General features: G+C 46.2%; 58 protein-coding genes, 1 pseudogene and 3 other annotated features (2 of these 62 only partly in view). Of the genes and pseudogenes, 50 read left to right on the top strand and 9 right to left on the bottom strand.

Translation table 11 applies throughout. The features are described 5' to 3' along the window. From scrA to MHI44_RS09915, 3 genes are all read left to right on the top strand, one after another. Positions 1-1,382: the 3' portion of a PTS system sucrose transporter subunit IIBC gene (gene scrA / locus MHI44_RS09925; RefSeq protein ID WP_339203404.1), read on the top strand. 4 nt of this gene lie to the left of the window's left edge; the window shows 1,382 of its 1,386 coding nt (coding positions 5-1,386); its start codon lies off the left edge, out of view; the stop codon is at positions 1,380-1,382. Continuing rightward, positions 1,379-2,818 (top strand): sucrose-6-phosphate hydrolase, encoded by a 1,440-nt coding sequence (sacA, locus tag MHI44_RS09920; RefSeq protein WP_339203402.1) that lies wholly within the window; start codon positions 1,379-1,381, stop codon positions 2,816-2,818. Before scrA ends, sacA begins: the two co-directional genes overlap by 4 nt. Before the next feature lie 93 nt (positions 2,819-2,911). Continuing rightward, positions 2,912-3,160: a hypothetical protein gene (locus MHI44_RS09915; RefSeq protein WP_003243437.1), complete on the top strand. Its 249-nt coding sequence runs from the start codon at positions 2,912-2,914 to the stop codon at positions 3,158-3,160. 90 nt (positions 3,161-3,250) lie between these two features. On the opposite strand, the gene MHI44_RS09910 is transcribed toward MHI44_RS09915, so the two are convergent. Beyond that, a complete protein-coding gene (locus MHI44_RS09910) occupies positions 3,251-4,066 on the bottom strand; it encodes a bifunctional hydroxymethylpyrimidine kinase/phosphomethylpyrimidine kinase (protein WP_014665830.1) in 816 nt (271 codons plus the stop codon). Positions 4,067-4,209: 143 nt separating this feature from the next. Here MHI44_RS09910 and MHI44_RS09905 point away from each other — a divergent pair, with 143 nt between their 5' ends. The 5 genes from MHI44_RS09905 (at position 4,210) to MHI44_RS09885 (ending at position 7,344) form a co-directional block, all read left to right on the top strand. Next, positions 4,210-4,548 carry a PadR family transcriptional regulator gene (locus MHI44_RS09905; RefSeq protein ID WP_003227432.1) on the top strand — a complete coding sequence of 113 codons (339 nt, stop codon included), beginning with the start codon at positions 4,210-4,212 and terminating at the stop codon, positions 4,546-4,548. Then, positions 4,541-5,176, top strand: a complete 636-nt coding sequence (locus MHI44_RS09900; protein WP_048654800.1) for a permease prefix domain 1-containing protein — start codon at positions 4,541-4,543, stop codon at positions 5,174-5,176. The genes MHI44_RS09905 and MHI44_RS09900 overlap by 8 nt, the downstream gene beginning before the upstream one ends. A 47-nt stretch (positions 5,177-5,223) precedes the next feature. Continuing rightward, on the top strand, positions 5,224-5,757 hold the full coding sequence (locus tag MHI44_RS09895) for a hypothetical protein (protein WP_048654799.1): 534 nt from the start codon (positions 5,224-5,226) through the stop codon (positions 5,755-5,757). Between the two features lie 89 nt (positions 5,758-5,846). Beyond that, positions 5,847-6,653: a glycosyltransferase family 2 protein gene (locus MHI44_RS09890; protein WP_069703977.1), complete on the top strand. Its 807-nt coding sequence runs from the start codon at positions 5,847-5,849 to the stop codon at positions 6,651-6,653. A 13-nt stretch (positions 6,654-6,666) separates the two neighbouring features. Next, positions 6,667-7,344, top strand: a complete 678-nt coding sequence (locus MHI44_RS09885; protein ID WP_040081472.1) for a uracil-DNA glycosylase — start codon at positions 6,667-6,669, stop codon at positions 7,342-7,344. A 24-nt stretch (positions 7,345-7,368) separates the two neighbouring features. On the opposite strand, the gene MHI44_RS09880 is transcribed toward MHI44_RS09885, so the two are convergent. After that, positions 7,369-8,739, bottom strand: a complete 1,371-nt coding sequence (locus MHI44_RS09880) for an aldehyde dehydrogenase (RefSeq protein ID WP_339203398.1) — start codon at positions 8,737-8,739, stop codon at positions 7,369-7,371. Between the two features lie 167 nt (positions 8,740-8,906). Here MHI44_RS09880 and MHI44_RS09875 point away from each other — a divergent pair, with 167 nt between their 5' ends. From MHI44_RS09875 to MHI44_RS09865, 3 genes are all read left to right on the top strand, one after another. After that, the gene (locus MHI44_RS09875) at positions 8,907-9,224 is read left to right on the top strand and encodes a YwdI family protein (RefSeq protein WP_003243806.1); all 318 of its coding nucleotides are present in this window, start codon (positions 8,907-8,909) and stop codon (positions 9,222-9,224) included. Between the two features lie 19 nt (positions 9,225-9,243). Beyond that, complete coding sequence (locus tag MHI44_RS09870; RefSeq protein ID WP_339203396.1) at positions 9,244-10,566, top strand: purine/pyrimidine permease; 1,323 nt, start codon at positions 9,244-9,246, stop codon at positions 10,564-10,566. A 61-nt stretch (positions 10,567-10,627) separates the two neighbouring features. After that, positions 10,628-10,999, top strand: a complete 372-nt coding sequence (locus MHI44_RS09865; RefSeq protein WP_003227446.1) for a DUF423 domain-containing protein — start codon at positions 10,628-10,630, stop codon at positions 10,997-10,999. A gap of 43 nt (positions 11,000-11,042) precedes the next feature. Here MHI44_RS09865 and gerQ read toward each other — a convergent pair whose 3' ends face one another. Beyond that, positions 11,043-11,588 (bottom strand): spore coat protein GerQ, encoded by a 546-nt coding sequence (gerQ, locus tag MHI44_RS09860; RefSeq protein WP_003227448.1) that lies wholly within the window; start codon positions 11,586-11,588, stop codon positions 11,043-11,045. Between the two features lie 319 nt (positions 11,589-11,907). Between gerQ and spsA the strand changes: the two genes are divergently transcribed. The 23 genes from spsA (at position 11,908) to bacF (ending at position 36,753) form a co-directional block, all read left to right on the top strand. Continuing rightward, positions 11,908-12,678, top strand: a complete 771-nt coding sequence (gene spsA, locus MHI44_RS09855; RefSeq protein ID WP_339203394.1) for a spore coat dTDP-glycosyltransferase SpsA — start codon at positions 11,908-11,910, stop codon at positions 12,676-12,678. A 4-nt stretch (positions 12,679-12,682) separates the two neighbouring features. Continuing rightward, positions 12,683-14,107 carry a CDP-glycerol glycerophosphotransferase family protein gene (locus MHI44_RS09850; protein WP_339203537.1) on the top strand — a complete coding sequence of 475 codons (1,425 nt, stop codon included), beginning with the start codon at positions 12,683-12,685 and terminating at the stop codon, positions 14,105-14,107. A gap of 20 nt (positions 14,108-14,127) precedes the next feature. Then, positions 14,128-15,297 (top strand): DegT/DnrJ/EryC1/StrS family aminotransferase, encoded by a 1,170-nt coding sequence (locus MHI44_RS09845; protein ID WP_167560650.1) that lies wholly within the window; start codon positions 14,128-14,130, stop codon positions 15,295-15,297. Next, positions 15,298-16,167 (top strand): GNAT family N-acetyltransferase, encoded by an 870-nt coding sequence (locus tag MHI44_RS09840; protein WP_014481248.1) that lies wholly within the window; start codon positions 15,298-15,300, stop codon positions 16,165-16,167. Then, complete coding sequence (locus MHI44_RS09835) at positions 16,167-17,288, top strand: N-acetylneuraminate synthase family protein (protein ID WP_031601100.1); 1,122 nt, start codon at positions 16,167-16,169, stop codon at positions 17,286-17,288. Before MHI44_RS09840 ends, MHI44_RS09835 begins: the two co-directional genes overlap by 1 nt. Further along, on the top strand, positions 17,281-18,003 hold the full coding sequence (locus MHI44_RS09830) for a spore coat protein (RefSeq protein WP_339203392.1): 723 nt from the start codon (positions 17,281-17,283) through the stop codon (positions 18,001-18,003). The genes MHI44_RS09835 and MHI44_RS09830 overlap by 8 nt, the downstream gene beginning before the upstream one ends. Positions 18,004-18,005: 2 nt before the next feature. Beyond that, positions 18,006-19,025, top strand: a complete 1,020-nt coding sequence (locus MHI44_RS09825) for a PseG/SpsG family protein (protein WP_339203390.1) — start codon at positions 18,006-18,008, stop codon at positions 19,023-19,025. Positions 19,026-19,049: 24 nt separating this feature from the next. Then, positions 19,050-19,790, top strand: coding sequence for a sugar phosphate nucleotidyltransferase (locus tag MHI44_RS09820; protein WP_014478328.1), 741 nt, complete (start codon positions 19,050-19,052; stop codon positions 19,788-19,790). After that, complete coding sequence (gene rfbB / locus MHI44_RS09815; protein WP_029726219.1) at positions 19,790-20,737, top strand: dTDP-glucose 4,6-dehydratase; 948 nt, start codon at positions 19,790-19,792, stop codon at positions 20,735-20,737. Before MHI44_RS09820 ends, rfbB begins: the two co-directional genes overlap by 1 nt. A 13-nt stretch (positions 20,738-20,750) precedes the next feature. Beyond that, positions 20,751-21,602 carry a dTDP-4-dehydrorhamnose reductase gene (rfbD, locus tag MHI44_RS09810; RefSeq protein ID WP_015250965.1) on the top strand — a complete coding sequence of 284 codons (852 nt, stop codon included), beginning with the start codon at positions 20,751-20,753 and terminating at the stop codon, positions 21,600-21,602. Continuing rightward, complete coding sequence (locus MHI44_RS09805; RefSeq protein ID WP_014481242.1) at positions 21,595-22,050, top strand: dTDP-4-dehydrorhamnose 3,5-epimerase family protein; 456 nt, start codon at positions 21,595-21,597, stop codon at positions 22,048-22,050. Before rfbD ends, MHI44_RS09805 begins: the two co-directional genes overlap by 8 nt. A gap of 323 nt (positions 22,051-22,373) precedes the next feature. Next, complete coding sequence (bslB, locus tag MHI44_RS09800) at positions 22,374-22,838, top strand: biofilm surface layer hydrophobin BslB (protein WP_003227472.1); 465 nt, start codon at positions 22,374-22,376, stop codon at positions 22,836-22,838. Positions 22,839-23,015: 177 nt separating this feature from the next. Then, positions 23,016-24,290 (top strand): glutamate dehydrogenase, encoded by a 1,275-nt coding sequence (rocG, locus tag MHI44_RS09795; RefSeq protein ID WP_015250966.1) that lies wholly within the window; start codon positions 23,016-23,018, stop codon positions 24,288-24,290. A 226-nt stretch (positions 24,291-24,516) separates the two neighbouring features. Further along, entirely contained in the window at positions 24,517-26,064 is a 1,548-nt protein-coding gene (gene pruA, locus MHI44_RS09790; protein ID WP_167408523.1) for an L-glutamate gamma-semialdehyde dehydrogenase, read from the top strand. A gap of 84 nt (positions 26,065-26,148) precedes the next feature. Then, a complete protein-coding gene (locus MHI44_RS09785; RefSeq protein ID WP_130572980.1) occupies positions 26,149-27,849 on the top strand; it encodes a M20/M25/M40 family metallo-hydrolase in 1,701 nt (566 codons plus the stop codon). Next, entirely contained in the window at positions 27,849-29,261 is a 1,413-nt protein-coding gene (locus tag MHI44_RS09780; RefSeq protein ID WP_029318679.1) for an amino acid permease, read from the top strand. The genes MHI44_RS09785 and MHI44_RS09780 overlap by 1 nt, the downstream gene beginning before the upstream one ends. Before the next feature lie 208 nt (positions 29,262-29,469). Further along, positions 29,470-30,708 (top strand): MFS transporter, encoded by a 1,239-nt coding sequence (locus MHI44_RS09775; RefSeq protein ID WP_339203388.1) that lies wholly within the window; start codon positions 29,470-29,472, stop codon positions 30,706-30,708. 151 nt (positions 30,709-30,859) lie between these two features. Beyond that, complete coding sequence (gene bacA, locus MHI44_RS09770; protein WP_009968341.1) at positions 30,860-31,474, top strand: prephenate decarboxylase; 615 nt, start codon at positions 30,860-30,862, stop codon at positions 31,472-31,474. After that, entirely contained in the window at positions 31,464-32,171 is a 708-nt protein-coding gene (gene bacB / locus MHI44_RS09765) for a 3-((4R)-4-hydroxycyclohexa-1,5-dien-1-yl)-2-oxopropanoate isomerase (protein ID WP_003244300.1), read from the top strand. The genes bacA and bacB overlap by 11 nt, the downstream gene beginning before the upstream one ends. Before the next feature lie 2 nt (positions 32,172-32,173). Continuing rightward, on the top strand, positions 32,174-32,935 hold the full coding sequence (gene bacC / locus MHI44_RS09760; protein ID WP_033883424.1) for a dihydroanticapsin 7-dehydrogenase: 762 nt from the start codon (positions 32,174-32,176) through the stop codon (positions 32,933-32,935). A gap of 18 nt (positions 32,936-32,953) precedes the next feature. Further along, positions 32,954-34,372, top strand: a complete 1,419-nt coding sequence (gene bacD / locus MHI44_RS09755; protein WP_015250972.1) for an alanine--anticapsin ligase — start codon at positions 32,954-32,956, stop codon at positions 34,370-34,372. Continuing rightward, a complete protein-coding gene (gene bacE / locus MHI44_RS09750; protein WP_014481236.1) occupies positions 34,369-35,553 on the top strand; it encodes a bacilysin exporter BacE in 1,185 nt (394 codons plus the stop codon). The genes bacD and bacE overlap by 4 nt, the downstream gene beginning before the upstream one ends. After that, a complete protein-coding gene (gene bacF / locus MHI44_RS09745) occupies positions 35,554-36,753 on the top strand; it encodes a transaminase BacF (protein ID WP_119899906.1) in 1,200 nt (399 codons plus the stop codon). A 14-nt stretch (positions 36,754-36,767) separates the two neighbouring features. Here the strand turns inward: bacF and bacG are convergent, their stop codons facing one another. Further along, on the bottom strand, positions 36,768-37,547 hold the full coding sequence (bacG, locus tag MHI44_RS09740) for an NADPH-dependent reductase BacG (protein WP_015250974.1): 780 nt from the start codon (positions 37,545-37,547) through the stop codon (positions 36,768-36,770). A gap of 133 nt (positions 37,548-37,680) precedes the next feature. Continuing rightward, positions 37,681-38,445 (bottom strand): hydrogen peroxide-dependent heme synthase, encoded by a 765-nt coding sequence (gene hemQ / locus MHI44_RS09735; RefSeq protein WP_003242896.1) that lies wholly within the window; start codon positions 38,443-38,445, stop codon positions 37,681-37,683. 269 nt (positions 38,446-38,714) lie between these two features. On the opposite strand from hemQ, the gene pta reads away from it, so the two are divergent. The 4 genes from pta to MHI44_RS09715 all read left to right on the top strand — a co-directional run bounded on the left by pta (position 38,715) and on the right by MHI44_RS09715 (position 42,683). Continuing rightward, positions 38,715-39,686, top strand: coding sequence for a phosphate acetyltransferase (gene pta, locus MHI44_RS09730; protein ID WP_003235941.1), 972 nt, complete (start codon positions 38,715-38,717; stop codon positions 39,684-39,686). Between the two features lie 145 nt (positions 39,687-39,831). Continuing rightward, positions 39,832-40,731, top strand: coding sequence for a cysJI operon transcriptional regulator CysL (cysL, locus tag MHI44_RS09725; RefSeq protein ID WP_029318684.1), 900 nt, complete (start codon positions 39,832-39,834; stop codon positions 40,729-40,731). Positions 40,732-40,779: 48 nt separating this feature from the next. Beyond that, positions 40,780-41,625: an octanoyl-[GcvH]:protein N-octanoyltransferase gene (gene ywfL / locus MHI44_RS09720; RefSeq protein WP_003227511.1), complete on the top strand. Its 846-nt coding sequence runs from the start codon at positions 40,780-40,782 to the stop codon at positions 41,623-41,625. Positions 41,626-41,792: 167 nt separating this feature from the next. Then, positions 41,793-42,683: a carboxylate/amino acid/amine transporter gene (locus MHI44_RS09715; protein WP_339203386.1), complete on the top strand. Its 891-nt coding sequence runs from the start codon at positions 41,793-41,795 to the stop codon at positions 42,681-42,683. A 143-nt stretch (positions 42,684-42,826) separates the two neighbouring features. Here the strand turns inward: MHI44_RS09715 and rsfA are convergent, their stop codons facing one another. Then, on the bottom strand, positions 42,827-43,603 hold the full coding sequence (gene rsfA / locus MHI44_RS09710; protein ID WP_003227516.1) for a prespore-specific transcription regulator RsfA: 777 nt from the start codon (positions 43,601-43,603) through the stop codon (positions 42,827-42,829). Between the two features lie 214 nt (positions 43,604-43,817). On the opposite strand from rsfA, the gene MHI44_RS09705 reads away from it, so the two are divergent. From MHI44_RS09705 to MHI44_RS09675, 7 genes are all read left to right on the top strand, one after another. Next, positions 43,818-44,042: a DUF1450 domain-containing protein gene (locus tag MHI44_RS09705; RefSeq protein ID WP_003222050.1), complete on the top strand. Its 225-nt coding sequence runs from the start codon at positions 43,818-43,820 to the stop codon at positions 44,040-44,042. A 161-nt stretch (positions 44,043-44,203) separates the two neighbouring features. Next, on the top strand, positions 44,204-45,505 hold the full coding sequence (locus MHI44_RS09700; RefSeq protein ID WP_024571616.1) for an HD domain-containing protein: 1,302 nt from the start codon (positions 44,204-44,206) through the stop codon (positions 45,503-45,505). Between the two features lie 35 nt (positions 45,506-45,540). Beyond that, the gene (locus MHI44_RS09695) at positions 45,541-46,041 is read left to right on the top strand and encodes a YwgA family protein (RefSeq protein WP_003227524.1); all 501 of its coding nucleotides are present in this window, start codon (positions 45,541-45,543) and stop codon (positions 46,039-46,041) included. A 111-nt stretch (positions 46,042-46,152) separates the two neighbouring features. Next, positions 46,153-46,623: an Rrf2 family transcriptional regulator gene (locus MHI44_RS09690; protein WP_033883397.1), complete on the top strand. Its 471-nt coding sequence runs from the start codon at positions 46,153-46,155 to the stop codon at positions 46,621-46,623. Beyond that, positions 46,623-48,023 carry an MFS transporter gene (locus MHI44_RS09685; RefSeq protein WP_033883396.1) on the top strand — a complete coding sequence of 467 codons (1,401 nt, stop codon included), beginning with the start codon at positions 46,623-46,625 and terminating at the stop codon, positions 48,021-48,023. Before MHI44_RS09690 ends, MHI44_RS09685 begins: the two co-directional genes overlap by 1 nt. 54 nt (positions 48,024-48,077) lie before the next feature. Continuing rightward, positions 48,078-48,306, top strand: a binding site (T-box leader). Positions 48,307-48,339: 33 nt separating this feature from the next. Beyond that, positions 48,340-48,561: a binding site (T-box leader), on the top strand. Between the two features lie 31 nt (positions 48,562-48,592). Next, positions 48,593-48,814 (top strand) — a binding site (T-box leader). A 53-nt stretch (positions 48,815-48,867) separates the two neighbouring features. After that, complete coding sequence (thrS, locus tag MHI44_RS09680; protein WP_033883394.1) at positions 48,868-50,784, top strand: threonine--tRNA ligase; 1,917 nt, start codon at positions 48,868-48,870, stop codon at positions 50,782-50,784. Positions 50,785-50,903: 119 nt separating this feature from the next. After that, positions 50,904-51,323 (top strand): MarR family transcriptional regulator, encoded by a 420-nt coding sequence (locus MHI44_RS09675; RefSeq protein WP_339203383.1) that lies wholly within the window; start codon positions 50,904-50,906, stop codon positions 51,321-51,323. A 42-nt stretch (positions 51,324-51,365) separates the two neighbouring features. On the opposite strand, the gene MHI44_RS09670 is transcribed toward MHI44_RS09675, so the two are convergent. Next, positions 51,366-51,554, bottom strand: coding sequence for a 2-hydroxymuconate tautomerase (locus MHI44_RS09670; RefSeq protein ID WP_003222038.1), 189 nt, complete (start codon positions 51,552-51,554; stop codon positions 51,366-51,368). 108 nt (positions 51,555-51,662) lie between these two features. Here MHI44_RS09670 and MHI44_RS09665 point away from each other — a divergent pair, with 108 nt between their 5' ends. The 3 genes from MHI44_RS09665 (at position 51,663) to MHI44_RS09655 (ending at position 53,427) form a co-directional block, all read left to right on the top strand. Further along, on the top strand, positions 51,663-52,322 hold the full coding sequence (locus tag MHI44_RS09665; protein ID WP_003243167.1) for a site-2 protease family protein: 660 nt from the start codon (positions 51,663-51,665) through the stop codon (positions 52,320-52,322). A gap of 13 nt (positions 52,323-52,335) precedes the next feature. After that, the gene (locus tag MHI44_RS09660) at positions 52,336-52,854 is read left to right on the top strand and encodes a YwhD family protein (RefSeq protein ID WP_014478300.1); all 519 of its coding nucleotides are present in this window, start codon (positions 52,336-52,338) and stop codon (positions 52,852-52,854) included. Positions 52,855-52,989: 135 nt separating this feature from the next. Next, a complete protein-coding gene (locus tag MHI44_RS09655; RefSeq protein ID WP_031601096.1) occupies positions 52,990-53,427 on the top strand; it encodes a hypothetical protein in 438 nt (145 codons plus the stop codon). A gap of 27 nt (positions 53,428-53,454) precedes the next feature. Here the strand turns inward: MHI44_RS09655 and MHI44_RS09650 are convergent, their stop codons facing one another. Beyond that, complete coding sequence (locus MHI44_RS09650) at positions 53,455-55,530, bottom strand: transglycosylase domain-containing protein (RefSeq protein WP_015384942.1); 2,076 nt, start codon at positions 55,528-55,530, stop codon at positions 53,455-53,457. A gap of 201 nt (positions 55,531-55,731) precedes the next feature. Here MHI44_RS09650 and speE point away from each other — a divergent pair, with 201 nt between their 5' ends. Both speE and speB read left to right on the top strand, forming a co-directional pair. Continuing rightward, complete coding sequence (gene speE, locus MHI44_RS09645; protein WP_167408507.1) at positions 55,732-56,562, top strand: spermidine synthase; 831 nt, start codon at positions 55,732-55,734, stop codon at positions 56,560-56,562. Between the two features lie 60 nt (positions 56,563-56,622). Continuing rightward, complete coding sequence (gene speB / locus MHI44_RS09640; RefSeq protein WP_003227545.1) at positions 56,623-57,495, top strand: agmatinase; 873 nt, start codon at positions 56,623-56,625, stop codon at positions 57,493-57,495. A 31-nt stretch (positions 57,496-57,526) separates the two neighbouring features. On the opposite strand, the pseudogene MHI44_RS09635 reads toward speB, so the two are convergent. Next, a pseudogene (locus tag MHI44_RS09635) lies at positions 57,527-57,671 on the bottom strand (YbaK/EbsC family protein); it runs 306 nt beyond the window's last position.

Below are 57,671 nucleotides of genomic sequence, written 5' to 3'. Positions count from 1 at the left end.
ATTACAAAGAGACTGCAAAACGCCTCATTGAGCTTCTCGGAGGGAAAGAAAATATTATCAGCGCGGCTCATTGTGCAACAAGACTGCGTTTAGTGATGAAAGATGAATCAAAGATAGATCAAGCACAAGTAGAAGAGCTTGATGGCGTCAAAGGGGCTTTCAGCAGCTCTGGCCAGTACCAGATCATTTTCGGAACAGGCCTTGTGAATAAAGTATTCGATGCCTTTGCTAAAGAAGCTGATATCGAGCGTGAAGAACACGTAAATCATCAGGATGCGGCAAAAGAAAAGCTGAATCCCGCTGCGAGATTTGCGAAAGCGCTTTCTAATATTTTTGTTCCAATCATCCCGGCTATTGTAGCCAGCGGCCTATTAATGGGATTGCTGGGTATGATCAATGCGTTTCATTGGATGAGCAAGGATTCTGCAGTTTTTCAGCTGCTTGATATGTTTTCAAGTGCAGCATTCATTTTCTTGCCGATTCTAATCGGAGTAAGCGCTTCAAAAGAATTTGGCAGCAACCCGTACTTGGGAGCGGTCATTGGGGGAATCATGATTCATCCAAACCTTTTGAATCCATGGGGTTTGGCTGAAGCGACACCTGATTATATGCATCTTTTCGGATTTGATATCGCGCTTCTAGGCTATCAGGGAACTGTCATCCCTGTTCTGCTGGCGGTTTATGTAATGAGCAAGGTAGAGAAATGGACAAGAAAAGTGGTTCCGCATGCGGTAGACTTGCTTGTTACACCTTTTGTTACTGTAATTGTCACCGGGTTTGTTGCTTTTATCGCGATTGGCCCTCTGGGCAGAGCGCTTGGCTCCGGCATTACGGTTGCTTTAACTTATGTATATGACCATGCCGGTTTTGTGGCAGGTTTGATTTTCGGGGGCACGTATTCACTCATCGTGCTGACAGGTGTTCATCACAGCTTCCATGCGATTGAGGCGGGGCTTATTGCAGATATAGGCAAAAACTACTTGCTGCCGATCTGGTCAATGGCGAATGTCGCACAGGGCGGGGCAGGTCTTGCCGTCTTCTTTATGGCGAAAAAGGCAAAGACAAAAGAAATCGCGCTTCCGGCAGCATTTTCCGCTTTTCTCGGCATTACTGAGCCCGTCATATTCGGAGTCAATCTTCGCTACCGAAAACCGTTTATCGCCGCGATGATCGGAGGCGCATTGGGTGGAGCATATGTCGTCTTTACACATGTAGCTGCAAACGCTTACGGGTTAACGGGAATTCCGATGATCGCCATTGCTGCGCCGTTTGGCATGGGCAACTTGATCAACTATCTGATTGGCATGGCGATTGCGGCAGTGTCAGCGTTCATTGCAGCATTTGTCATGAAGATTAATGAGGATGAGGAGAGGAAAAAATGACAGCACATGACCAGGAGCTTCGTCGCCGGGCTTATGAAGAAGTGGAGAAAAAAGAGCCCATCGCTAACAGCGATCCGCACCGCCAGCATTTTCATATCATGCCGCCGGTTGGGCTGCTGAATGACCCGAATGGCGTGATTTATTGGAAGGGCAGCTATCATGTATTCTTTCAGTGGCAGCCGTTTCAGACGGGGCACGGCGCAAAATTTTGGGGGCATTATACGACACAGGATGTTGTGAATTGGAAGCGGGAAGAGATTGCGCTGGCTCCGAGTGATTGGTTTGATAAAAACGGCTGCTACTCGGGCAGCGCTGTCACGAAAGACGATCGGCTCTATCTGTTTTACACAGGAAATGTCAGGGATCAGGATGGAAATCGGGAAACGTATCAATGCCTTGCTGTTTCTGACGACGGGCTGTCCTTTGAGAAAAAGGGTGTTGTCGCCCGCCTTCCGGAAGGATATACGGCGCATTTTCGCGATCCGAAGGTATGGGAGCATGAAGGCACATGGTATATGGTGATTGGTGCGCAAACAGAGAATTTGAAAGGGCAGGCTGTATTGTTTGCTTCTGATAACCTGAGTGAGTGGAGATTTCTTGGCCCGATAACCGGCGCGGGCTTCAACGGGCTGGACGATTTTGGATACATGTGGGAATGCCCTGATTTGTTTTCCCTTCAAGGATCGGACGTGCTGATTGTTTCGCCTCAAGGGCTTGAGGCTGACGGTTTCCTTTATCAGAACGTATACCAGTCAGGTTATTTTGTCGGGTGTCTCGATTATAACAAGCCTGAACTGAAGCATGGTGATTTTAGGGAACTTGATCAAGGTTTTGATTTTTACGCGCCGCAAACACTTGAAGATAATCAGGGCAGACGAATTTTGTTTGCATGGATGGCTGTGCCTGACCAGGATGAAGGATCTCATCCGACGATTGACTATCACTGGATTCACTGCATGACGCTGCCGAGACAGCTGACAATATCAGGCGAGAAGCTGATTCAGCAGCCGCTGCCTGAGCTGAAAGCCATGCGCAGAAATGAGAAAAAAATACACATCAATATGCATGGATCATCTGGTACGCTTCCAGTGGAAAACCCTGAAAGAGCTGAGATTCTGCTGGAAGACATTCATACGGAGTCTGGCTTTTCAATCAGTATCCGCGGAACGGCTACGTTTTCCTTCCACAAAGACGAGGGGATTGTTACGCTGGAACGGACGAGCTTCGACGGAAAAAGAAAAGAGTCGAGACATTGCCGCATCAAGGATTTGCATACCGTGCACATGTTTATCGACGCATCCTCTGTTGAAATCTTTATCAATAACGGAGAAGAGGTCTTTAGTGCGAGATATTTTCCTTTCCCGGGAAATCATGAAGTAACAGCCAGTTCGACCGGGAAATCTGAAATGAATGTCGGAATTTGGACACTTATGTAGAAAATCCTTCTATTTTCTTATGTGAAATCTGAGCCATCTGTGCTATTCTTCAACGATAACCTACTATTTTTTTCTGTAAAAGGAGTTGTTTTCTTGAATATACATGAACAGAAGATAACACCGGAATGTTTGGAAAAGGCTGCTAACCAAGTTGAAGATAAGCGAGAAGAATATAAGGATGTGCTGCTTCAGCTGAAAAAAATGCTTGGCGGAACAACGCCGCACAGTGAAACGGCGGAAATTCTCACGCGGGCATATGAACAAATGAAGGAATATGCACTTTTTGTTCAGTCGATAGAAACATTTTTGAGGAAATCTGCAAACAATTTAAAAATCAAATAAACAGGCTGCCGATGGGATCGGCAGTTTTTTCTGTGAAAAGTCTTCGGTGATTTAAAAAGGGCTGCCTCTCTGTAAGGCAGCCCCTTTTGTTTATGATTGTTGATTCAGGCGCAGTGCAGAATGCTTCGTAGGACCAACATACTGGTTTAGCGGGAAGGATTCTTTAATAGCCGCTGTGATGAATTCTTTCGCTGCGTAAATGGCTTCTTTGACTTCCGCACCTTTGGCGAGCTCCGCTGTCACGGCTGCTGAGAATGTACAGCCTGCGCCATGTGTATAAGGCGTATCGATCATTTCGCTTTCAAGGACTTCTGCTGTTTCTCCGTCATAGAGAACATCAACGGCTTTCTCATGTTTGAGTTTGCCTCCGCCTGTAATGACGACATATTGAGCGCCGAGTGCGTGAATTTTTTTCGCGGCTTCGATCATATCGTCAACTGTTTTTAGTTCATCCATGCCGCTGAGCTGGCTGGCTTCAAACAAGTTGGGCGTAATGACAGTGGCTAGCGGAGCCAATTGCTCACGCAGGGCTTGGGCGTGCTCCGGATAAAGGACTTCATTAGCACCTTTGCAAACCATAACCGGGTCAATTACCACATTTTTTAATTGTTTTTCTTTGATCGTTTTTGCCGCAAGCTCGATAATGTCAACGGTTGGCAGCATTCCTGTTTTCATGGCGTCCACGCCGATGCCGTCCGTAATTGTTGCAAGCTGGGCGCGGATTGTATCAGTATCGATCGGGAATACCTGATGGTCCCAGCTGTTGTTTGGGTCCATCGCAACGATCACCGTTAAGGCGGTCATCCCGTATACGTTTTTTTCTTGAAATGTTTTTAAATCAGCTTGAATCCCAGCACCGCCGCTGGAATCTGAGCCGGCAATGGTGAGTGCTTTATGCATAGACATGTCTTGAACCTCCATCATGTTTTGTCTTTCATTATAGTTAGATTTTCTCTGTATCACAATATAGAAGATCTATAGGAATCATTTGACAATCTCAACGGGCTTTCGTAAAATGCTACATAAGAAAACTAGGTAGGGGTTTTGAGATGTTAAATCGTGAGCTGGTTAAGGGAAGCACGGTTATATTGGTATTGACGCTTCTGAACGAGCGGCCGATGTACGGCTATGAGCTTGTAAAAGAAATGGGAAGCCGCAGCGGAAACGAGCTGCAGATGAAAGAAGGGACCTTGTATCCTTCTCTTCACAAGCTTGAACGCCAAGGATATATTTCTTCCTACTGGGAGAAGCAGGAGAAAGGACCGGACCGCAAATATTACCGGATTACAGACGAAGGCAAAGAAGTGCTGGCGGAACGCACGAAGGAATGGAGCGTATTTTCAGCCATGATGGACCGAATACTGAAGTGGAGCGGACAAAATGGATAAAGAAACATATGTATCCGAAATCAAAAGCGGGCTTAAAGGGCTTCCTGAAGGCGAGGCAATGATAGAAGAGATTGAGAGCCATATTGAACATCATCTGTTTTGCTCTTTTCAGGAAGGAAAGAGTGAGGAGGAAGCTATGCAGACTTTATTGCAGGCGTTTGGAACACCAACTGACATTGTTTCTTCGTTTAAGAAAATACAGCCAGTAACGTTCCGTGCGTTTTTGATGTTCCATCTTTTCTGTAACAGTGCCCTATTCGCTGTCGGCATTGCGATTACAATAATGCATGTATGGCTTGAATCACCGTTTGTTCAAGCAGTATGGAAAGGCATTTCTGTTTCTGTTTGGCTGATCTTAGCTGCATATATGATCTACTGGGTGCTGATTGGGTATCAAGGCGTGAAGGAGTTTGGAAAACGCGGAGAAAAGCTTGTTCTACATACGATTCTGATCTCAATGGTGCCAAACGTCATTTTTATGCTTGTTTTTCTATTCAATGTAATTCCTGCTGCGCTGTTTCAATCCTTGTTGACACCTTGGTTTGTTGGAACTTGTGCTATTGCAACGCTGTTATTTCCGTTATTTGGCCGAATGGGCTGTTATATTGGCAGGCGTCAGCTTGCCTGATTTTTTAGGTATATACATAGAATTTCTATGTAAAGGATGTGTATGTCGTGAGGATTAGCTCTTGTTTATATGGTTTTGTAGCTCATGGGGCAGTATTTTTGTTTACTGGTGGCTGCATGCTCTTGGCTATGGCAGCCAGCTTGCCTTTTGTTTTTCTGCTTGATTGGCTGCCTGATGTCGTCTTTACAGCAGGTGCCATTCTTACGCTGTTATGTTCATATGCTTATGTCTGGTTTTGGGCGGTCCGATTTGCATATAACCAGAAAATGCGCCTGTTTGAGGTTCAATTGGGGTCCTTTGTGGTGCTGGCCCTCATGATATCTTTGATTTTATTGGATGGATCTAGTATGAAAGACATCATGATGAATTGGGACGATACAGGCTGTGCTTTTGTTCCGCCGGCTTTTACATTTTTGTGTCTTTCTTATGCACTGGTGCTGCTGCCGGTCTATCAATCTAAGCTGTGGCGTCTTATCCTTCCGAATGGCGTCCGCCTGAAAGATCTCTTTCATGTCTTTGGAAATCTGATGCTGATCATGGTGCTTCTGATCGGAGCCACTTTGCTGTTTCTATCATTGTAGTATGCCGTTTCAGTAGGATATTCCCACTGATCTCCCGTCCAATATATGTTTTAATAGTACATGACTATGAAAATGAGAAGGAGAGCATCATGAAGATTTCTATCGTAATTGTGACCTATAATCGGATTCCGGCTTTGTGTGAGCTTTTGGAGTCGATTTCCCGCCAGACCTTGAAGCCGTATGAAATTATTATTGTGAATGATGCCGGTGAATCGGTCGTGCCGGTCAAAGCACTGTATCCGGAGCTGCCGATTGCTGTCATCAATTTAGAAAAGAACTCGGGGCATGTGGCTGCGAGAAATGCCGGTGTAAAAGAGGCGTCTGGGGATTGCATTATGCTGTGTGATGACGATGATTTCTTTACGCCAGGGCATATCGAGAAAATGGCAAAGGAAATAGAAACGGCTGACTTCGTTCATTCTGATGCGGAAATAGTTTCGTTTGAAGAGAAAAACGGAACAAGATATCCAGTGTCACGGAAATTGTTTGCTTATACCGCTGACTATGAGGATATGAGAGTGTTTTCTACATACGTGCCGTCGGGCAGCATGTACAGACGTTTTCTGCATGATGAAATCGGGTATTTCGATGCTGATGTGCACAATTACTGGGATTGGGATTTTTATTTACGCGTGGCCAAGGATTACCGGGTGAAGCGTGTCCCTTGCGCCAGTGTGATTTATGCCTTCAGTGACGCGGGAGACAATCAGTCTGCGGACCTTGGCGCCAAGCGGAAGCAATATTTGGATCGTTTAAGTGAAAAGCACGGACTCGGGGAGCTGCCGACGAAAAACTTTGCCGTCCTGCTTGAAGAGCCTGAGATGAAGAGGCGGGAAGCAAAAAGTGAAATGGTTTGGGATGGCGAGCCTGTCTATTCCAGACTTCATCGTTCGTAAGGAGGCCTGAATCTTGAAACAGCTTTTACAAGACAGCTGGTGGGATCAGCTAAAGGAAGAGTTTGAGAAACCGTATTATCAAGAGCTCAGAGAAATGCTGAAGCGGGAATACGCGGAGCAAACGATTTATCCGGACAGCCGGGATATTTTCAACGCGCTGCATTATACATCTTATGATGATGTCAAGGTCGTCATTTTGGGTCAAGATCCGTATCACGGGCCGGGACAGGCTCAAGGTTTAAGCTTCTCTGTCAAGCCCGGTGTAAAGCAGCCGCCTTCGTTAAAAAATATTTTTCTTGAACTGCAGCAGGACATCGGGTGCAGCATCCCGAATCACGGGTCGCTTGTGAGCTGGGCAAAGCAAGGCGTTCTTTTGCTGAATACTGTGCTGACAGTAAGGCGCGGACAGGCGAATTCCCATAAGGGAAAAGGCTGGGAGCGACTGACGGACCGAATTATTGACGTGCTGAATGAAAGGGAGCGGCCGGTTATCTTTATTTTGTGGGGACGGCATGCTCAAATGAAAAAAGAACGGATCGACACGTCCAAGCATTTTATCATTGAATCGACGCATCCCAGTCCGTTTTCTGCGAGAAACGGATTTTTCGGGAGCAGACCGTTTTCCCGGGCGAATGCCTATTTGGAGAAAATGGGAGAGGCGCCGATTGATTGGTGTATTAAGGATTTGTAAAAAGCGCAGGTTATCTGCGCTTTTTTATTTGAGTATTTTTCGAATCATCCGCAGCCCGTTTTTGGAGGAAGGATAACGAAATGCGAAGTCGAAGCGGTTCGTTTGTTTGACTACGCTTTTTTTGTGCGTGAATGTGTTAAAACTGTCAAACCCGTGATAGCTGCCGATGCCGCTTTCCCCGACGCCGCCGAATGGCAAATACGGCGTCGCCACATGCATTAACGTATCATTGACACAGCCCCCGCCAAACGACAGATTTCCTAAAACAGCGCGCTCAGTTTCTTTGTTTGTGGTGAAGAGATACAGGGCGAGTGGCTTAGGGCGCGATTGGACTTTTTCAATGACTTCCCCGATATTGCGGTATGTAAAGAGCGGAAGAATCGGCCCGAAAATTTCCTCCTGCATCACTGGAGAGTCATCTCTCACTTGTTCGAGAATGGTCGGCGCAATTTTGTGATGATCAGGATCAGATTGTCCGCCTGTGAGCGGGATACCATCATTCAGAAAGCTGAGCAGCCGCTGATAGTGGCGCTCACTGACGATTTTGCCGTACTGCGGATTCCGTTCCGGCTGAGGGCCGTAAAATTCTCTGATCGCACGCTTCATTTCTTCTGCCAGCTTCGTTTTGATGTCCTCGTGGACAAATAAATAATCCGGTGCGATGCAGGTTTGTCCCGCATTTGTAAATTTCCCGAAGACGATGCGTTTGGCGGCAAGCTGAATGTCAGCATCTTTATGGACGATGCAGGGACTTTTGCCGCCGAGCTCCAAGGTTACGGGAATTAATTGTTTGGCGGCGGCCTCCATGACGATTTTTCCTACAGCTACACTGCCTGTAAAGAAAATGTAGTCAAAGGGCTGCTGTAATAATGCTGTGCTGACGTCAGGCCCGCCTTCTGCCATAGCGACATAATCGGTCGGAAAAACGCTGCTGATGAGTTTGGAAAGAATAGCAGAAACAGCCGGCGTATATTCTGATGGCTTGAGAACGACCGTGTTCCCCGCCGCAATGGCGCCAATCAACGGAGAAAGCGCCAGCTGCAAGGGATAGTTCCAAGGCGCAATCACCAAAACGGTTCCATACGGCTCAGGAATGATGATGCTTTTGGAGCCTAGATGAGTCAGCGGCGTTTTGACTCGTTTCGGCTTGGACCATTTTTTCAGCCGTTTCATGACAAAGCTGATTTCCTCCAAGACGATTCCGATTTCTGTTGAGTATGCTTCTTGCTCGGATTTGTGGAGATCCTGGTAGAGAGCGGCTATGAGATCGGCTTCATGAGTTCTGACGGCTTGTTTCAGCTTTCGCAAAATGTTCAGTCTCGATTCAAGCGGTCTCGTATGTCCCGCCGCAAAATAGGCTTTATGCTTGCTGATGATAGAGGGGATGCTGTTCATTCCGTTTCTCCTTTTTGTAATGTATGGTGATTTATTATGTGAAAAATCTCTTCTGCTTGTCAATCGCGCAAGGTTTGTCAGAAAAAATAACAAACTCATATCTGCGTTTACAGCAGGAATTTGATAAAATGCAGGAAGACAACATTTATTTTTTTGGAGGGTGCTTCATGAACATTCATATATCTGCATTAATTCAAAAGATGGAAGAGGAGCTGAAAAAAGCAAAAACAGCTGAACGGGATGAGGAGCTGAAGCGTTATGTAGCGGTTGTCCGTTCTCTGTGTGATGTCGTGCTTGATCAGCCGGAGAACGCGAGCGCGCCCCGCATACAGCCGAGCGTTACGCCAAGTCCCGCCGCGCCGCCATCGACAGACCAGCTGATGATGGAAAAAATGATGGGGAGCGCGGGATTAAACAAATATCGAAAGCAAGAAAAAGAGAAGCAGGAAGAGGATGGAAACGGAGAGTCTTTATTTGATTTTTAAAGAGAGAGGTTGAGCTTACGTGAAATTGGTTCTTGGCGCGCTGCAATGGACAGCGTTTATTATTGCTGCGGCGATAGTTGTTCCGGTGGCGGTTGCCCAGTCGTTCCATCTGAATCACTCAGATTCTGCGAGATTGATTCAAAGCACTTTTTTTGTACTGGGGATTGCCGCCGTCATTCAGTGTTTGAAAGGCCACAGACTGCCGATCAATGAAAGCCCAGCCGGCTTGTGGTGGGGAGTGTATACGATCTACGCAGGGCTGACGGGAACTGTGTTTGCGACATATGGAGACACACTGCGGGGTTTGCAGGGAGCTCTTCTTGTAAGCGCTGTATGTTTCTTTTTGTTAAGTGTTTTCAAGGTCATTGACAGACTTGCAAAATTGTTTACTCCGGTTGTAACGGGCGTCTATTTATTGCTTCTTGTCATGCAGCTGAGTCAGCCCATTATAAAAGGAATTCTCGGAATCGGTTATCGACAGGACGGGGTGGACGGTCTTGTATTTGGTCTGGCGCTTGTTGTGATCGCTGCCGCCTTTATAATGACAAATTCGAACATCATGTTTTTTAAGCAATATTCTATTTTATTAGCCTTGTTCGGCGGATGGGTGCTGTTTGCGGCTGCCGGAGCGGCAAAGCCGATTGAAATGCCGGACCGGCTGTTTCAGCTGCCTTCCCTGTTTCCTTTTGGGACCCCGTTATTTAACAGCGGCCTGATCATCACTTCTATTTTTATTACCATCTTGCTGATCGTGAATATGCTGGCGAGCATGAAGGTCGTGGACATCGCCGTGAAAAAATTCAGCAAACAGCCTGATGGAAAGCATCATGAACGCCATGCCGGTTTTGCCGCTTCATTCAGCCATCTGCTTAGCGGTTTGACGGGAGCCATTGCGCCTGTTCCGATTTCGGGAGCCGCAGGTTTTATTGAAACGACCAAAATGCCTTCTAAAAAACCGTTTATGCTCGGCAGTATTCTGGTTATCGTGATCAGCGTGATCCCGTTTTTTATGAATACGTTTGCGAGCCTGCCGTCACCCGTTGGATTTGCGGTGAATTTTGTTGTGTTCTCCGCAATGGGCGGTCTGGCCTTTGCCGAATTTGATTCATATGAGAAAGAAGAATCAAAAAGGGTGAGGTCTATCATCGGCATCTCACTGCTGACAGGGGTCGGTATCATGTTTGTTCCTGAAACTGCGTTAAAGGGATTGCATCCGGTATTTATTTCTCTATTAAGCAACGGGCTCGTATTAGGGACGCTTGCTGCAATAGCAGCTGACCAGTTCCAGCCTTGGCGCAGGAGAAAATCCGACAATCTCGTGTCAACGGAGAACAAACATTGAATTTTGGAGCAGGTGCGATAAGATAAATGATATGAGTTTAACGAAAAGGCGGGAGAGATAGATGAAAGTTTTTATCATATTAGGGGCCATTAACGCCCTGCTTGCCGTGGGACTCGGAGCATTCGGCGCTCACGGATTAGAAGGGAAAATACCTGATAAGTATCTTCAGGTTTGGCACACAGGCGTGCAGTATCATATGTATCACGCCCTTGGGTTATTCGTTGTCGCGTTTCTGGCTGATAAATTATCCGGCATAGGCAGTGTCACGACAGCCGGCTGGCTGATGTTTGCGGGAATTGTGCTGTTTTCCGGAAGCTTATATATTCTAAGTGTGACGCAAATCTCCATTCTTGGAGCGATCACCCCGCTCGGCGGTGTGGCGTTTATTATTTCTTGGATTATGATCGTTGTCGCAGCCGTCAAATATCTATAAACAAAAAAGCCAATCCTCATCATATGAGTGATTGGCTTTTTTCTTATCTTGGCGAATAGGACGCCATGGAATATGGATACGTATAAGCAATTTCTTCATCAAATGTAATGTAATCGAGGTAGATTGTCAGGAGCAGGTAGCGTGTTCCTGATTTCGGGTCGCTGATAATAATGTGATCCCGGCCCGCAGCTTCGATGACGCCGCGAAAAATCTTCGAGCCCCATTCCTTGCTGTTTTCAAATGTCATATAAATGGTGGCCGTTTTTCCCCGATTCAGGCGCAAAATATTCTCGATGTAAGATTCCTCAACAGGCAGCATGCCGGGAACGCTTTGGCCCGGTCCTGACGGTGTAGGCCCCGATGGAATTTGAAAACCGCCGCCCTGCTGCTGGCCCGGGAATCCAAATCCCTGCTGTCCTTGTTGTCCTTGCTGTCCCTGCTGCATTGGCATCATTGGCTGCATCCCCATTGTCTGCATTTGTGAGCCTTGGCCTTGCTGCGGGTACGGGTTGGCGCCAAACTGAGGCTGATACCCCTGCATATTATCAAATGCCTGCATTTGCTGATATTGATTTTTTTTCGGTTTCATATCGTTCCTCCTTTTTATGAAAACCATTCAAAACATGTTCTGGATGTATAGGTGAACGCTCCGCGATGACTCACCTCCGATGGAAAACGATCTTAGTCGCTGGTGCGATTTTTATCTCTTTCACCTTATGAGGCTGATGCTTGGATTATGCTGAAAAAGAACAGCGGACCGATCAGATTTCGCTCTGGGCAGCCGCTGTTTTTCAGAGACATACACAAACTTTTCGCATATTGGTTTGTATCCCTAGCGCAACTTGAGCATAAGCAACATAAGATAACGATAGTTTCAGGTGTGAAGTTCCAAGAAGGAGGTGTAGGATTTGCCTAAAGTATCAGTCATTATGACGAGCTATAACAAAAGCGATTATGTGGCAAAGTCCATTTCTAGCATACTCTCACAAACGTTTTCAGATTTTGAATTGTTTATTATGGATGACAACTCCAATGAAGAGACGCTGAATGTAATCCGTCCTTTTTTGAATGATAACCGAGTGCGTTTTTATCAAAGCGATATATCTGGAGTGAAGGAAAGAACAGAAAAAACGAGATACGCGGCACTGATCAATCAGGCGATTGGGATGGCGGAGGGTGAATATATCACCTATGCGACGGATGACAACATCTATATGCCGGACCGCCTCCTGAAAATGGTGCGGGAGCTCGATACCCATTCTGAAAAGGCTGTGATTTACTCAGCCTCCAAAACCTATCATTTAAACGAGAATCGCGACATTGTAAAAGAAACTGTCAGGCCTGCCGCTCAAGTGACATGGAACGCGCCGTGCGCAATTGATCATTGCTCGGTGATGCACAGGTATTCGGTGCTTGAGAAGGTAAAGGGGAAGTTTGGCTCCTATTGGGATGAAAGCCCGGCGTTTTACCGTATAGGAGATGCCCGGTTCTTTTGGAGAGTCAATCATTTTTATCCGTTTTACCCACTGGATGAGGAGCTGGACCTGAATTATATTACCGACCAATCGATTCACTTTCAGCTGTTTGAATCAGAAAAAAATGAATTTGTCAGGAACCTTCCTCCGCAGCGAAATTGCCGAGAGCTGCGTGAATCATTAAAAAAGCTTGGAATGGGGTGAGAGCTTGTCGGCCTATTTAAGCAATTATTGGGTGCTGTACCGGAAGTACGTGGAGCTTTTTGACAAACTTCGCTACAAAGGGATTCCGCTTGGGCTTATCAGTAATTTTTATCAATACATCAGCCCTGAGCTGAGGGTGATGATGGAAGAAGAACCGGAATTATTCGGATCGGTGGATCAGCATATCGATGAGGGACAGATTCAGCCGTTTTTTGAAGAAAGAATCCAAAACATCGTTAAAACAAATGACGAACCTGTTAAAGGGAAAGTCATTTTGCACTTTGATTACCTGCGTTTTTCAAACGAAAATTACTATCAATTTGATCCTGAAAAAACGGCTGTTTTGGCCAGATGGAGTTTGCCGCATTATTGTGATCTGCCTGTAATTAGCAAGCGGGAGATTGCGGATTCATGCCAAAAAGGCGATTCGAAGCAGTATCTCGAAACAGCCTGTTCGCTTCTCGCCCCTTATGATGATCACCCGGCATTTGGTGATCAAGCGTTTCGCGACCGGCTTTTCAAAGATATTCCTTTATTTATAGAGGCCATTGATACAGTTGATGCGCTGTTTGAGCAGGAAAAGATTTCAGCTGTTATTGTCGGAACGGCAGAAGACATTTATAGCAGGGTGCTCGCTCTCATGTGTCAAAGAAAAGGGGCCGTCAGCATTTGTCTTCAGCATGGCGCATTGATGGGAGATGAAGCCTTCATTCCTGTTTTTACAACCTATCAAGCTGTTTTTGGTGAGTATGAAGCAGAGTGGTTCATACGAAAAGGCTGTAAACCCGAGCAGATTCTCGTAACGGGACATCCCCGCTTCGATCAGATTTTTAACAGAACGCCTATGGATATGTCCATATTCTATCGAAAACTTGCTTTTCAGCCGACTAAAAAAATTGTGCTCATTGCCACTCAGCCCTTTTCAGAAGATTTTTATTCGGGTGTGCTGCAGGGGCTTTCTGATCAGAAGCAGCTGCAAATCATTATCAAACCCCACCCGTGGGAAATCGGAAAAAACAAGCTTGATCTGTATCACGAGGCGGCGAAAAAACATCAAGCATGCAGAGTCATCAAAAAGGAGCTCGAGCTTTATGATTTGCTGCCGTATGTTGATGCCGCAGTGACGCAAACCTCGACAGTCGGTCTTGAAGCCATGCTGTTTCAAAAGCCTGTGCTGATCGGAAAATCGTCCGGAAATCGCTCGTATCCGTATTATGAGTCTCTTGGCGATTTTATGTTTGACCAGCCGGATGAACTGGCGCACACCTTGGTTGAGGTTCTTCGAAGTCCCGACGTGCATCAAAAAGCAGAAGAGGCGCGCCTGGCATTCATAGCGGCTAATTATCCGGTGGCAGAATCAACAAATGCTTTATTTGCGGAACTGAAAGCCAAAACAGGGGTTGATTACAGGCGGGAAGATACTGAATAAAATGATAGGAGCGCAAAGAAATGGTGCAAAAGAGAAATCATTTTCTCCCTTACTCATTGCCGTTAATCGGTAAGGAAGAAATTCAGGAGGTTACAGAAACGCTTGAATCGGGATGGCTCTCTAAAGGCCCGAAGGTTCAGCAGTTTGAAAAAGAGTTTGCCGCGTTTGTCGGGGCGAAGCACGCCGTGGCGGTGAATTCATGTACCGCAGCTTTATTTTTGGCTTTGAAAGCAAAAGGGATCGGGCCCGGGGACGAGGTCATTACCTCTCCGCTTACGTTCAGCTCGACCGCCAATACGATTATTCATACAGGAGCGACGCCTGTGTTTGCGGATATTGACGAAAACACGCTCAATATTGACCCGGTAAAGCTTGAGGCGGCCGTCACACCGCAAACGAAAGCAGTTGTGCCCGTCCACTTTGGCGGGCAGTCCTGCGATATGGATGCAATATTGGCTATTGCCCAAAATCATGGTTTATTCGTGCTGGAGGATGCGGCACATGCGGTATATACGACTTATAAGCAAAGAATGATCGGTTCTATCGGGGATGCAACGGCATTCAGCTTTTACGCCACCAAAAACCTCGCGACAGGGGAAGGCGGCATGCTGACGACTGATGATGAGGAGCTTGCCGATAAGATCCGGGTGCTAAGCCTTCACGGCATGAGTAAAGCCGCATGGAACCGTTATTCATCAAATGGCAGCTGGTACTATGAAGTCGAATCGCCCGGCTATAAGATGAATATGTTTGATTTGCAGGCGGCCCTCGGACTTCATCAGCTGAAACGGCTGGATGATATGCAGAAACGGAGAGAAGAGATTGCCGGCCGCTATCAAACCGCTTTTCAGCAGATTCCTGGGCTGATCACGCCGTTTGTCCATGATGACGGCAGGCACGCCTGGCATCTATATGTTCTGCAAGTTAATGAAAAAAAGGCCGGGGTTACGCGCAGCGAAATGATTACGGCTTTAAAGGATGAATACAATATCGGCACTAGCGTTCATTTTATTCCAGTACACATTCATCCGTATTATCAAAAGCAATTTGGATATAAGGAAGCGGACTTTCCGAATGCCATGAATTACTATAAACGAACCCTTTCTCTCCCGCTCTACCCATCAATGTCTGACGACGATGTAGATGATGTCATTGAAGCTGTGCGGGATATCGTAAAAGGGGCTGATTAAATGTATACGGTAAAAGAAAATGTCTCCAAAGAGTTGATTGAGGAATTTCTCCAAAGCCGACAGCTTACTCTGGATGTTCCGTATCAATTTTCCCTCGGCCTTTTTGAAAACAGCAGGCTCCAAGGCGTATTGCTTTACGAAGATTCTTTGTGGGAAAGCAAGGTGCTTCAGAAGAAAGTCATGAACGTCAAACTTCTTGCGGCAAATAGTACCGGGCAGCTAAAGAGGCTGTTTGAAGCTTTTTATACTGTACGCCAAATGGATGAAACGGATTTTATCTTTGTCCGCGTTCCGGCTGAAGATATCGGAGCCGCGCATGTGATACAGCAGCAGCCATCCTCTTACTTTGTCGGGAGTTTGCTGAAGCTGGCGATGCCTCCGTCTTTTTATGACAAAACACCGCCATTTTTTGAACTGGGCCCGCCTGAGCCCGGAGACACAGAAGCGATATGTGAGCTGGCCCGAGACTCGTTTACAAAAAGCAGATATTTTCAGGATCCTCATCTCAGCCGCGATGCAGCAAACAAAATATTTCAGGAGTGGACACGAAACAATCTGAATGGAAGGGCGGCGGTCAATATTGTCGCTAAACACAATGGCGAGGTCATCGGCTATCTTCAGGGCTTATCAAGAGATGATGAGTGCATTCTCGATTTGATGGCTGTAAAGCCGGGATTTGAAGGAAAACGTATTGCGTTTCATTTATTGGCGAATCTCATAGAACAACCGGAGACCCAGAAGCATAGAACGGTAACAGCGGGGACGCAGCTTCACAATGTAAGGGCGATCCGCCTTTATGAACGAATGGGCTTCACCGCTGAACAATCGTATTACTATTATCATATTTGGCCGGGCAAGGAGGCGAAATAATGGCAGCGTTTCAGATCGCGAATAAAACTGTAGGCAAAGACGCTCCTGTTTTTATTATTGCTGAGGCGGGGATTAATCATGACGGGAAGCTTGATCAGGCTTTTGCGCTGATAGACGCCGCGGCGGAAGCGGGAGCGGATGCCGTGAAATTTCAAATGTTCCAAGCTGATAGGATGTACCAGAAAGATCCTGGTTTGTACAAGACGGCAGCGGGCAAGGACGTCTCTATTTTTTCTTTGGTTCAATCTATGGAAATGCCTGCTGAGTGGATTTTACCGCTATTGGATTACTGCCGCGAAAAGCAGGTGATCTTTTTAAGTACGGTATGTGACGAGGGGTCAGCTGATCTGCTTCAGTCTACCTCGCCGAGCGCTTTTAAAATCGCATCCTATGAAATTAACCATCTCCCGCTGCTCAAATATGTCGCCCGGCTGAACAGGCCGATGATTTTCTCGACAGCCGGAGCTGAAATCTCTGATGTTCACGAAGCTTGGCGCACCATCAGGGCAGAGGGAAACAATCAAATTGCCATAATGCATTGTGTGGCGAAATACCCAGCACCGCCGGAGTACAGCAACCTCAGCGTCATTCCGATGCTTGCCGCTGCTTTTCCTGAGGCGGTCATCGGCTTCTCCGATCATAGCGAGCATCCGACAGAAGCGCCGTGTGCCGCGGTTCGGCTCGGAGCAAAACTGATAGAAAAGCATTTTACGATCGATAAAGATCTGCCGGGTGCCGACCACTCGTTTGCATTAAATCCGGATGAATTGAAAGAAATGGTCGATGGCATCAGGAAAACGGAAGCTGAGCTGAAACAGGGGATCACAAAACCGGTCTCTGAAAAACTGCTTGGCAGTTCATACAAAACAACAACCTCCATCGAAGGAGAAATCAGAAATTTTGCATACAGAGGCATTTTTACAACAGCTCCGATTCAAAAAGGTGAAGCCTTTAGTGAAGACAATATCGCAGTGCTTCGGCCCGGACAAAAGCCGCAGGGGCTGCACCCGAGATTTTTTGAACTGCTGACCAGCGGTGTTCGGGCTGTAAGAGACATTCCAGCCGACACAGGCATTGTCTGGGATGACATTTTACTGAAGGACAGCCCGTTTCATGAATGATATTCTCTTTATCATTCAAGCAAGAATGGGTTCAACAAGGCTTCCGGGAAAAGTGCTTCGGCCGCTCGGATCGAATCGTTTACTTGATATTCTCGTTCACCGTGTCCGGCAAAGCGCGTTTTACCAAAAGGATCGGGATAATCTTGTCATCGCCACGTCTGACAAAGAAACTGACGACATATTAGAGGCGCACTGTATCAAACAAGGCTTTCGTGTTTTCCGCGGGAGCGAAGAACGTGTCCTCGATAGGTTTGTGAAGGTCATAGAAGCTGTTAAACCGTCAGTCATCATCCGGTTAACGGGTGATAATCCGTTTGTCGATCCGGAGCTGCTCGATGTAATGATTCAGGCGCATTTTGATCAAGGCTCGGATTATACGTATATCCTGAATGCCCCATTAGGGATTTGCGGCGAAGTGGTCAACGCCAACCTGTTAATTGACATCAGCCGTATTCAGAATATGGAGGATCAATATCAGGAGCATGTCACGTTATATATAAGGAATCATCCAGCTCTTTATCGTGTGCAGTTTTTAGAGGCGCCGGAACGATTTCGCGCCCCTCGATATCGGCTGACCATTGATACAAAGGAAGACTATGAATCGATAAAGGCCCTCTATCAAAAAGCAGGCGAGCGCCCCGATGTATCCGCCTCAGAGCTTATCACCCTTCTGAACCGGAACCCCGATGCGGCAATCGAACGAGAGGCTGAATAGCCATGCATGTTGGGATCTTCGCAGACGGCGGCTATGAAAAGGGAATGGGCCATGTTGTCCGGATGAAGAGACTTGCGGAGGGGCTCAAACAGCGATGCTTGATTACGTTTTATACGAATCAGGAGTCTGAAGCGTTTCTTCATGAAGAGCATTGGCAGGTCACCGTAAAGCCGGAGCTGCAGCAGCACGAATTTATTCTCCGGGAAATAAAAAGCAAGAAGCTTGATTTGCTTTTGTTTGATATTCTAGGCGCGCCTGCAGAGCTGTTAAAGAAAATAAAGACGGAGACAGATGCGAAAATTGTTCTTTTTGAAGAGAAAAACGGTAAATCGATTCAATATAGTGACGCAGTCATTAACGGAATTTACGGTGACATCAGAAGCAGGGTGTACGTTCAGGGAAACACACGCATCTATGAAGGTCCGGACTATCTTATTCTTCACCCCGCCTTTCAGGCCGCTAGAGAGGATTACACACTTAAGAAAGACTGCCGCAATATCCTTGTTGCATTAGGAGGAAGTGATCCGAAGCAGCTTATTTTTAAAGTGCTGGCTGCCGCTGATCAAGTCCCCGACATAAAAGACAAAAACATGATGTTTGTAATGGGGAGCGCTTCACCGCATCAAGAGGCAGTCCGAAGGCGGATCGAAAAGAAGCCGCAGTACAAGATGATCGAACAGACAAATGATATGGCAGGTTTGATGAAACAAGCGGACGCAGCCATTGTCGCCGGCGGCATCTCTCTATATGAAGCCATTTGCATCGGCGTGCCGTGCCTTGTTCTTTCTCAGGTTGAGCATCAAACGGCAACAGCAAAAACATTTGCTGGCCAAGGCGCCGCTCTTGATCTTGGATTGGGTGAGCTTGTACCGGATGAAACACTCATCTATCAGATGTCACGCATTATGAGCAGCTATCCTCTTCGCCTTTCTTTGCACAAGGGAGGAAGGCCGCTCGTGGATGGCAAAGGCATTATACGGGTAACAGCTATTCTTCAAGATTTATATGAACAAGAGATATAAAAATGCATGTAAGGAAGTGTTAATGTGAAAGGTGTTATTTTAGCCGGAGGAAACGGCTCACGCCTTATGCCCTTAACGAAAGCCGTCAACAAGCATTTGCTTCCTGTAGGCCCGTATCCGATGATATACTGGTCGATTATGAAGCTGGAGGAAGCCGGAATAAAAGACATTTTACTCATCAGCCAAAAGGAGCATATGCCGCAATTTTACAAACTGCTTGGGAACGGGGAAGAGCTTGGCGTTACTATCACTTATCAAGTACAGCCGGCAGCATCGGGCATTTCGGATGGGCTGTCTTATGCAAAGCGCTTTACGAAAAAAGAGTCTTTCATTTTATTATTAGGTGATAATATATTTGAAGATTCATTAAAGCCTTATACAGAACGCTTTGAACAGCAGGGGAAAGGAGCAAAAGTGCTTCTGAAAGAAGTTGATGACCCGGAACGCTTCGGGATTGCTGAGATTGATGAGAAAAACAAGCGGATTCGTTCCATCATCGAAAAGCCCGAACAGCCACCGACCAACCTTTGTGTTACCGGCATTTATATGTATGATGCAGAGGTGTTTTCGTATATTGAACAAATATCACCATCAAAGCGCGGCGAGCTGGAAATCACCGATGTGAATAATCTATACATCGAAAACAGCCAGCTTACGTATGATGTGTTATCAGGCTGGTGGGTAGATGCCGGAACTCACGAATCGCTTTATCTCGCTTCCCAGCTTGTACACCAGGCTTTACGGAAAGGACAGGACGAAAAGTGATGGCAAAATCATATTTAATTACAGGCGGGGCCGGCTTCATCGGGCTCACGTTTACAAAGCTCATGCTGAGGGAAACGGATGCGCGCATTACCGTTTTAGATAAACTGACGTACGCCAGCCACCCGGAGGAAATGGAAAAATTACAGCAAAACAGCCGTTTTCGCTTTGTAAAAGGGGACATCAGCGTTCAGGAGGATATCGACCGGGCGTTTGACGAGACCTACGACGGCGTCATTCACTTCGCAGCAGAATCGCATGTGGACAGAAGCATTTCCCAAGCGGAGCCGTTTATCACCACAAATGTCATGGGGACTTACCGATTGGCGGAAGCGGTCTTGAAAGGAAAAGCCAAGAAGCTGATTCATATTTCAACAGATGAGGTATACGGGGATTTAAAAGCGGATGATCCCGCGTTTACAGAAACGACGCCGCTTTCTCCTAATAACCCATACTCAGCCAGCAAAGCAAGCTCAGATTTGCTCGTGTTGTCTTATGTGAAAACCCACAAGCTTCCGGCCATCATTACACGATGCAGCAACAATTACGGACCTTATCAGCACAGCGAAAAAATGATTCCGACGATTATCCGTCATGCGAAGCAGGGCCTGCCTGTTCCGCTGTATGGCGATGGACTCCAGATCCGAGACTGGCTGTTTGCGGAGGATCATTGCCGCGCAATCAAACTGATTTTAGAAAAAGGAACCGACGGCGAGGTGTATAACATCGGCGGCGGAAATGAACGCACGAATAAAGAGCTGGCGAGTGCCATTTTGAAGCATCTGGGCTGTGAGGAATTGTTCGCCCACGTGGAAGACCGAAAAGGGCATGACCGGCGCTATGCGATCAATGCATCTAAGCTGAAAAATGAACTGGGCTGGCGGCAGGAAGTGACGTTTGAAGAAGGTATTGCGCGTACGATTCAGTGGTATACAGACAATGACCGATGAGAAGGTGATCTGATTGACAAAGGTATTGGTAACTGGGGCGGGAGGACAGCTTGGCTTGGAACTATGCCGCCAGCTGAAGCAAGCCGGATATGAGGTCATTGCGTTAACAAAGAAGATGATGAACATTGCTGACCAGCGCTCAGTACGGCATTCGTTTGGCCATTATCAGCCGGATATCGTGGTCAATAGCGCCGCGTTTACGTCGGTTGATCAATGCGAGAAAGAGCTTGATAAAGCGTACTTGATTAACGGAATCGGCGCTTATTATACAGCGCTTGAGTCAACCCGCATCGGAGCTCAATATGTTCATATCAGCACGGACTATGTATTCAATGGGAAAGGAACCCAGCCATATAGGGAAGACGATCCCCTCGATCCGAAAACCATTTATGGCAAAAGCAAAAGGCTCGGAGAAGAACTGATACGATTAACGACAAAAGACAGCACAATCATCAGAACATCGTGGGTGTACGGACATGGCGGCAGTAATTTCGTTGAAACCATGCTGAAGCTTGCTGAAACGAAACAAGAGCTTCGGGTTGTCAGCGATCAAATTGGTTCGCCGACTTATACGAAGGATTTAGCAGAAGCGGTCATCAAGCTGTTCAGCCATCCGCCGGGCATCTATCATGTCAGCAATTCAGGCATATGCAGCTGGTATGAGTTTGCGACGGCAATTATGGAAGAAAGCGGGCTGGAAACAGCCATTTTGCCTGTAACGACAGAGGAATACGGGAACAAAACGCCCCGCCCGGCATACTCTGTGCTGAGCCATCGGGCTATTGAAGAAGCCGGCATCCGCCCCCGCCACTGGCGGGAAGCGTTACGAGAGTATTTGCAGGAAAGGAGCAGTGCGTGTGATTGATGGAGTCAAGGTGAAAAAATTGATGAAGCATAGCGATGACAGAGGCTTTTTTGCTGAGCTGGTCCGGGACGATGAGAATCTCCTTGAGCATTTTGGGCAGGCCTCTTGGTCGAAAAGCTATCCGGGTGTGATTAAGGCATTTCATTATCATGAGAAGCAGGATGATCTCTGGTTCTTCCCAACCGGCCACGCTCAGGTTGTCCTATACGATCTTCGAGAGGATTCAAAGACAAAAGGAGAAACGGACGTCTATTATATGGGCGAAGACAACCCGATGCTGTTATTAATCCCAAAAGGGGTGGCTCACGGATATAGAGTGCTGGGAGAGACGCCGCTGACAATTATCTATTTTACCACCATGTCGTATAACCCGGATCAGCCTGATGAAAAAAGAATTCCGTGGAATGATGAGACGATCGGTTTTAACTGGAACACTGAATTCAGATAAAAATAGGAACGTGATCAATCGAAGAGCAGAGGCATCTTCGACTTTTTTTGCCCTTTTTTAAAATAGGATAAAAGATAGAAAATGTCAGGCGGATGTTACTAGAAAAAGAGAGAGAAATCGTCCATTTGAACCTTGTATAAACAGGAAGGAATTCTCATTGAATTCCAAGTGTTAATATTCCTTAAAAAACATTTACTTCCATGGAAAATGATGATAGATTAATTTTTAAGAAAAAGAACTGGTAATTCGCGAATTATGAAAAAGCGCTTTTTCTGCAGAGGACGCTCTGGCCAAATTTCAACAATCAATTAGGGGGAAATGTCATGCTAAAAAGAACTTCATTCGTATCTTCATTATTCATCAGTTCAGCTGTTTTACTATCAATCTTACTTCCTTCGGGCCAAGCTCATGCACAGTCTGCATCAATCGAGGCAAAAACAATTAACAGCACGAAAGAGTGGACCACTTCTGATATTGAAGTGACATATAAACCAAATGCGGTGCTTTCTCTCGGAGCGGTAGAATTTCAATTTCCTGACGGGTTTCATGCTACGACAAGAGATTCAGTGAATGGAAGAACACTGAAAGAAACACAGATTTTAAACGATGGAAAAACAGTCAGACTCCCGCTTACGCTTGATTTGTTAGGCGCATCCGAATTTGACCTCGTCATGGTGCGCAAAACGCTTCCTCGCGCAGGCACTTACACGATTAAAGGCGATGTAGTAAACGGTTTGGGAATCGGCAGTTTTTATGCTGAAACGCAGCTGGTGATTGATCCCCGTTAATCGATAGATTTGTAGTCAGAGACTGAGATGTTTTCAGTCTCTTTTTTTTGTGGATTCAAAAGCTGGTACGGATCTTGCATGATGATAAGGGTGAATCCGATGCAGAAAGGAATTGGCGGGCTGATTTTTTAAAGCGCTTACATTAAAGCCGGCCAAAAAAACAATGAGGTGAAAAAGATGTCAGCAAAGCAAGTCTCGAAAGATGAAGAAAAAGAAGCTCTTAACTTATTTCTGTCTACCCAAACAATCATTAAGGAAGCCCTTCGGAAGCTGGGTTATCCGGGAGATATGTATGAACTCATGAAAGAGCCACAGAGAATGCTCACTGTCCGCATTCCGGTCAAAATGGACAATGGGAGCGTCAAAGTGTTCACAGGCTACCGGTCACAGCACAATGATGCTGTCGGTCCGACAAAGGGGGGCGTTCGCTTCCATCCAGAAGTTAATGAAGAGGAAGTAAAGGCATTATCCATTTGGATGACGCTCAAATGCGGGATTGCCAATCTTCCTTACGGCGGCGGGAAGGGCGGTATTATTTGTGATCCGCGGACAATGTCATTTGGAGAACTGGAAAGGCTGAGCAGGGGGTATGTCCGTGCCATCAGCCAGATCGTCGGTCCGACAAAGGATATTCCAGCTCCAGATGTATACACAAATTCGCAGATTATGGCGTGGATGATGGATGAGTACAGCCGGCTGCGGGAATTCGATTCTCCGGGCTTTATTACAGGTAAACCGCTTGTTTTGGGAGGATCGCAAGGACGGGAAACGGCGACGGCACAGGGCGTCACGATTTGTATTGAAGAGGCGGTGAAGAAAAAAGGGATCAAGCTGCAAAACGCGCGCATCATCATACAGGGCTTTGGAAACGCGGGTAGCTTCCTGGCCAAATTCATGCACGATGCGGGCGCGAAGGTGATCGGGATTTCTGATGCCAATGGCGGGCTCTACAACCCAGACGGCCTTGATATCCCTTATTTGCTCGATAAACGGGACAGCTTCGGTATGGTCACCAATTTATTTACTGACGTCATCACAAATGAGGAGCTGCTTGAAAAGGATTGCGATATTTTAGTGCCTGCCGCGATCTCCAATCAAATCACAGCCAAAAACGCACATAACATTCAGGCGTCAATCGTCGTTGAAGCGGCGAACGGACCGACAACCATTGATGCCACTAAGATCCTGAATGAAAGAGGCGTGCTGCTTGTGCCGGATATCCTGGCGAGTGCCGGCGGCGTCACGGTTTCTTATTTTGAATGGGTGCAAAACAACCAAGGATATTATTGGTCAGAAGAAGAGGTTGCAGAAAAACTGAGAAACGTCATGGTCAGCTCGTTCGAAACAATTTATCAGACAGCGGCAACACATAAAGTGGATATGCGTTTGGCGGCTTACATGACGGGCATCAGAAAATCGGCAGAAGCATCGCGATTCCGCGGATGGGTCTAATTTGAGAAGCCTCCGCAAAATAATTTTGCATTTGTTTTTTGCGTAAAGAGCAAAAATCGCAAAATAAATTTGCGTTCAAGATCGGGAAAAGAGAAAGGTGATCACCTGTTAGACAAATTTCTGTTCGATTCAACAAGTTTTTTCAGCAAAAGACAAGAAAATGGCATGATTCTTGCATTTTTATTCATATGCGAAGATATATTTCATAACACGAGGGGGACTACATATGACAGTCACATACGCGCACGAACCATTTACCGATTTTACGGAAGCAAAGAATAAAACTGCATTTGGGGAGTCATTGGCCTTTGTAAACACTCAGCTCGGCAAGCATTATCCGCTTGTCATAAATGGAGAAAAAATTGAAACGGACCGCAAAATCATTTCCATTAACCCGGCAAATAAAGAAGAGATCATTGGGTACGCGTCTACAGCGGATCAAGTGCTTGCTGAAAAAGCGATGCAAGCCGCATTGCAGGCATTTGATTCCTGGAAAAAGCAAAGACCGGAGCACCGCGCGAATATTCTCTTTAAGGCAGCGGCTATTTTGCGCAGAAGAAAGCATGAATTTTCAAGCTATCTTGTGAAGGAAGCGGGAAAACCGTGGAAGGAAGCGGATGCGGACACGGCTGAAGCGATAGACTTTTTAGAGTTCTACGCGCGCCAAATGTTAAAGCTCAAGGAAGGGGCTCCGGTGAAGAGCCGTGCTGGCGAGTTCAATCAATATCATTACGAAGCGCTTGGTGTCGGCATCGTCATTTCTCCATTTAACTTCCCGCTCGCGATTATGGCGGGAACAGCGGCGGCAGCGATTGTGACAGGAAATACGATTCTCTTAAAACCGGCTGACGCAGCCCCGGTAGTGGCAGCAAAATTTGTCGAGGTCATGGAGGAAGCGGGTCTGCCAAACGGCGTTCTGAATTACATTCCGGGAGATGGAGCGGAGATCGGTGACTTCTTAGTTGAGCATCCGAAAACACGGTTTGTCTCATTTACAGGTTCCCGTGCAGTCGGCTGCCGGATTTATGAGCGAGCCGCCAAAGTGCAGCCGGGCCAAAAATGGCTCAAACGGGTAATTGCTGAGATGGGCGGAAAAGACACAGTGCTTGTCGACAAGGACGCTGATCTTGACCTTGCTGCATCCTCTATCGTGTACTCAGCATTTGGATATTCAGGACAGAAGTGTTCTGCGGGCTCCCGCGCGGTCATCCATCAGGATGTGTATGATGATGTGGTGGAAAAAGCTGTGGCGCTGACCAAAACGCTGACTGTCGGCAATCCAGAAGATCCTGATACGTATATGGGTCCCGTGATTCATGAAGCATCCTACAACAAAGTGATGAAATACATTGAAATCGGCAAATCTGAAGGCAAGCTATTGGCCGGCGGAGAAGGCGATGATTCAAAAGGCTACTTTATTCAGCCGACGATCTTTGCAGATGTTGATGAAAACGCCCGCTTGATGCAGGAAGAAATTTTCGGCCCAATTGTTGCGATTTGCAAAGCGCGTGATTTCGATCATATGCTGGAGATTGCCAATAACACGGAATACGGATTAACAGGTGCGCTTCTGACGAAAAACCGTGCGCACATTGAACGGGCGCGCGAGGATTTCCATGTCGGAAACCTATATTTTAACAGAGGATGTACCGGAGCAATTGTCGGCTATCAGCCGTTCGGCGGTTTTAATATGTCAGGAACAGACTCAAAAGCAGGCGGTCCCGATTACTTAATTCTTCATATGCAAGCCAAAACAACGTCCGAAGCTTTTTGATAGCTTTTTGATTTGAGAGAAATAAAATCGTGCGATTCTTTAGCGGATCGCACGATTTCAACTTTTTGATCAGGAGGACAATTTATGCAGTATACAAAAATCAGTCACATGAATCCGGCTGAAAGAGTGGAGGCGCTGACAGCATCTCTGGTCAGCCTCAGCAGCGTGAACGGCACCGTTGGAGAAGGGACAAAAGCAGATTTCATCAAAGAAGTGATCACGAGCTATCCTTATTTTCAGGAAAACCCCAGTCATGTGTGGGAACAGGCCATTCCCAATGACCCATACAATCGCAAAAATATTTTTGCGTTTATTAAAGGACATGGAGAAAGCCGTAATACAGTCATTTACCATGCCCATCTGGATACAGTTGGAATCGAAGATTTCGGCCCTTTAAAGGATATCGCTTTTGATTGTGAGAAATTGGCCGAGTATTTCAGCCGCTATGAGTTCGATCAGGATGTTCAGCGGGATGCCAAATCAGGCGAGTGGATGTTCGGAAGAGGATCTGTCGATATGCAAAGCGGCATCGCCGTGCATTTAGCCAATCTCCTGCATTTTTCGGAGAACCTTGAGACGTTGCCGGGAAATGTATTGTTTATGGCCAATCCCGATGAGGAGAGCCAGCATTCGGGCATTCTTGCCAGCATTTCAGAGCTGAACCGGCTAAAAAAAGAAAAACAGCTTCACTATTTGGCTGCTATTAATACGGATTTTATTACCCCGCTTTACGATGGTGATCAGACAAGATATATCTATACCGGAGCCGCGGGAAAACTGCTGCCTTGCTTTTACATTTACGGGCGTGAAGTCCATGTTGGCGATACACTGGCAGGAATTGACCCAAATTTAATTTCATCTGAAATCACAAGCCGTCTCCACAATAACATCCATCTGGCAGAAAAGGTTGAAGGGGAGTTGGTTCTGCCCCCATCCTGTTTGTATCAGCGTGATAACAAGGAATCCTATAATGTGCAAACTGCTGTCAGCACCAGCTTGTACTTCAATTGTTTTATTTATGAAAGAACAGCAAAAGAAATGATGGATTTGCTTATTGAAGTCACTGAGGAAGCATGCCAGGAGACAGAACAAAAATTATCAGATTATTATGAAGAATATGTAAAAAGAGCCAACCTGCCAAAGAAACATTTATCATGGGGCATTCAAGTGTATAGCCTGGAGCAATACTTAGAAAAGCTGAGAAACCGGGGGATAGATCCCGAGCAGTGTATCGAGCAGACATTCAAAGCCAACGAGCACCTTGAACTTCGCATGAGATGCTTTCAGGCAATCGAAGAGCTTCAAAAGCTTGACCCCGATCAAGGCGCAAAAGTCATTCTATTTTACGCACCTCCTTACCTGCCGCATAACTATTTGAAAGAAGATAGCGCAAGAGATCAGCTTTTGCAGCATGTGATTAAAGAAGCGGCTGACAAAACCGCTGAATCGACAGGCGAAACATTTGTCTTCAAAAAGTTTTTCCCCTACTTGGCAGACGGCAGTTTTTTATCACTGCACGAAACCGATGGCGAAATTGATTCTTTTATCAGGAACTTCCCTGGGTGGAATATGATTGGGACCATTCCGTTCAAAGACATACGCAAGCTGAATATTCCATCCATTAATATGGGCGTGTACGGAAAAGACGGCCATAAATGGACAGAACGAGTCTATAAACCGTACACATTTCATGTATTGCCTCTCCTCATACAGCAAACCACCGTTCATCTTTTGCAAAGCTACCGGATGACCATCACGGCAAAAGAACCAAAGGGGGAAGGATGATGCAGAATCATAAAAATGAATTGCAGCGCAGCATGAAAAGCAGGCATTTGTTTATGATTGCTTTGGGAGGGGTGATTGGCACTGGGCTGTTTCTAGGCTCTGGCTTTACCATTAGCCAGGCGGGACCGCTCGGCGCCATTGCCGCGTATATCATCGGCGGATTTTTAATGTATCTCGTCATGCTTTGTTTAGGAGAATTGGCTGTTGCCATGCCGGTGGCCGGATCGTTTCAGGCCTACGCCACTAAATTTCTGGGACCGTCGACAGGCTTTATGATTGGCTGGCTGTATTGGTTCAGCTGGGCGAATACAGTGGGGTTAGAGCTGACGTCAGCAGGCATTTTGATGCAAAGGTGGCTGCCCTCCGTTCCGATCTGGATATGGTGCCTCGTGTTCGGCATCGTCATCTTTTTGATTAATGCGCTCTCTGTCAGAAGCTTTGCAGAAATGGAATTTTGGTTTTCAAGCATCAAAGTGGCGGCGATCATATTATTTATTGTGATTGGCGGAGCCGCTGTGTTTGGCTTGATTGACTTTAAAGGCGGACAGGAGACACCCTTTTTGTCTAACTTTATGACTGATAGAGGACTTTTCCCTAATGGGGTGCTGGCCGTTATGTTTACGCTGGTCATGGTGAACTTCTCGTTCCAGGGAACGGAGCTTGTCGGCATTGCGGCAGGGGAAAGTGAAAGCCCGGAAAAAACACTGCCAAAGTCCATTCGAAATGTCATTTGGCGCACGCTGTTTTTCTTTGTGCTCGCTATGTTCGTCTTGGTTGCCATCCTTCCGTACAAAACGGCGGGGGTGATTGAAAGCCCATTTGTAGCGGTACTCGATCAAATCGGCATCCCATTTTCGGCAGATATCATGAACTTTGTCATCTTAACAGCCATTTTATCTGTTGCTAATTCGGGGTTGTATGCGGCGTCGCGTATGATGTGGTCACTTTCATCAAATCAAATGGGTCCATCCTTTCTCACCAGACTGACAAAAAAAGGCGTGCCGATGAATGCCCTGCTGATTACGCTAGGCATTTCAGGCTGTTCGCTGCTGACAAGTGTCATGGCCGCAGAAACAGTGTATTTATGGTGTATCTCAATCTCGGGCATGGTCACAGTTGTCGCATGGATGTCCATTTGTGCGTCGCAATTTTTCTTTCGCAGACGTTTCCTGGCAGAAGGCGGAAATGTGAATGATCTGGAGTTCAGAACGCCGCTTTATCCGCTAGTCCCGATTCTCGGATTTTGTTTATATGGCTGCGTGTTGATCAGCCTTATTTTCATTCCGGATCAAAGAATTGGCTTATACTGCGGTGTGCCGATCATTATTTTCTGTTATGCATACTATCATCTAAGCATCAAAAAGCGTATAAATCATGAACCGATTGAAAAAGAGCAGACAGAGGCGCAATAGAAAAAGCTCTCCGGGAGGCCGGAGAGCTTTTTTACGCGTTACATCCTTATGTATTTTTAGAATGAAATATAGAAATATATAATGTGATTTAAATGAAAATAATAAAAGTTATAAAGATTTCGTTCGAATTGTAAATAGTGAAAAAACAATGCTAAACTATAATACAACTTTATGATAAGAAGATTATGGAAGAGGTGTTTGAGAAAGAATGAACAGCAATCAAAACAATGACATCAAAACAAAACATCATTTTCCGTTATTGTTGGCACTGGCTTTAACGATGGGGGTATTTGCGGCTGGATCTGAAGAGCTTGTAATCTCACCGCTGCTGCCGGATTTAGCAAAAGCCTTCAGCTCAGATGTCAGCGTCCTTGCATTATCTATCAGTATTTACGGCGTTATGATTTTTATCGGTGCCCCGCTTTTGGTTCCATTAGGCGATAAATACTCCAGAGAACTGAGCTTATTGGCCGGGCTTATGATCTTTATCATAGGAACGGTGATATGCGCTTTGGCTCAAAATATTTTTTTCTTCTTTTTAGGTCGGGCGCTTTCGGGATTGGCTGCGGGAGCGTTTGTTCCGACCGCATACGCGGTTGTCGGTGATCGTGTTCCTTATACATACCGGGGCAAGGTGATGGGACTGATCGTTTCAAGCTGGTCGCTGGCGCTGATTTTCGGAGTGCCGCTCGGATCATTTATCGGCGGCGTCCTGCATTGGAGATGGACGTTTTGGATTTTCGCCTTGATGGGCGTTTTCGTTGTCCTGCTGATTCTCCTTGAAATGCGCCGCCATGCCCAACATAAAAACAGCGGCAAGGAAGAAATAGAAGAGCCCGCAGGAACATTCCGGGATGCGCTGAAAGTCCCTCGTGTACCTGTTTATATCACGATAACCTTCTGTAATATGATTGGTTTTTACGGTATGTATTCCTTTTTAGGCACCTATCTTCAGGACGTTTTTACCGGAGGAAACACGGCTGCGGGCTTATTTATCATGATTTATGGAATCGGGTTTTCCATGAGTGTGATTACAGGAAAGATAGCCGACCGCATCGGAAAAATGCGCTCCCTTTTGATTGCGCTGGGGGTCATCAGCGTTCTGCTGGCGTGTTTACCATATGCGCCGGCGTCTATGTTTCTGTTAATCACCAGCCTATTTATTTGGGGATTAATGCAAAGTTTGACGGTGACGCTGCTCAGCACCATTTTGAGTGACTGCTCAGAGCGTCATCGCGGAAAAGTCATGGTGTTTTACAGCCTCGCCTCGAATCTGGCCGTGACATTAGGTTCTGCTTTAATGGGACCCGTATATGTGGCATACGGCTATGCAGCTGTCGGATTGATTTGCGCCGCCATCACAGTCCTCGGATTTGTGCTCAGTGTATTCGCATATAAAAAGTACGGCAAACTTGAGCAGAAGGCCGATCAGTCCTTATCTCAATAAACAAAGTTTCTAAATTCCTATAATTAAAAACCCTTTTTAAAGGGTTTTTTTGTTTGTATGGGAATAATTATCAATATTTTCAAAAAACATTGACAGTTCAATTGCCGCTGGATAAAATTTACTTAAAATTTTAAAAGATTGGTTGGTGCTCATGATTATATTGGATAATAGCATTCAGACAAAAAAAAGAACTGATTCACTATCCAAACTCATTACAGTCAACACGCTCGGCCCTGAGGGGACAAGCAGTGAGTACGCAGCAAAGCATTTCATTTCCAATTTTACTCTTCTACAAGGGCTGAACAGTAAATTGTCCTTGCACGATACTTTTGAATCATGCATCGAAAGGACGCTCCAAAGCCCGCTGGAATATACCATCGTCCCACATGCTTACGATGGCATTAAGCATTTCTACATGAGGCCGGATTTGCAGCTATTGCAGATCTTCAGGTGCGATACACCGATGTACGGCCTGGCTGTTCGTCCTGATTTTGAATTCAGAGACGATATGCTTGATACATCTGTTATTGTTTCACATCCTTCACCTATTAATTTAATAAAATATTTTACCCGCAAAGATGTTCGTTTCAAACTAGTCAATTCAACCAGTCAAGCCGCAAGAAAAGTCAAAGAAGGTTTGTATGACATTGCCTTAACCAATGAGCTTGCACGGCAAAAGTACGGGCTAACCTTTGTAAAAACATTCAAAAGCATTCCAATGAGCTGGTCATTATTTGGAAAAGGAGACGTTGATGATGAAAACTAAAGAAGATATGCAGGAGCTTTATTTCCCGACACCGAAATTAATTGAATGGGAAAACGGAGTGAGGCAGTATTCAACCGTACGAGGGGATACTGAAGTATTAATGTCTTACGTCCCGCCGCATACCAATGTTGAACCCCATCAGCATAAGGAGGTCCAAATCGGCATGGTCGTTTCTGGCGAGCTGATGATGACTGTCGGAGATGTGACAAGAAAAATGACAGCCTTGGAATCTGCCTATATCGCGCCGCCGCATGTGCCTCACGGGGCAAGAAACGACACAGACCAAGAAGTGATTGCTATTGATATCAAGCGGCTGAAAGCTGATGAAACATATACAAGTCCTGAGGACTACTTTTTGGATATTTTCAAAACAAGAGACCTGCTGCCGGGCATGGAAGTTACGTTCTTTGTTGAGGATTGGGTAGAAATTATGCTTGCCAAAATCCCTGGAAATGGCGGAGAAATGCCTTTCCATAAACATCGGAATGAACAAATCGGCATCTGCATCGGCGGCGGCTATGACATGACGGTCGAAGGCTGCACAGTCGAGATGAAATTCGGCACAGCCTATTTCTGTGAGCCTCGTGAAGATCACGGTGCCATCAACCGTTCTGAAAAAGAATCAAAATCGATTAATATCTTCTTCCCGCCGCGCTACAACAGAGCAAAAGCAAAAAAAATGAAGGCGGATGAATGATCATGAACCTCACCGATAAAACCGTCCTCATAACAGGAGGCGCATCAGGCATTGGTTATGCTGCGGTTCAGGCTTTTTTGGGCCAGCAGGCCAATGTGGTTGTGGCGGATATTGATGAAGCGCAGGGAGAAGCAATGGTACGAAAAGAAAATAATGACAGGCTGCACTTTGTGCAAACGGACATCACAGACGAAGCTGCCTGCCAGCACGCTGTTGCATCGGCGGTTCATACATTTGGCGGGCTCGATGTCTTGATTAATAATGCAGGCATCGAAATCGTGGCGCCTATTCACGAGATGGAGCTCAGCGATTGGAACAAGGTGCTGCAAGTCAATTTGACCGGCATGTTTTTAATGAGCAAACATGCACTCAAGCATATGCTGGCCGCCGGCAAGGGCAACATCATTAATACGTGCTCTGTCGGCGGACTCGTGGCATGGCCTGATATTCCTGCTTATAACGCCAGCAAAGGCGGGGTTTTGCAGCTGACTAAATCAATGGCCGTTGATTATGCGAAGCATCACATTCGCGTGAACTGCGTATGCCCGGGGATCATCGACACACCGCTGAATGAAAAATCATTCCTTGAAAATAATGAAGGCACACTTGAAGAGATCAAAAAAGAAAAGGCGAAGGTAAATCCGCTGCTGAGGCTTGGGAAACCTGAAGAAATCGCAAACGTGATGCTGTTTTTAGCCTCGGATTTATCAAGCTATATGACCGGAAGCGCCATCACCGCAGACGGAGGATACACCGCACAATAGAGAAGGAGTGTTTTACATATGGAGAGAAAAACAGTATTGGTCATCGCTGATCTTGGAGGCTGCCCGCCGCACATGTTTTATAAAAGCGCTGCTGAAAAATATAACCTGGTCAGCTTTATTCCAAGACCTTTTGCAATTACAGCCTCCCATGCAGCATTGATTGAAAAATACTCGGTCGCGGTCGTAAAAGATAAAGACTATTTTAAGAGTTTAGCTGATTTTGAGCATCCTGACTCCATTTATTGGGCGCATGAGGATCATAACAAGCCTGAGGAAGAGGTCGTCGAGCAAATCGTCAAGGTTGCCGAAATGTTTGGGGCGGATGCCATCACAACAAACAATGAATTATTCATTGCTCCGATGGCGAAAGCCTGTGAACGTCTGGGCTTGAGAGGTGCCGGCGTGCAGGCAGCCGAAAATGCCAGAGATAAAAATAAAATGAGGGACGCTTTTAATAAGGCCGGAGTCAAATCGATCAAAAACAAACGAGTCACAACTCTTGAAGATTTCCGTGCTGCTCTTGAAGAGATCGGCACACCTCTTATCTTAAAGCCTACATACTTAGCGAGTTCTATCGGTGTAACGCTGATTACGGACACTGAGACGGCAGAAGATGAATTTAACAGAGTCAATGACTATCTGAAATCAATTAACGTGCCAAAGGCGGTTACGTTTGAAGCGCCGTTTATCGCTGAAGAATTTTTACAGGGTGAGTACGGAGACTGGTATCAAACAGAAGGGTACTCCGACTATATCAGTATAGAAGGCATCATGGCTGACGGTGAGTATTTCCCGATCGCCATTCATGATAAAACGCCGCAAATCGGGTTTACAGAGACATCCCACATTACGCCGTCCATTCTGGATGAAGAGGCAAAAAAGAAAATTGTCGAAGCTGCCAAAAAGGCAAATGAAGGGCTTGGCCTGCAAAATTGCGCAACACATACAGAGGTCAAGCTAATGAAAAACAGAGAACCGGGTTTAATTGAATCGGCAGCCAGATTTGCCGGCTGGAATATGATCCCTAACATTAAAAAGGTTTTCGGCCTTGATATGGCGCAATTATTATTAGATGTCCTCTGTTTCGGAAAAGATGCCGATCTGCCGGACGGATTATTGGATCAAGAGCCTTACTATGTCGCCGACTGCCATTTGTACCCGCAGCATTTCAAACAAAATGGCCAGATTCCAGAAACCGCTGAGGATTTGGTCATTGAAGCGATCGATATTCCGGACGGGCTTTTAAAAGGGGATACTGAAATCGTTTCTTTTTCGGCCGCAGCACCAGGCACTTCAGTTGATTTGACATTGTTTGAAGCTTTCAATTCCATTGCTGCATTTGAACTGAAAGGCAGTAATTCACAGGATGTGGCTGAATCAATCAGACAAATTCAGCAGCATGCGAAGCTGACGGCAAAGTATGTGCTGCCAGTATGAAACAGCTGAAACCCAACTCTAAATACTTGCTTTACGGGCAGGCGCTATCGTTCATGGGAGACTATTGTGTTCTCCCTGCCCTGCTCATTTTGTCTACATATTATCACGATTATTGGGTGACGTCCGGGGTCATCGTGGTCAGAAGCATTCCGATGGTGTTTCAGCCGTTTTTAGGTGTTCTGGTCGACCGGTTAGACAGAATTAAGATCATGCTGTGGACGGATATCATCAGAGGCATCATCTTTTTGGGGCTCACATTTCTTCCAAAAGGCGAGTATCCGCTGATTTTTCTGGCCCTGCTGTTTATTTCTTATGGAAGCGGCGTGTTTTTTAATCCCGCCCGTCTCGCTGTCATGTCGTCCTTGGAATCAGATATTAAAAGCATCAACACGTTATTTGCAAAAGCGACAACCATCTCCATTATCGTCGGGGCGGCTGCCGGAGGGCTCTTTCTGTTAGGCGGATCTGTAGAGCTGGCTGTTGCCTTTAACGGTGTGACATACCTGGTTTCGGCCTTTTTTATCAGCCGCATCAAGCTGCAGTTTGTGCCGATTCAATCTGAAAACATAAAAGAGGCCTTCCAGTCTTTTAAAGAAGGACTCAAAGAAATCAAAACCAATGCATTCGTATTAAACGCCATGTTTACGATGATTACGATGGCTTTGCTGTGGGGAGTTGTGTACAGCTATTTTCCGATTGTCAGCCGCTTTCTGGGTGACGGGGAAATCGGCAACTTTATCCTCACATTCTGCATCGGCTTCGGCGGGTTCATCGGAGCGGCGCTTGTCAGTAAATGGGGCTTTAACAACAATAGAGGCCTGACGTACTTTACCGTTTTATCTATTGTCTCGCTGGCGCTGTTTTTATTTACGCCGATTTTCGCTGTTTCTGTCATCGCGGCGATCCTCTTTTTCATCGCGATGGAATACGGGGAAGTGCTTGCAAAAGTGAAGGTTCAGGAAAATGCGGCAAACCAGATTCAAGGGCGCATTTTTTCAGTGGCCGAAGCGTCTATCGGATTATGCATTTCTATTGGTTCAATGTTCATTAACATCCTAAGCGCTCCGGTCATTATGGGGCTGATTGTCGTGATCGTATGCGGTTTGTTTCTGCATACGAAGCTCGTCAACAAATCGTTTTTGGAACGGGATAACAAAACGGAGCAAAAAGGAGTCTTTTAGATGGAAATAACACCGTCCGATGTCATCAAGACACTTCCAAGGCAAGAGTTTTCTCTCGTTTTTCAAAAGGTAAAGGAAATGGAAAAAACGGGGGCCCATATCATTAATCTCGGACAGGGGAACCCTGACCTTCCCACTCCGCCGCATATTGTGGAGGCTTTGCGGGAGGCTTCTCTGAATCCTTCGTTTCATGGATACGGCCCTTTCAGGGGCTATCCTTTTTTAAAGGAAGCGATCGCTGCTTTCTATAAAAGGGAATACGGAGTGACAATCAATCCTGAAACGGAAGTCGCGCTTTTCGGAGGCGGGAAAGCCGGATTGTATGTGCTGACACAATGCCTGCTCAATCCGGGAGACATCGCTTTAGTCCCGAATCCAGGCTACCCTGAATATTTATCAGGGATTACGATGGCGCGAGCTGAGCTTTACGAAATGCCGCTGTATGAAGAAAATGGCTATCTGCCGGATTTTGAAAAGATTGATCCAGCCGTGCTGGAAAAAGCGAAGCTTATGTTTTTAAACTATCCGAACAACCCCACTGGAGCTGTGGCTGATGCGGCTTTTTATGCAAGAGCTGCTGCTTTTGCGAAAGAGCATAACATCCATTTGATTCATGATTTTGCATACGGGGCGTTTGAATTCGATCAAAAACCGGCCAGCTTTCTTGAGGCAGAGGATGCCAAAATTGTCGGAGCAGAGCTTTATTCATTTTCAAAAACATTTAACATGGCCGGCTGGAGAATGGCGTTTGCGGTTGGGAACGAAAGGATCATTCAGGCCGTCAATGAATTTCAGGATCATGTATTTGTCGGCATGTTCGGCGGGCTGCAGCAGGCAGCGAGTGCGGCGCTTTCTGGAGATCCGGAGCATACGGAATCGTTGAAACGAATTTATAAGGAACGAATTGACTTTTTTACGGCGCTTTGTGAAAAGGAACTGGGCTGGAAGATGGAAAAGCCAAAAGGAACCTTTTACGTATGGGCTGAAATTCCGAATACGTTTGAGACATCTCACCAATTTTCCGATTACTTGCTGGAGCATGCCCATGTCGTAGTCACACCGGGCGAAATTTTTGGAAGCAACGGAAAAAGGCATGTCAGAATCTCAATGGTGTCGAAGCAGGAGGATCTGAGGGAATTTGTCATGCGGATTCAAAAGCTGAACCTGCCGTTCGGGTCATTACAAGAAACATCCCGCTAAAAAGCGGGATGTTTTTATATGCTTTGCATGCTGCCGCCATCAGCGGAAATTTGCTGTCCCGTGATGTAGGAGGCTTCCTCAGAGGCAAGAAACGCGGCGAGCGCTGCGGTTTCTTCGGCTGATCCGACCCGTTTCATCGGAATCCCGGAAGCAATCTGTTCCTCTGCTTTCTGTTTGGATATGCTGTTCTTTTTCATCACATTTTCCACAAATTGATGATAACGGTCTGTAGCGATAAAACCAGGATTCAGACAGTTGACAGTAATGTTGTGAGGAGCAAGCTGGATGGAAATATTTTTACTGGCGTTAATTAAAGCGGCATTCATCATACTGTTTGTGAACATGTTGGCGCCGGGTTCTTTCCACAGATTTCCGACAATGTTGATGATTCTGCCAAACTCGTTTTGTTTCATCAGTGAGGAAGCACGCTTGATAGCGTCAATATAGGCAACGGTCTTTTGAGTGAACGTGGCCGTCATATCGTCTATATTGCAGTTATCAAATGTATCAGGCGCGCCACCCGGGATATTATTAATCAGAACATCAAGCCGTCCGCATTGAGATTCGATTTCCTGAAAAATGCCCGCTCTCGTATGCCGGTCAGACATATCCCCCGCAAGGACAATGACGCTCGCCTCAGGATGCTTGGCCAAAATGTCTTCTTTGACAGATTCAATATTATCCCAATTTCGTGAATTAATGACGAGGGAAAAATGCTGGTCTGCTAATTTCAGAGCGATTGCTTTCCCGATCCCTTGACTGGCTCCCATAACAAATGCGGTTCGTTTTGACAAATCACTGCACCCCTTTGAAAAAATTGGATTATTATCTACATCGTAAGAAAAAACGAAGAAAATAGCAAATTTTATTTAAATTCTGATAAAGGAGGATTGAAAAACTCCCGCCGGATAGGGCGGGAGGGGGATATTATACATATAGGAATTGAGGAAGTGTATCAAGCGAAAGGTGATTGCCGACAAAGAATGAACCAAATTCGCCATAGCGAGCGCTGACTTCGTCAAAACGCATTTCATACACTAACTTCTTGAATTGAAGGACATCATCGCTGAATAATGTAACGCCCCACTCGTAATCGTCAAAGCCGACAGAGCCGGTGATGATCTGTTTGACTTTGCCCGCATAGCTGCGGCCGATTAAACCGTGGCTTCTCATCAAGTTTCTGCGTTCTTCCATTGAAAGCATATACCAGTTGTCGTTGCCGGATCTTCTTTTATCCATTGGATAGAAGCATACATATTTTGATTCCGGCAGTTCAGGGTAAAGGCGAGCGCGCACATGCGGATTTTCATAAGGATCGCCGTCACCGCTTGCCAAGTAGTTGCTCAGCTCTACCACTGATACGTAGGAGTATGCCGGAATGGTGAACTCAGCAAGTCTTGATTTGTTGAATTCAAGCTCAATTTGATTTAATTCTTCCATTGTAGGACGAAGGATCATCAGCATAAAATCAGCTTTTTGGCCGACGATGCTGTAAAGAGTTTGCGATCCTTTTCCTTCTTTTTGGGCTACGCCCCATTTTTCAAGCAACCCAGTGAATTCATGTATGATAGATTGGCGCTCATCACTGGACAGAAGCTTCCAGGAAGCCCAATCCATTGTGCGGAAATCATGAAGCGCATACCAGCCGTCAAGCGTTTTTGCAGCTTCATTCGTCATTTGCTGTTCACTCATTTATCTTCACTCCCATTATCTTTTCATGATTGCCTTCACTATACCATAGTTTATCCGATTCTACTGTGGAGAAACCTTGAACATCCCTTCCGTATAACTCCATCAAAATAGAAGAACCTATAAGGGAAGATTGAGTCACTTAAATTAGTTAGAAAAATAAGATTTTTTTATGAAAGCGCTATAATGGAAGTTGGCTGTTTGAATTTGATTGGAAGAAGAGTATGCTAGTAAAAGAAAGCGTTTTTGTAACTTTTTGAGGAGGTTTTATTGTGGCAGATTTATTTTCAACAGTGCAAGAAAAAGTAGCTGGAAAAGACGTTAAAATTGTATTTCCTGAAGGCTTAGACGAGCGTATTTTAGAAGCGGTCAGCAAGCTTGCAGGAAACAAAGTGCTGAATCCGATTGTGATCGGCAATGAAAATGAGATCCAAGCAAAAGCAAAAGAATTGAACCTTACGCTGGACGGCGTTAAGATTTATGATCCTCATACATATGAAGGCATGGAAGACCTTGTACAAGCATTCGTAGAACGCCGCAAAGGCAAAGCGACAGAAGAACAGGCTCGCAAAGCGTTATTAGACGAGAACTACTTCGGTACAATGCTGGTGTATAAAGGCCTTGCAGACGGACTTGTAAGCGGAGCTGCTCACTCGACAGCTGACACTGTCCGCCCGGCTCTTCAAATCATCAAAACAAAAGAAGGCGTGAAAAAGACTTCAGGCGTGTTCATCATGGCTCGCGGAGAAGAGCAATACGTATTCGCAGATTGCGCGATCAACATTGCGCCTGACAGCCAAGATCTTGCCGAGATTGCGATCGAAAGTGCCAATACGGCAAAAATGTTCGACATTGAGCCTCGCGTGGCAATGCTCAGCTTCTCTACAAAAGGCTCAGCAAAATCTGATGAAACAGAAAAAGTAGCGGATGCAGTGAAAATCGCGAAAGAAAAAGCGCCTGAACTGACACTTGACGGCGAATTCCAATTTGATGCTGCATTTGTTCCATCTGTAGCTGAGAAAAAAGCGCCGGATTCCGAGATCAAAGGGGACGCTAACGTATTCGTATTCCCAAGCCTTGAAGCAGGAAACATCGGCTATAAAATCGCTCAGCGTTTGGGCAACTTTGAAGCTGTAGGACCAATCCTGCAAGGTTTAAATATGCCTGTAAACGACCTTTCAAGAGGATGTAACGCTGAAGATGTTTACAATCTCGCATTAATTACAGCGGCGCAAGCACTGTAATAAAAATGAAGACGATGGCAGCTCTCGACCGAGGGCTGCCTTTTTTGCGCTTCTGTATAGCCTTCTTTACCAAGACGGATGATATGAGTACAATAAAGAAAACTAATCATAACCATATATTTCATTAATGACAGGGGTGGGGTTTTTGTATTACGACGTGCTGAAAACGTTTATAGCGGTGGTAGAAGAAAAAAACTTCACAAAAGCGGCAGAAAAGCTGATGATCTCCCAGCCCAGCGTCAGTCTGCATATCAAAAATCTTGAGAAAGAATTTCAAACGGCTCTTCTGAACAGGTCGCCAAAACACTTTACGACAACGCCGACAGGAGACATTTTATATCAAAGAGCAAAGCAAATGGTGTTTCTCTACGAACAAGCCAAGGCTGAAATCTATGCGCATCATCACTATGTGAAGGGCGAATTGAAAATAGCTGCAAGCTTTACAATTGGTGAGTATATTCTTCCGCCGCTATTGGCCCAGCTGCAAAAGCTGTATCCAGAGCTGAACCTCGATGTCATGATTGGCAATACAGAGGAGGTCAGCGAGCGTGTGCGTATGCTTCAGGCTGATATCGGGCTGATTGAAGGACATACAAACGAGAATGAGCTGGAAATTGAACCGTTCATGGAGGATGAAATGTGCATTGCCGCTCCAAATCAGCATCCGCTCGCCGGGCGGAAAGAGATTTCGATCAGCGATTTGCAGAACGAAGCGTGGGTGACAAGAGAGAAAGGCTCCGGGACGAGAGAATATCTCGATCATGTACTCAGTTCAAATGGACTTCGGCCGAAATCAATGTTCACCATCAGCAGCAATCAAGGTGTAAAGGAAGCGGTGATCAACGGCATGGGACTTTCGGTTCTATCCAGAAGCGTGCTGCATAAGGATTTGATCCACCGCGAAATCTCAATTCTGCATATTAATAATTTCTCGTTAAAGCGCAAGCTGTCTTACATTCATTCTCCTCTCATGGAGAATACAAAAAATAAAGAAATTTTTATTACGATGCTGAAAAGCAATTATCAATCACAGCTGCTGAAATGATATAATAGTTTTCGTTCAATAAGCCTAACATGAAAGGGTTTTACATAGATGGCAAACCAACCGATTGATTTACTGATGCAGCCGAAATGGAGAGTCATTGACCAATCCAGTCTCGGCCCTTTATTTGATGCGAAGCAATCCTTCGCAATGGATGATACGCTATGCATGTCCGTCGGAAAAGGCGTGTCGCCGGCGACAGCGCGTTCATGGGTGCACCACGATACAATTGTCCTTGGAATACAGGATACACGCCTCCCGTTTTTGCAGGATGGTATCTCCTTGCTGGAGAGCGAAGGATACCGTGTGATCGTACGCAATTCCGGCGGTCTTGCCGTCGTATTGGATGACGGTGTTTTAAATATCTCTCTCATATTCGAGGACGAAAAGAAAGGCATCGATATAGACAAAGGATATGAAGCGATGGTCGAGCTGATGAGACGAATGCTGAGACCGTACAACGCAAAGATCGAAGCCTATGAAATTGAAGGGTCTTATTGTCCCGGCAGCTATGACCTCAGTATAAATGGCAAAAAGTTCGCCGGCATCTCTCAGAGACGCGTTCGCGGCGGAGTCGCTGTTCAAATTTATCTCTGTGCAGATAAAAGCGGCAGTGAAAGGGCCGACTTGATCAGACGATTCTATCAAGCGGCGCTGAAAGACAAACAAAACGATAAAAAAGGCGTCTATCCGGAAATACGTCCGGAAACGATGGCGTCCTTAAGTGAGCTTCTGCAAAAAGACATCTCCGTACAAGACTTAATGTTCGCTTTATTGACGGAATTAAAAGCGTTAAGCACCCATCTTTATTCAGCTGGACTGTCCATTGATGAGGAAATGGAATTTGAGAAAAACCTCGTCCGGATGGCTGAGCGGAATGCAAAGGTATTTGGGTGAACGTTCTTCGCATGCCGGCTGTATATGCCGGCATGCATTTTTTATTTCAAGCGGCATTTTACCTCAATAATCTTATTTTCAGATAAGTCCTTCTTACATACAGATAACCACGACAAAAAGAAAAACGATAAAATGACATCAGCATCCATATTAAAGGGGAGAGGCAGATGAAGGGGAATATTTACAGCCTTTTTGTATTGATTGCGGCTTTTTTCTGGGGGACCACGGGAACCGTTCAGGCATTGGCTCCAGAAAGCGCCACACCGCTGGCATTTGGAGCGTTCAGGTTATTAATAGGAGGAAGCGCCATGCTGCTTGCGGTTTGGATCAGCCGGGAGCTTCACGTGAAAAATTGGGCATGGCCGCTCGTGTTTTTAGCCGCTGTTTGTATGGCGTGTTACCAGCCGCTGTTTTTCACAGCGGTTAAAGAAACGGGAATTGCAATGGGAACTGTGATTGCCATCGGCAGTGCGCCTATCATTGCCGGGACCCTCGAATGGGCTGTATTGAAGAAACGCCCGCGAAACTCTTGGTGGATTGCGACTGTGCTGGCTTTAGCGGGTTGCTGGCTTCTGTTTTCCGACAGTTCCAATGTTCGGATTGATGTGGCTGGTGTTCTTATGGCGCTTGGAGCGGGTGCTTCTTTTGCAGGCTATACGCTCATCAGTAAAGCGATGATGAAAACCCAGCCTCCGCGAGCGACCTCCGCCGTTGTATTCATGATCAGCGCCATCTTGCTGACGCCGCTATTATGGCAGTCAGATATCTCGTGGATATGGACCCCTAGAGGACTGGGAACAAGCCTTTACATCGGGTTAATTGCAACATGTGCCGCATACTTTTTGTTTGCGAAAGGGCTTACCGGGGTTCCGGCCTCGGCTGCGGTCACGCTGTCTTTAGCTGAACCGCTGACGGCTTCATTGCTTGGTGTGTTTTTCATAGGGGAAATGCTTTCGCCTTCCTCGTGGCTGGGCATTGCGCTTATGATGCTGGGGCTTTTGGTCATTTCTGCTGCGCCTCGGAAACAAAAAACGGCCGAGGCAGCTCACATGTCTTAATAGATTCACATAAGCTTGGCCTCATTTTACAAGAATAGCTGATCCGGCTGCAAAATGAGGAAATTCTCTTTTCTCAATAGAAAAGGGGATTTTGCACATGGCGAAAATCCCAAAACAGCTGCCCGTCTTGGGATTTTTCTATGTCATTCCGCTAATTTTTCTAAATTGCCGTTCCGGTCCATTTTGAAGGACGGAGAGGCATGTTCATCTTCTTCAAATAAAACTAGCTTTCTGGCTCTGTTCATAATTTTCACCAAGGTTTCATAATCTTCTTGGATTGTTTTTTGGTCTTTTTCAAGCTTTTGAACTTCTGCCTCTAGCTGCTCTGTTTTGTTTTGCAATTCCTGATTTTCTTTCTTTAAACGCTCGTTTTCCATTTTTAATGCTGATGATTGCTCGTTATTGCCTTCGTAATTCTGCAGGAAGCGGATCACATCATTCATCGTCATCTCAGGCGCAGCTGCAGGCGTTTGAGGAGACAATAAGTGTGATAGACTAGCTAACTCTTCCTTAAAGCTTTCATCAACAAAAGGCATATGTTCGCCAGACATTAAAGGTTGCTCATTTTCGACAGATGGTGTTTCCGTTTTAACCGGCTCTTCTGCAGCGGTTTCTTGAATGATTTCAGGGTCAACAGCAGGAGGCTGATATAATAATCTTTTTTTCGCGGGCTGCCCGTTTCCGAGCGCTCTCATCCGCTGTTTTCGTTGTTTCTTCGCAAGCTGAAGCGCTTTTTCATATTGATGGCGGACCACTGCGTTCCATCTGAATCCGCAGGCTGCGGATGTCCGGTTTAATTTATCGCCGACTTCTTCAAAGGCGTTCAGCTGAGTGCTGCCCTCCCTCACATGCCGAAGCACTGTTTCGGCTAAAAGCAGATCGTTTTCCTCTGACCAAGCGTCTTGTCGCTGTTTTGTCATTTATCTCAACTCCCATTTTTCTTTTCATGGTATTAGAATGTCCAGGTTGGAAAATATTTATACAAATTGGCTGAAAGAATAGGAGATACGAAGGATGGAGCGGCTTGCAGGAACAGTCGAATCCTTGTAAAATGAAAAGTGATGTGATTTTTTTTGAAACGTGATTTTAGGTTATTCACATAGATGAACATAGAAATGAAGGGAAGCGTACGTCATGGCTAATGAATTTCGAGTGTGTGATGATTGCCAAGCCACTAATATCAAAACATTGCTGCCGCGTTTGAAAGAAGTGGACCCGGACGCAAAGGTTGAGGTAGGATGCCAATCTTATTGCGGGCCCGGACGGAAAAAATCATTTGCTTTTGTGAACAATCGCCCGCTGTCAGCTCCGACAGAGGATGAGCTGATTGACAAAGTAAAAAAGAAAATAAAAAAGTAAAAACATATTTTTTCTTAGCCTCGGCCCTCAGGTCAGGCTTTTTTGCTTCACAAGATGTGTTTTTCATGAAGATGGAACAAATCGCCGGGCAAATTCAAGGATGTTTTCAAAGAATAGAGTCGATATAATAGAAACACGGCTAAAAAAAAGAGGGAATGACGATGGCGTATCCAAATGGAAAATTATCAGAAGAAAAAGTGTTTAAAGATCCGGTGCACCGCTATGTTCATGTTCGGGACAAGCTGATATGGGATTTAATCGGAACCCGTGAATTTCAGCGTCTCCGCAGAATTAAGCAGCTCGGCACGACCTATTTGACGTTCCATGGGGCTGAGCACAGCCGGTTCAACCATTCTCTCGGTGTCTATGAAATTGTCAGAAGAATGGTTGATGACGTCTTTAAAGGCCGCCCTGAATGGGATGACAGTGAGCGCGAACTCTGTTTGGCCGCGGCGCTGCTTCATGACCTCGGGCACGGGCCGTTCTCGCATTCATTTGAAAAGGTCTTTCACCTTGACCACGAGGATTTTACAAGAGGTATCATTTTGGGAGACACGGAGGTTAATCAGGTGCTCAGAAAGGTGAGCCCGGGTTTCCCTCAGGATGTTGCTGAAGTCATTGCCAAAACATATAAAAACAAGCAAGTGGTCAGCCTGATTTCGAGTCAGATTGACGCAGACCGCATGGATTACCTGCAGCGCGACGCATATTATACGGGCGTCAGCTACGGCCATTTTGATATGGAGCGGATTCTTCGGGTGATGCGGCCGCGCGAGGATCAGATCGTCATTAAAGAAAGCGGAATGCACGCTGTCGAAGACTATATCATGAGCCGTTACCAAATGTACTGGCAGGTCTACTTCCATCCTGTGACCAGAAGTGCAGAGGTCATTTTAACGAAGATTCTTCACAGGGCGAAGCAGCTGCACGATGAAGGCTATGTCTTCACTCACGCTCCGGTTCATTTCTATTCTATTTTTGAAGGGAAATTGACACTGGAGGATTATGTAAAGCTGGATGAATCTATTATTTTGTATTATTTCCAGGCCTGGGAGGATGAAGAAGACGCGATTTTATCCGACTTGTGCCGCAGATTCATTAACCGCCAGCTGTTCCAATACGTTGAATTCAATCCGAATGAAGAAATGTCGGCTTATTTTGAGCTGACTTCATTGTTCAAAGAGGCGGGAATCGATCCGAGCTATTATTTGGTCGTTGATTCTTCATCAGATCTGCCATACGATTTTTACCGACCGGGAGAGGAAGAGGAGCGTCTGCCGATCCATCTCTTGACGCAAAACGGCCAAATTAAAGAGCTGTCCAGGCAGTCGGCTATTGTGGAATCCATCTCAGGTAAACGGCGGACGGACCACAAGCTGTACTATCCAAAGGACTTGATTTGTGACGGCTCTGAACATCCGGAAGCGAAAATGAAAATCCGGCAGCTGCTGGGACTGACATAGAAATTGGAAAGAAGGAAAAAGGAGATGTCGGGAATTTGTTGAAAGAACATGCAAAACTGATGAAGGTGTTCTCGGATTCTGGAGAAATCATCGGGCGAAAGAAGCTGCAGAAAATGATTTATATCGCCAAGAAAATGCAGTTTCCTTTCTATGAGAAATATGATTTTCACTTTTACGGACCGTATTCGGAGGAACTGACGCTCCAGATTGAAGAGCTGTGCAACCTTGGATTTCTGCATGAGGTGAAGGAAAAAAAGGGCGGCTACTTTCAATACCGGTATTCGCTGACTGAGACAGGCTCCGCATTTTTAGACCATGCTGATCTGGACATGCCGGATATGAAAGGCTATATCGACAGTGTAAACAGCCGTTCATCACGGTTTTTAGAGCTGGTTTCCACGATCCTTTACTTTGACGGGCTTGAGGATGAGGAAAAGAAAGAAAAAGTCTTTACCATCAAAAGCAAGCAAAAATATACAAATGAAGAATATGACGAAGCGCTTCAATACATAGAGGAACTGAAGCAGATTTGTTAACCATACCAAGCAAAAGAAATGATCCGTTTCTTTTGCTTTTTTTATTGACAAAAGCTGCTAAGAGATTCATTATGGATAATAGTTATCCACAATGAATCAGGAGTGAATAGGATGAAAATGAAATCAGGAATGGAGCAGGCGGTTTCTGTGCTACTGTTACTTTCACGGCTGCCTGTACAGGCTTCTTTGACGTCAGAGGCTATAAGTCAGCGATTGCGCGTGTCTCCGTCTTACTTGAAGAAGCTGATGAGAACATTAGTTCAAGCCGGTTTGGCAGAATCCTTACCAGGGACGAAGGGCGGTTTTACCCTGACGAAGCCTTTGGCTGACATTACGCTTTATGATGTTTATCAAGCGGTCGAAGGCAGAGGTTCGATGTATCAGGGGAAAGGCCTGCTGCAATCTGTATTTGAGGGTGAAAGTCACTGTGTGCTGGAGACAGTCATGGGGGAAATCGAGGATAAATGGTCCAATCTTATGAGAGAAGAGTCCTTGCAGCATGTCATGGACAGAGTCGGGGAATTGTATGATCTTGAAAAAATAGATGAGTGGGTAATCAAGCAAGTGAAAGGGCAATTGTAATGAAAAATAGCGGGTCTATACAAGAATCAACATCATCAACAGGCATATCCGTGCTGATCGTGCTCGCACTTGGTTTCCTCATGGCAACTCTTGATGTGACCGTTGTGAATGTGGCGATGGCTGATATGAAAAACACTCTTTCAATGTCACTTTCAGGTGTAACGTGGGTTGTGGACGGGTACATTCTTACTTTTGCGTCGCTTCTGCTGGCGGGCGGAGCCTTGGCCGACCGTTTCGGCTCGAAGACGATCTATATCCTGGGTTTAGCTGTTTTTGTTCTCGCCTCTTGTCTATGCGCTGCATCCTTTAATGGGCAGATGCTGATTGTCGGACGCCTTATACAGGGAATTGGCGCAGCTTTGTTTATGCCAAGCTCACTCAGCCTTTTGGCTGCCTCTTACCCTGATGAGCGGGCGCGGGCGAGAATGTTTGGACTGTGGGCCGCGCTTGTTTCCGCCGCTTCAGCCCTTGGGCCTTTTATCGGGGGCGTGCTGGTACAGTTGGCGGGCTGGCAGAGTATTTTTCTGATCAATGTGCCAATAGGGGCTGCTGCGCTCATTTCAGCTTACCGAATCCTCAGCCGCGTACCGGGAAAATCCGGCCGCGTGAACATCACCGGGCATCTGCTTGGCATGATGGCTCTCGGGTTTCTTTCCTATGCTTTGATACAGGGGCCTTCAGCGGGCTGGCGCTCGCCAGTGATTCTTGTAGCATTTACTGCAGCGATTTTGGCATTTGTGCTGTTTTTGCTGCGGGAAATTTCTGCAAAAGCACCCATCCTGCCGGCGTCCTTATACAAAAACGGCCGCTTCTCAGCTGCCCAATTTATCGGGTTTTTGCTGAATTTCGCCCTTTTTGGCGGCATGTTTATGCTCAGCCTTTTTTTGCAGGAAGCAGGAGGGGCAAGTTCCTTTATGGCTGGAGTGGAGCTGCTCCCGATGATGGCGGTCTTCGTGATCGGCAATCTGCTGTTTGCCCGTCTGGCGAATCGGTTTGAAGCCGGTCAGCTTATGTTTGTATCAATGGCGGTCAGCTGTATCATTGCATTGCTGTTGTTTGTGCTGATTTCTCCGGATTTTCCTTATTGGCAGCTGGCGGTGTTGATGTCTGTTATGAACCTCTGTACCGGTATTACAGTTCCTGCCATGACAACTGTGATCATGCAGGCTGCCGGGCAAAGACATGCGAATATCGCCGGTGCGGCGTTAAATGCAAACCGGCAAATCGGAGCCTTGGTCGGCGTAGCGATAACCGGGGTGATCATTCATCTGTCCGCCACTTGGTATGCTGGTGCCGGGTTTACGTTTTTGATGATGGGAGCGTCATACAGCCTCGCTGCATTGCTTGTATGGCTGTTTCTGGCTGCCCATAACGGGACTGCCGCGTCAGAAAAAATGTAAATCACTGATTGCACTTTGTGGGAATATATAGTAAGATATAAAAAATTATTGAAACAACAGGCACTGATAAGGACACGAGATGCTTTTTACGGTTTCCAGAGAGGGAAGGACAGCTGAGATCTTCCTAACGCAGAGAAAGCAGCTTACCGCCTTTGAGCCGTATCGGGGAAAACAAGTATCTGATACCGTCATGCTGCGTTACAGCATCTTTAAGCCGATCACCATGTGTAATTGATCGGGAATTTGGGTGGAACCACGGATGATCAACACATTCGTCCCTTTTAGAGGGATGGGTGTGTTTTTTTATATGAACTACATAAATGCGTTGAAAAGGACACGAATGATAGTTACGGTTTTCAGAGAGGGAAGGAAAGGTGAGAGCTTCCCAGCTTAGGAATATCATTTACCGCCTTGGAGCAGCATTGGGGAACTGAAGTATCCAATGCCGTCTATGCTGCGTTACAGCACCGAGCCGACAATATAGTATTTGTCGGGAACTTGGGTGGAACCACGGGTTAATCACACACTCGTCCCTATCTGTGGGACGGGTGTGTTTTTTTATGAATTGAATACATGCGATGAAAAGGACATGAATGATAGTTACGGTTTTCAGAGAGGGAAGGAAAGGTGAGAGCTTCCCAGCTTAGGAATATCATTTACCGCCTTGGAGCAGCATTGGGGAACTGAAGTAACCAATGCCGTCTATGCTGCGTTATAGCACCGAGCCGACAACATAGTATTTGTCGGGAACTTGGGTGGAACCACGGGTTAATCACACACTCGTCCCTATCTGCGGGACGGGTGTGTTTTTTTATATACAACAATGAATAAGGAGTGTTTTAAAATGAGTAAACATGTAGACATTCAGCTTCCGGACGGACAGATCCAGGAATATCCGAAAGGCATCACAATCAAAGAAGCGGCTGGTTCTATCAGTTCCAGTCTGCAAAAGAAGGCGGCCGCAGGTCAGGTCAACGGCAAGCTTGTTGATCTCAGTTTCAAGCTGGAGGAGGATGCTGAGCTTTCGATTGTCACACTCGATTCACAAGAAGGCTTGCAGGTGCTTCGCCACACAACAGCGCACGTGCTGGCCCAAGCAGTAAAACGGCTGTACGGCGAAGTGTCATTGGGGGTAGGGCCTGTGATTCTAGACGGCTTCTACTATGACATGAAGCTGGGGAAAAGCTTGGCATCAGGAGACTTAGAGGCCATCGAAAAAGAAATGGAACACATAATAAATGAGAACCTTGAAATCAAACGTATAGAGGTTTCTTACGAAGAGGCTGAAGAGCTGTTTGCACAAAAAGGCGAGCGGCTTAAGCTTGAGATTTTAAAGAATATTCCGCGCGGGGAGGATATCACACTGTACCAGCAAGGGGAATTCGTTGACCTGTGCCGCGGGCCGCATCTTCCTTCTACAGGGATGATCAAGGCGTTCAAACTGACAAGAGTATCAGGCGCTTATTGGCGCGGAGACAGCAAAAATGAAGTCCTGCAGCGGGTGTACGGGGTTGCGTTTCAAAAGAAAAAAGATTTGGATGCGCACCTGCATATGCTGGAAGAAGCGGCAAAACGAGACCATCGCAAGCTCGGCAAACAGTTAGGGCTGTTTATGTTTTCTGAAGAAGCGCCGGGGATGCCGTTTTATTTGCCGAAAGGGCAGATTGTCCGCAATGAGCTGGAGCGCTTCTCGCGTGAGCTGCAAACAAATGCCGGCTACGATGAGGTGCGTACGCCGTTTATGATGAATCAGCGGTTATGGGAGCAGTCAGGCCATTGGGACCATTATCGCGACAATATGTACTTTTCAGAAGTGGATGATACAAGATTCGCAATGAAGCCGATGAATTGCCCCGGCCACATGCTCATCTTTAAAAACAGCCTGTATTCTTATCGGGATCTGCCGATTCGCATGGCGGAATTCGGACAGGTGCACCGCCATGAATACAGCGGCGCTTTAAACGGAATGCTTCGCGTTCGGACGTTCTGTCAGGATGACGCCCATATTTTCGTTCGGGAGGATCAGATTGAGAGTGAGATCAAAGAAGCGATTCGGCTGATTGATGAGGTATATCGGACATTTGGTTTCGAGTATTCAGTTGAGCTTTCGACTCGCCCGGAGGATTCATTAGGCAATGACAGCCTTTGGGAAGCGTCGGAACGTGCCTTAGCACGCGTCCTTGAGGAGCTTGGCCTCTCTTATGAGATCAATGAAGGCGATGGGGCGTTTTACGGGCCGAAAATTGATTTCCACATAAAAGATGCCCTGAAACGGAGCCACCAATGCGCGACTATTCAGCTTGATTTTCAAATGCCGGAAAAATTTGATTTAACATATATCAACGAACACAATGAAAAGGTTCGTCCCGTTGTCATCCACAGAGCGGTTTTCGGCTCAATCGACCGTTTCTTCGGCATTTTGATCGAGCATTACGGCGGGGCTTTTCCAGTCTGGCTCGCACCGCTCCAGGTTCAAATCATACCGGTTTCTCACGTTCACTTAGACTATTGCAGAAAGGTACAGGCGGAGCTGAAGCAGGCGGGGATAAGAGCCGGCATTGATGAGCGCAATGAGAAGCTGGGCTATAAAATCAGAGAATCGCAGGTGCAGAAAATCCCGTACGTGCTGGTGCTTGGAGATCATGAGGAGCAGGAGAATGCGGTAAACGTCCGCCGATTCGGACATCAGCAGAGTGAACACGTTCCTTTCCAAACTTTTAAAGATAAACTTGTCAAACAGGTGGAAAATCGAGGCATGTAGGATAAAAGCTGTGAATTCACATTTTGCTTTTTTGACTTTCCCTATTCGGAATCAGTAAAATAATAAGTAAATCATATCGTTCGTATGTTATGAATGCATCTCGAAATGGGGAAATTTACATGGACCATGACAAACTGGAAGCAAATTTGCTGGATCACGCACTTACAAAATATTTGAAAAGCACGAAGCAATTAGATGAAGCCACCGTTCCGAAACACGTGAATAATGTAAGAGGATTTATTCTGCGGATCATATACAGACATGGGAACTGCACCATAAAGGATATTTTGAAGGAGGTCACACTGTCTCCCTCTGCCACGACCACAGCTCTGAATCATTTAGAGCAGGAAGGGTTTATTGAGAGATCCAGAAATAACAATGACCGCCGCACTGTATGGATTACTCTTTCTGAATCGGGCCGGGGAGCGGCTGAACAAATGATCGAAAACCGCCAGCAGCTGATTGATGGCATGTTTGAACGTTTAACAGCCGAAGAGAAAAAGACGTTCTTGGCGATTATTGCGAAGCTGGCTCAATAGGGATAATAAAAGCCGGTGCGCGAAGCGCCGGCTTTATAGAGATTATTCCATATCGCTCAGGCGTTTGCCTGCGACGGCATAATGGTCTTTTCTCATTTCTTCTATAAAGACAACAATTTTTTCTTCAGAAGCACCGGTTGTTTCCTTTACGGCTTCTGTTACTTTCTCGACAAGATTGCGTTTTTGCTCGTCTGTACGGCCTTCGAGCATTTTGACAGTTACGTATGGCATGGGTGCTGAATCCTCCTTTATCTCGTTTCCTCTCTTTAGAAAAAGAGGCTTCTTATAGTATACTGAATAAAGTAAATTCTTGCATTTTGAGAAAGAGGGATATCTCACTTGGACCGTTTTTTATATTATCCGTTATCTTTAATGCCATACCTCGTCATCACGCTAATTGTGTCGTTTACGATGCACGAGCTTGCCCACGCTTATGTCGCATACAAATTCGGTGACGATACGGCGAAAAAACAAGGAAGACTGACGCTGAATCCCATTAAACACCTTGATCCGTTCGGAACCATTTTGATTCTGGTGGCCGGATTCGGGTGGGCGCGCCCCATTCCCGTGAATCGCCGTTTCTTTAAGAAACCCCGGCTTGCTGGTGTGCTCGTATCTATAGCCGGGCCCGTCAGTAACCTGATTCTTGCGTTTATTGGTTTCTTTTTGTTAGTGTTGATGCATGCGTACGGAATGGAAATGCTTGCGGCGTTCAGCACGGGGCTGGATCAGTTTTTTTCTATTTGGATACAGCTGAATCTTGTCTTGTTTTTATTTAATCTGCTGCCGCTTCCTCCGCTCGATGGCTATCGAATTATAGAAGATCTCGTTCCGCCGGGCGTGCGTGCCAAAATGACGCAGGCGGAGAGCTACGGCTTTATCGTGTTTTTGGTGCTGTTTGTGACACCGCTAGGATCTTACGTGCTGTGGCCGATGCTCAATGCAGGAAGAGATTCGATTTTAAAGCTGTTTTCAGCGATATTTCAACCGCTTTTGTAGGAGGTAGAACTTCATGGAAGAAAAAAAGAAAAAATCAATCGGGTTTAATATTATCAAAAGTGATCCGACAGACGGACACGGCGGTTTTGGCGTAGGGGCACTCAGCCTTGATAACATTTCTCCCGTATTCGTTGATGTAGAGGAAAAAGAAGCGTTCGTAGACATCGGCGCTATGCATGCCCGCAGCACCGTTGAAAAAGGAATTAAATTTCTCCCGAATAAAGAAGAAGTGCCGAACGGAAAACCATACTGGCTTGTGTGGGTAACGATTGACAGAAAAGAAGAGGGGCCTTATTACGCTGGTGTGACAGCCTGTGAAATGACGGTCGACAGAAGCATCAGAAGAGGCTACAAGTCGCTGCCTGAGCATGTGAATTTGATGGATAAATCCATGAAACGGAAAATCATCGTTGATAAAATGGACGACAGCTCGAAGCGTGTACTAGGCGAATTTCTGAAAAAGCATGATCAGGGCCTATGGGACCGTTCATCAGATGAGTTAAAAACGAGCCTGCTTCCGGAAGACGATTGATTTGTGAATTTTCTGTGAACTTTTAAAGTATTTGAGATATTTTTTGTAAACATTGAGTAAACTGGTGATACAGAAATAGGACATGGAAAATCCCGAGCCGAAACAAGACTCGGGGTTTTTCATTTTTAGGGGGATATGATGTACGAAACCATTCGAGTCGGCGATTGGTTGATAAAAGCCGACGTGGAAGAAACGAGAAAGCAATATGAGAAAGATATAGAGGATATGTGTGAATGCGGTAACTGTCTTAACTATTACGAGGCAGTGAATGAACTGCCAGTCCAAAAAGCACAAGTATTAGAAAGTTTCGGCCTCATTCCGTCCAAATGCACAGATATAAATTATCATGGGGTAAAAGATCATCTGCACTTTTATATAGCGAGTTATTTTATAGTAGGCCGTATTGTTGAAGGAAAACAAGAATGGAATCCGAAAAAGATTGATTTCTCGTGGCATATTTCATTTTCAGTGCCGCAACACCAAATTTACATTCCTAAGGGTTTTCCAAAACCAATTATTCAGCTCGATTGTGTTACGCTTCTTCCATGGGTCATTGACCAACCATACGAATAACCCGGCCTCCGAGGAGCCGGGTTATTTTCAATGATGTCGCCCCAGCCATTTGTCCCACCACTTTTTCTCGGAAGCGGGCTTTTCTTTGGATGGAAGCCGGTCTTTTGTTTGTTTTGCGGGTTCTGCCCCGTAGCACACGTTTGCTGGTTCTGTGCCTTTCACAAAATATGTGTAATGCTTAGCGGCGCAGCCGGGACCTGATGAGTAGCCTGTTTCCGGATCAATGTACACACCGGTTACGCCTTTTGGCGGCTTGAACGCGGTTTCTGGTTCGCCTTTGAGCGCGTCCTCCATGAAGTCCGCCCAAATGGTTTTAGCATAGCTTTTTTCTTCGACCGAGTCGATGGTGCTGTTTTTGTCATAGCCGGTCCAAACACCTGCGGCCAGCTTCGGATTGAAGCCGATCATCCAGCTGTCTGCGCTGGTGGTTCCTGATTTTCCGGCATACGTTCTTGTCAGGCGGTTGGCTATCGTTCGCCCCGTAACCGACGTATATCCATTTAAATCGGTATCAAACATGCCTGTCATCATACTCGCTGTGACAAAAGCGGCTTTTTCATCAAGCACCTGTTTATGCTGATTCGGGTTTTCGTACAGCACGTGGCCGGCTGCGTCCGTTACCCTTGAAATAAAAGTCGGTTCGATTTTCTTTCCGCCATTTGCGAGCATGGCATAGGCGTTGACCATCTCAATCGGACGTACGGGTTCGGTGCCGAGTGCCAGGGACGGCAGTGCTTGAAGATGGGCGGTAATGCCGAATTCCTTTGCCGTCTTTACAAGTTTGTTCGTGCCGAGAAAAAGATGCGTTTTCACAGCGTAAATATTGTCGGAAAGCGCCAGCGCCTGCAGAAGCGTAATCGGCTTGTTGGCATAGTATCCGTTATAGTTGCTTGGAGAATAGGTTTCTCCCTTTGCATCAATTTGAAACTCGGTTTCTTCGCTTTTCATCAAAGTGACTGGCGTAAATCCGCTCTGAATCGCTTTATAGTACAGCAACGGCTTGATCGTCGAAGCAGGCTGGCGCTTCGCCTGTGTCGTCCGGTCAAACGGGCTTTTTTGATAATCCCTGCCGCCGACAAGGGCGAGAACGTTTCCGGTGCGGGGATCAATGGCTGAAAACCCGACTTGAATGTCAGATCCCGCGTTAACCGTTTCGGTTATGGTCTCCTCGGCGATGCGCTGCATCCGTTTATCTACCGTTGTATAGACGTTTAACCCGCTCGTTTCAATTTGCTCCCTTGTCATGCCGAGCTTTTTCTCCAGCTCTCTCATCGCATTGTCATAGAAATAAGGAGCCTTTCTCTTGGAAACTTGTTTATTCAAAGGCTGATAGGAAAGAGGTTCCTTGATCAATTCATCCGCTTTCTTTTGGCTGATCATCTGCTGCTTTTCCATCATCCGCACAATCGTTTTCTGGCGTTCCTTGGCCTTCGTCTCATTGACATACGGTGAATATCCGGAAGGGCCTTTCGGGATTCCTGCCAAAAGCGCCGCCTCCGCATCCGTCAGGTTTTTGGCATGCTTGCCGAAATAAAGGCGGGAAGCTGCTTCAATGCCGTAGGCGCCGTGTCCGTAGTAAATCGTATTTAAATAGCCTTCTAATATCTCGTCCTTAGAATAGTTTTGTTCCAGACGGATCGTGTAGAACGCCTCATTCCATTTCCGTTTCCACGTTTTGTCGTGTTCAAGGTATAAATTTCTGGCATATTGCTGGGTGATGGTGCTTGCACCCTGAACCTTGGCAAATGCTTTCAGGTCAGCAAGCGCCGCGCCGGCCATGCGTTTATAATCAAAGCCGTGATGATCGTAGAAATTCTGGTCTTCAATCGCCACTGTCGCTTTTACGATCGTCGGATTCATGTCCTTTAAGGGGACCCAATAGCGCTTTTCGCCGTAGTTCGTTTCCCCGAGCTTTGAGCCGTCACTCGCATACAAAATCGTGGATTGCGGCACTTGCACCGAGGGAGCGCCCTGGTATTTGGCTATCAAAATGACAGTCATAAACACGGCAGCTGCCGCCAAGGCCGCAAAAGCCCCTAAAAAGATAAAGGCGCGAACGGTTTTCAGCGTCAGTCTCAGCCGTTTATTTGTCATTGCATCCACAACGGGTTCCCCCTTTTTTTATGTTTCTACTATTATGAGAAAAAAAGATCGTTTTTAAACATCACAGAACAGGACGCATCTTTACTTTTTCCCCGCCATCCTCTATACTTTTTCCTTAGGTGAAAATGAGATTTCAACCGAGAATAAAAGCTGATAAGACGCTTACAATAAATGAATACAGCCTCGAAAGGGAGATGACAATTGAGCGAACTTTGGTACACAGAGAAGCAGACGAAAAACTTTGGCATTACGATGAAGGTTAACAAGACGTTACATACAGAACAAACGGAGTTTCAGCATTTAGAAATGGTGGAAACAGAAGAGTTCGGCAACATGCTTTTTTTGGACGGCATGGTGATGACATCTGAAAAAGACGAATTCGTTTATCACGAAATGGTGGCGCATGTCCCATTATTCACGCACCCAAATCCGGAGCAAGTTCTCGTAGTCGGCGGCGGTGACGGCGGCGTTATCAGAGAAATCCTGAAGCACCCAAGCGTGAAAAAAGCGACACTTGTAGATATTGACGGCAAGGTTATCGAATACTCTAAAAAGTTCCTTCCTTCTATCGCAGGCAAACTGGATGATCCGCGCGTTGACGTGCAGGTAGATGACGGATTTATGCACATTGCAAAATCTGAAAATCAATATGACGTCATCATGGTAGATTCGACTGAACCAGTCGGACCGGCTGTAAACCTGTTTACAAAAGGATTCTACGCAGGAATCGCTAAAGCGCTGAAAGAAGACGGCATTTTTGTCGCACAGACGGACAACCCATGGTTTACACCGGAATTAATCACAAATGTACAGCGCGACGTGAAGGAAATCTTCCCGATTACGAAGCTGTATACGGCGAACATTCCGACATATCCGAGCGGTTTGTGGACATTTACAATTGGCTCGAAAAAATATGATCCGCTTGCAGTGGAAGACAGCCGCTTCTTCGATATTGAGACGAAATATTACACAAAAGATATTCATAAAGCGGCGTTTGTTCTGCCGAAATTTGTGAGTGACCTGATTAAATAATGAAGGTATGGCGCAGGAGCGAATCTTGCGCTTTTTTACAGGAAAGCGAGGGTATTATAGATGAGATTTGATGAAGCTTATTCAGGAAAAGTATTTATCGCGAGCCGTCCCGAGTGGGAAGAGGCGGACGCCATTCTTTACGGCATGCCGATGGACTGGACAGTCAGCTATCGCCCGGGCTCACGCTTTGGTCCAAGCAGAATCCGTGAGGTGTCAATCGGCCTTGAGGAATACAGCCCATATTTAGACCGCGATCTGGCTGACTTGAACTTCTTTGACGCCGGCGACATTCCGCTGCCGTTCGGAAATCCGCAGCGAAGCCTTGATATGATTGAGGAATACGTGGACAGCATTTTAGAAAAAGGGAAGTTCCCAATGGGTATGGGGGGAGAGCACCTCGTGTCATGGCCTGTCATTAAAGCGATGTACAAGAAATACCCAGACCTTGCGATTATCCATTTTGACGCACATACAGATCTTCGAGTTGATTATGAGGGAGAACCGCTTTCTCACTCCACGCCGATCCGTAAGGCGGCAGAATTGATCGGACCGCACAATGTGTATTCATTCGGAATCCGTTCCGGCATGAAAGAAGAGTTTGAATGGGCGAAGGAAAACGGCATGCACATCTCAAAATTTGAGGTGCTTGAACCACTGAAAGAGGTGCTTCCGAAGCTGGCGGGCCGTCCGGTTTATGTCACAATTGACATTGACGTATTAGACCCTGCACACGCACCGGGTACAGGAACGGTTGACGCCGGCGGCATCACGTCTAAAGAACTGCTTGCATCCGTCCATGAAATTGCGCGTTCAGAGGTAAACGTAAAGGGCGCTGATTTAGTGGAAGTCGCACCGGTGTATGACCACTCAGAGCAAACGGCAAACACAGCCAGCAAAATCATCCGTGAAATGCTGCTTGGGTTTGTGAAATAAGTAAACATCCAGACGATGTCTGGATGTTTTTTTATTCCCAGTCTTTACAAACATCAATCCATGCTTTTGAGAAAGAAAATTCGGATAATTCTCCTCAGTAGCGGAGTTTCTGCTGCCACATGCGAGGAAAACAGTCTCAAACCGTTTCAGCGATACATCTAGATAAACCTCAAGAT

The sequence above is a fragment of the Bacillus sp. FSL K6-1366 genome, assembly GCF_037976695.1.
GTDB classification, from domain to species: domain Bacteria; phylum Bacillota; class Bacilli; order Bacillales; family Bacillaceae; genus Bacillus; species Bacillus subtilis.
This window is presented reverse-complemented; position numbering and strand designations above follow the sequence as displayed.

What these genes read in the sequence shown, in the direction of transcription:
- sacA (WP_339203402.1), top strand. Translation starts at nt 1,379, where the DNA reads ATGACAGCACATGACCAGGAGCTTCGTCGCCGGGCTTATGAAGAAGTG.
- MHI44_RS09910 (WP_014665830.1), bottom strand. Translation starts at nt 4,066, where the DNA reads ATGTCTATGCATAAAGCACTCACCATTGCCGGCTCAGATTCCAGCGGC.
- MHI44_RS09905 (WP_003227432.1), top strand. Translation starts at nt 4,210, where the DNA reads ATGTTAAATCGTGAGCTGGTTAAGGGAAGCACGGTTATATTGGTATTG.
- MHI44_RS09900 (WP_048654800.1), top strand. Translation starts at nt 4,541, where the DNA reads ATGGATAAAGAAACATATGTATCCGAAATCAAAAGCGGGCTTAAAGGG.
- MHI44_RS09890 (WP_069703977.1), top strand. Translation starts at nt 5,847, where the DNA reads ATGAAGATTTCTATCGTAATTGTGACCTATAATCGGATTCCGGCTTTG.
- MHI44_RS09880 (WP_339203398.1), bottom strand. Translation starts at nt 8,739, where the DNA reads ATGAACAGCATCCCCTCTATCATCAGCAAGCATAAAGCCTATTTTGCG.
- MHI44_RS09875 (WP_003243806.1), top strand. Translation starts at nt 8,907, where the DNA reads ATGAACATTCATATATCTGCATTAATTCAAAAGATGGAAGAGGAGCTG.
- MHI44_RS09865 (WP_003227446.1), top strand. Translation starts at nt 10,628, where the DNA reads ATGAAAGTTTTTATCATATTAGGGGCCATTAACGCCCTGCTTGCCGTG.
- gerQ (WP_003227448.1), bottom strand. Translation starts at nt 11,588, where the DNA reads ATGAAACCGAAAAAAAATCAATATCAGCAAATGCAGGCATTTGATAAT.
- MHI44_RS09845 (WP_167560650.1), top strand. Translation starts at nt 14,128, where the DNA reads ATGGTGCAAAAGAGAAATCATTTTCTCCCTTACTCATTGCCGTTAATC.
- MHI44_RS09840 (WP_014481248.1), top strand. Translation starts at nt 15,298, where the DNA reads ATGTATACGGTAAAAGAAAATGTCTCCAAAGAGTTGATTGAGGAATTT.
- MHI44_RS09835 (WP_031601100.1), top strand. Translation starts at nt 16,167, where the DNA reads ATGGCAGCGTTTCAGATCGCGAATAAAACTGTAGGCAAAGACGCTCCT.
- MHI44_RS09830 (WP_339203392.1), top strand. Translation starts at nt 17,281, where the DNA reads ATGAATGATATTCTCTTTATCATTCAAGCAAGAATGGGTTCAACAAGG.
- MHI44_RS09825 (WP_339203390.1), top strand. Translation starts at nt 18,006, where the DNA reads ATGCATGTTGGGATCTTCGCAGACGGCGGCTATGAAAAGGGAATGGGC.
- rfbB (WP_029726219.1), top strand. Translation starts at nt 19,790, where the DNA reads ATGGCAAAATCATATTTAATTACAGGCGGGGCCGGCTTCATCGGGCTC.
- bslB (WP_003227472.1), top strand. Translation starts at nt 22,374, where the DNA reads ATGCTAAAAAGAACTTCATTCGTATCTTCATTATTCATCAGTTCAGCT.
- rocG (WP_015250966.1), top strand. Translation starts at nt 23,016, where the DNA reads ATGTCAGCAAAGCAAGTCTCGAAAGATGAAGAAAAAGAAGCTCTTAAC.
- pruA (WP_167408523.1), top strand. Translation starts at nt 24,517, where the DNA reads ATGACAGTCACATACGCGCACGAACCATTTACCGATTTTACGGAAGCA.
- MHI44_RS09785 (WP_130572980.1), top strand. Translation starts at nt 26,149, where the DNA reads ATGCAGTATACAAAAATCAGTCACATGAATCCGGCTGAAAGAGTGGAG.
- MHI44_RS09780 (WP_029318679.1), top strand. Translation starts at nt 27,849, where the DNA reads ATGCAGAATCATAAAAATGAATTGCAGCGCAGCATGAAAAGCAGGCAT.
- MHI44_RS09775 (WP_339203388.1), top strand. Translation starts at nt 29,470, where the DNA reads ATGAACAGCAATCAAAACAATGACATCAAAACAAAACATCATTTTCCG.
- bacA (WP_009968341.1), top strand. Translation starts at nt 30,860, where the DNA reads ATGATTATATTGGATAATAGCATTCAGACAAAAAAAAGAACTGATTCA.
- bacB (WP_003244300.1), top strand. Translation starts at nt 31,464, where the DNA reads ATGAAAACTAAAGAAGATATGCAGGAGCTTTATTTCCCGACACCGAAA.
- bacC (WP_033883424.1), top strand. Translation starts at nt 32,174, where the DNA reads ATGAACCTCACCGATAAAACCGTCCTCATAACAGGAGGCGCATCAGGC.
- bacD (WP_015250972.1), top strand. Translation starts at nt 32,954, where the DNA reads ATGGAGAGAAAAACAGTATTGGTCATCGCTGATCTTGGAGGCTGCCCG.
- bacE (WP_014481236.1), top strand. Translation starts at nt 34,369, where the DNA reads ATGAAACAGCTGAAACCCAACTCTAAATACTTGCTTTACGGGCAGGCG.
- bacF (WP_119899906.1), top strand. Translation starts at nt 35,554, where the DNA reads ATGGAAATAACACCGTCCGATGTCATCAAGACACTTCCAAGGCAAGAG.
- hemQ (WP_003242896.1), bottom strand. Translation starts at nt 38,445, where the DNA reads ATGAGTGAACAGCAAATGACGAATGAAGCTGCAAAAACGCTTGACGGC.
- ywfL (WP_003227511.1), top strand. Translation starts at nt 40,780, where the DNA reads ATGGCAAACCAACCGATTGATTTACTGATGCAGCCGAAATGGAGAGTC.
- MHI44_RS09715 (WP_339203386.1), top strand. Translation starts at nt 41,793, where the DNA reads ATGAAGGGGAATATTTACAGCCTTTTTGTATTGATTGCGGCTTTTTTC.
- rsfA (WP_003227516.1), bottom strand. Translation starts at nt 43,603, where the DNA reads ATGACAAAACAGCGACAAGACGCTTGGTCAGAGGAAAACGATCTGCTT.
- MHI44_RS09705 (WP_003222050.1), top strand. Translation starts at nt 43,818, where the DNA reads ATGGCTAATGAATTTCGAGTGTGTGATGATTGCCAAGCCACTAATATC.
- MHI44_RS09700 (WP_024571616.1), top strand. Translation starts at nt 44,204, where the DNA reads ATGGCGTATCCAAATGGAAAATTATCAGAAGAAAAAGTGTTTAAAGAT.
- MHI44_RS09690 (WP_033883397.1), top strand. Translation starts at nt 46,153, where the DNA reads ATGAAAATGAAATCAGGAATGGAGCAGGCGGTTTCTGTGCTACTGTTA.
- MHI44_RS09685 (WP_033883396.1), top strand. Translation starts at nt 46,623, where the DNA reads ATGAAAAATAGCGGGTCTATACAAGAATCAACATCATCAACAGGCATA.
- thrS (WP_033883394.1), top strand. Translation starts at nt 48,868, where the DNA reads ATGAGTAAACATGTAGACATTCAGCTTCCGGACGGACAGATCCAGGAA.
- MHI44_RS09675 (WP_339203383.1), top strand. Translation starts at nt 50,904, where the DNA reads ATGGACCATGACAAACTGGAAGCAAATTTGCTGGATCACGCACTTACA.
- MHI44_RS09670 (WP_003222038.1), bottom strand. Translation starts at nt 51,554, where the DNA reads ATGCCATACGTAACTGTCAAAATGCTCGAAGGCCGTACAGACGAGCAA.
- MHI44_RS09660 (WP_014478300.1), top strand. Translation starts at nt 52,336, where the DNA reads ATGGAAGAAAAAAAGAAAAAATCAATCGGGTTTAATATTATCAAAAGT.
- MHI44_RS09655 (WP_031601096.1), top strand. Translation starts at nt 52,990, where the DNA reads ATGATGTACGAAACCATTCGAGTCGGCGATTGGTTGATAAAAGCCGAC.
- speB (WP_003227545.1), top strand. Translation starts at nt 56,623, where the DNA reads ATGAGATTTGATGAAGCTTATTCAGGAAAAGTATTTATCGCGAGCCGT.